Source organism: Stappia sp. (assembly GCF_965276915.1).
In the GTDB taxonomy this organism is placed as follows: domain Bacteria; phylum Pseudomonadota; class Alphaproteobacteria; order Rhizobiales; family Stappiaceae; genus Stappia.
This window is the reverse complement of sequence record NZ_OZ255709.1, coordinates 1,706,324-1,761,703: the sequence shown is the minus strand read 5'-3', so window position 1 is coordinate 1,761,703 and position 55,380 is coordinate 1,706,324. Positions and strand designations below refer to the sequence as shown.

The 55,380-nt window shown below is 67.3% G+C and carries 53 protein-coding genes and 1 riboswitch (2 of these 54 only partly in view); of the genes, 27 read left to right on the top strand and 26 right to left on the bottom strand.

All coding sequences use genetic code 11. From position 1 onward, the window contains the following. A protein-coding gene (locus ACQY46_RS08240) for a hypothetical protein (RefSeq protein ID WP_428699766.1) crosses the window boundary here: on the top strand, positions 1-641 show its 3' portion. Its footprint begins 400 nt before the window's first position; only the last 641 of its 1,041 coding nucleotides appear in the window; its start codon lies beyond the left edge, outside the window; the stop codon is at positions 639-641. Next, positions 625-1,725 (top strand): peptidoglycan-binding domain-containing protein, encoded by a 1,101-nt coding sequence (locus ACQY46_RS08235; RefSeq protein ID WP_428699765.1) that lies wholly within the window; start codon positions 625-627, stop codon positions 1,723-1,725. Before ACQY46_RS08240 ends, ACQY46_RS08235 begins: the two co-directional genes overlap by 17 nt. A 190-nt stretch (positions 1,726-1,915) precedes the next feature. Here ACQY46_RS08235 and ACQY46_RS08230 read toward each other — a convergent pair whose 3' ends face one another. After that, on the bottom strand, positions 1,916-2,593 hold the full coding sequence (locus tag ACQY46_RS08230) for a protein phosphatase CheZ (protein ID WP_306027053.1): 678 nt from the start codon (positions 2,591-2,593) through the stop codon (positions 1,916-1,918). A 145-nt stretch (positions 2,594-2,738) separates the two neighbouring features. Continuing rightward, positions 2,739-3,122: a response regulator gene (locus ACQY46_RS08225; protein WP_067220588.1), complete on the bottom strand. Its 384-nt coding sequence runs from the start codon at positions 3,120-3,122 to the stop codon at positions 2,739-2,741. A gap of 242 nt (positions 3,123-3,364) precedes the next feature. Between ACQY46_RS08225 and ACQY46_RS08220 the strand changes: the two genes are divergently transcribed. From ACQY46_RS08220 to ACQY46_RS08190, 7 genes are all read left to right on the top strand, one after another. Continuing rightward, positions 3,365-3,820: a MaoC family dehydratase gene (locus tag ACQY46_RS08220; RefSeq protein WP_428699764.1), complete on the top strand. Its 456-nt coding sequence runs from the start codon at positions 3,365-3,367 to the stop codon at positions 3,818-3,820. 151 nt (positions 3,821-3,971) lie between these two features. Continuing rightward, positions 3,972-5,000 carry a bifunctional riboflavin kinase/FAD synthetase gene (locus tag ACQY46_RS08215; protein WP_428700440.1) on the top strand — a complete coding sequence of 343 codons (1,029 nt, stop codon included), beginning with the start codon at positions 3,972-3,974 and terminating at the stop codon, positions 4,998-5,000. Then, a complete protein-coding gene (locus ACQY46_RS08210) occupies positions 4,997-5,947 on the top strand; it encodes a DMT family transporter (protein WP_428699763.1) in 951 nt (316 codons plus the stop codon). Before ACQY46_RS08215 ends, ACQY46_RS08210 begins: the two co-directional genes overlap by 4 nt. Before the next feature lie 54 nt (positions 5,948-6,001). Beyond that, the gene (gene lspA, locus ACQY46_RS08205; RefSeq protein WP_428699762.1) at positions 6,002-6,517 is read left to right on the top strand and encodes a signal peptidase II; all 516 of its coding nucleotides are present in this window, start codon (positions 6,002-6,004) and stop codon (positions 6,515-6,517) included. A gap of 117 nt (positions 6,518-6,634) precedes the next feature. Next, positions 6,635-7,363 carry a hypothetical protein gene (locus ACQY46_RS08200; RefSeq protein WP_428699761.1) on the top strand — a complete coding sequence of 243 codons (729 nt, stop codon included), beginning with the start codon at positions 6,635-6,637 and terminating at the stop codon, positions 7,361-7,363. Between the two features lie 210 nt (positions 7,364-7,573). Continuing rightward, entirely contained in the window at positions 7,574-9,070 is a 1,497-nt protein-coding gene (locus tag ACQY46_RS08195; RefSeq protein ID WP_428699760.1) for a M16 family metallopeptidase, read from the top strand. Between the two features lie 80 nt (positions 9,071-9,150). After that, positions 9,151-10,479, top strand: a complete 1,329-nt coding sequence (locus tag ACQY46_RS08190) for a M16 family metallopeptidase (protein WP_428699759.1) — start codon at positions 9,151-9,153, stop codon at positions 10,477-10,479. A 168-nt stretch (positions 10,480-10,647) separates the two neighbouring features. On the opposite strand, the gene ACQY46_RS08185 is transcribed toward ACQY46_RS08190, so the two are convergent. Together ACQY46_RS08185 and ACQY46_RS08180 are read right to left on the bottom strand one after the other, a co-directional pair. Then, complete coding sequence (locus ACQY46_RS08185) at positions 10,648-12,168, bottom strand: EAL domain-containing protein (protein WP_428699758.1); 1,521 nt, start codon at positions 12,166-12,168, stop codon at positions 10,648-10,650. A 150-nt stretch (positions 12,169-12,318) separates the two neighbouring features. Next, positions 12,319-13,014 (bottom strand): aspartate/glutamate racemase family protein, encoded by a 696-nt coding sequence (locus tag ACQY46_RS08180; RefSeq protein ID WP_428699757.1) that lies wholly within the window; start codon positions 13,012-13,014, stop codon positions 12,319-12,321. A gap of 104 nt (positions 13,015-13,118) precedes the next feature. Between ACQY46_RS08180 and ACQY46_RS08175 the strand changes: the two genes are divergently transcribed. The 3 genes from ACQY46_RS08175 (at position 13,119) to ACQY46_RS08165 (ending at position 14,221) form a co-directional block, all read left to right on the top strand. Continuing rightward, the gene (locus ACQY46_RS08175) at positions 13,119-13,511 is read left to right on the top strand and encodes a VOC family protein (protein ID WP_428699756.1); all 393 of its coding nucleotides are present in this window, start codon (positions 13,119-13,121) and stop codon (positions 13,509-13,511) included. A gap of 51 nt (positions 13,512-13,562) precedes the next feature. Continuing rightward, positions 13,563-13,868: a YciI family protein gene (locus ACQY46_RS08170; RefSeq protein ID WP_428699755.1), complete on the top strand. Its 306-nt coding sequence runs from the start codon at positions 13,563-13,565 to the stop codon at positions 13,866-13,868. 155 nt (positions 13,869-14,023) lie between these two features. Continuing rightward, on the top strand, positions 14,024-14,221 hold the full coding sequence (locus tag ACQY46_RS08165) for a heavy-metal-associated domain-containing protein (protein ID WP_428699754.1): 198 nt from the start codon (positions 14,024-14,026) through the stop codon (positions 14,219-14,221). Between the two features lie 22 nt (positions 14,222-14,243). Here the strand turns inward: ACQY46_RS08165 and ACQY46_RS08160 are convergent, their stop codons facing one another. The 3 genes from ACQY46_RS08160 to ACQY46_RS08150 are packed head-to-tail and all read right to left on the bottom strand — an operon-like array spanning position 14,244 to position 17,251. Continuing rightward, positions 14,244-14,957, bottom strand: a complete 714-nt coding sequence (locus ACQY46_RS08160; protein ID WP_428699753.1) for an ABC transporter ATP-binding protein — start codon at positions 14,955-14,957, stop codon at positions 14,244-14,246. Further along, a complete protein-coding gene (locus ACQY46_RS08155) occupies positions 14,954-16,192 on the bottom strand; it encodes an ABC transporter permease (RefSeq protein ID WP_428699752.1) in 1,239 nt (412 codons plus the stop codon). Before ACQY46_RS08155 ends, ACQY46_RS08160 begins: the two co-directional genes overlap by 4 nt. A gap of 3 nt (positions 16,193-16,195) precedes the next feature. Beyond that, on the bottom strand, positions 16,196-17,251 hold the full coding sequence (locus tag ACQY46_RS08150; protein WP_428699751.1) for an efflux RND transporter periplasmic adaptor subunit: 1,056 nt from the start codon (positions 17,249-17,251) through the stop codon (positions 16,196-16,198). A 216-nt stretch (positions 17,252-17,467) separates the two neighbouring features. Here ACQY46_RS08150 and ACQY46_RS08145 point away from each other — a divergent pair, with 216 nt between their 5' ends. From ACQY46_RS08145 to ACQY46_RS08130, 4 genes are all read left to right on the top strand, one after another. Next, entirely contained in the window at positions 17,468-18,949 is a 1,482-nt protein-coding gene (locus tag ACQY46_RS08145) for a sigma-54 dependent transcriptional regulator (protein ID WP_428699750.1), read from the top strand. Between the two features lie 80 nt (positions 18,950-19,029). After that, the gene (locus ACQY46_RS08140) at positions 19,030-19,659 is read left to right on the top strand and encodes a hypothetical protein (RefSeq protein ID WP_428699749.1); all 630 of its coding nucleotides are present in this window, start codon (positions 19,030-19,032) and stop codon (positions 19,657-19,659) included. 55 nt (positions 19,660-19,714) lie between these two features. Continuing rightward, positions 19,715-20,440 carry an AzlC family ABC transporter permease gene (locus tag ACQY46_RS08135; protein WP_428699748.1) on the top strand — a complete coding sequence of 242 codons (726 nt, stop codon included), beginning with the start codon at positions 19,715-19,717 and terminating at the stop codon, positions 20,438-20,440. Further along, a complete protein-coding gene (locus ACQY46_RS08130) occupies positions 20,430-20,738 on the top strand; it encodes an AzlD domain-containing protein (protein WP_428699747.1) in 309 nt (102 codons plus the stop codon). Before ACQY46_RS08135 ends, ACQY46_RS08130 begins: the two co-directional genes overlap by 11 nt. Positions 20,739-21,037: 299 nt before the next feature. Here ACQY46_RS08130 and ACQY46_RS08125 read toward each other — a convergent pair whose 3' ends face one another. Further along, complete coding sequence (locus ACQY46_RS08125) at positions 21,038-22,669, bottom strand: pilus assembly protein TadG-related protein (protein ID WP_428699746.1); 1,632 nt, start codon at positions 22,667-22,669, stop codon at positions 21,038-21,040. A 313-nt stretch (positions 22,670-22,982) separates the two neighbouring features. Here ACQY46_RS08125 and groES point away from each other — a divergent pair, with 313 nt between their 5' ends. The 3 genes from groES (at position 22,983) to ACQY46_RS08110 (ending at position 25,532) form a co-directional block, all read left to right on the top strand. Next, positions 22,983-23,270, top strand: coding sequence for a co-chaperone GroES (groES, locus tag ACQY46_RS08120; RefSeq protein ID WP_067220552.1), 288 nt, complete (start codon positions 22,983-22,985; stop codon positions 23,268-23,270). Positions 23,271-23,383: 113 nt separating this feature from the next. After that, positions 23,384-25,021 (top strand): chaperonin GroEL, encoded by a 1,638-nt coding sequence (groL, locus tag ACQY46_RS08115; RefSeq protein ID WP_306027032.1) that lies wholly within the window; start codon positions 23,384-23,386, stop codon positions 25,019-25,021. Positions 25,022-25,319: 298 nt separating this feature from the next. Next, a complete protein-coding gene (locus ACQY46_RS08110; RefSeq protein WP_428699745.1) occupies positions 25,320-25,532 on the top strand; it encodes a SlyX family protein in 213 nt (70 codons plus the stop codon). A 23-nt stretch (positions 25,533-25,555) separates the two neighbouring features. Here the strand turns inward: ACQY46_RS08110 and hisG are convergent, their stop codons facing one another. The 3 genes from hisG to hisS are packed head-to-tail and all read right to left on the bottom strand — an operon-like array spanning position 25,556 to position 29,332. Next, on the bottom strand, positions 25,556-26,560 hold the full coding sequence (hisG, locus tag ACQY46_RS08105) for an ATP phosphoribosyltransferase (RefSeq protein WP_428699744.1): 1,005 nt from the start codon (positions 26,558-26,560) through the stop codon (positions 25,556-25,558). A gap of 13 nt (positions 26,561-26,573) precedes the next feature. Continuing rightward, positions 26,574-27,689, bottom strand: coding sequence for an ATP phosphoribosyltransferase regulatory subunit (locus tag ACQY46_RS08100; protein ID WP_428699743.1), 1,116 nt, complete (start codon positions 27,687-27,689; stop codon positions 26,574-26,576). Next, the gene (hisS, locus tag ACQY46_RS08095) at positions 27,686-29,332 is read right to left on the bottom strand and encodes a histidine--tRNA ligase (RefSeq protein ID WP_428700439.1); all 1,647 of its coding nucleotides are present in this window, start codon (positions 29,330-29,332) and stop codon (positions 27,686-27,688) included. Before hisS ends, ACQY46_RS08100 begins: the two co-directional genes overlap by 4 nt. Positions 29,333-30,016: 684 nt before the next feature. Here hisS and ACQY46_RS08090 point away from each other — a divergent pair. Then, complete coding sequence (locus ACQY46_RS08090) at positions 30,017-31,282, top strand: MFS transporter (protein ID WP_428699742.1); 1,266 nt, start codon at positions 30,017-30,019, stop codon at positions 31,280-31,282. A 47-nt stretch (positions 31,283-31,329) separates the two neighbouring features. Further along, positions 31,330-31,468, top strand: a riboswitch (SAM-I-IV-variant riboswitch). Positions 31,469-31,577: 109 nt separating this feature from the next. Further along, positions 31,578-31,889, top strand: coding sequence for a hypothetical protein (locus ACQY46_RS08085; protein WP_428699741.1), 312 nt, complete (start codon positions 31,578-31,580; stop codon positions 31,887-31,889). Here the strand turns inward: ACQY46_RS08085 and ACQY46_RS08080 are convergent. The 3 genes from ACQY46_RS08080 to ACQY46_RS08070 all read right to left on the bottom strand — a co-directional run bounded on the left by ACQY46_RS08080 (position 31,856) and on the right by ACQY46_RS08070 (position 35,316). Next, positions 31,856-32,197, bottom strand: coding sequence for an acyl-CoA thioesterase (locus tag ACQY46_RS08080; protein WP_428700438.1), 342 nt, complete (start codon positions 32,195-32,197; stop codon positions 31,856-31,858). The genes ACQY46_RS08085 and ACQY46_RS08080 overlap by 34 nt on opposite strands. A gap of 224 nt (positions 32,198-32,421) precedes the next feature. Further along, a complete protein-coding gene (locus ACQY46_RS08075) occupies positions 32,422-34,476 on the bottom strand; it encodes a methyl-accepting chemotaxis protein (protein ID WP_428699740.1) in 2,055 nt (684 codons plus the stop codon). Positions 34,477-34,626: 150 nt separating this feature from the next. Beyond that, on the bottom strand, positions 34,627-35,316 hold the full coding sequence (locus tag ACQY46_RS08070) for a Crp/Fnr family transcriptional regulator (RefSeq protein WP_306027024.1): 690 nt from the start codon (positions 35,314-35,316) through the stop codon (positions 34,627-34,629). A 379-nt stretch (positions 35,317-35,695) separates the two neighbouring features. Here ACQY46_RS08070 and ACQY46_RS08065 point away from each other — a divergent pair, with 379 nt between their 5' ends. Further along, positions 35,696-35,917, top strand: coding sequence for a helix-turn-helix domain-containing protein (locus tag ACQY46_RS08065; protein ID WP_428699739.1), 222 nt, complete (start codon positions 35,696-35,698; stop codon positions 35,915-35,917). Between the two features lie 9 nt (positions 35,918-35,926). Next, on the top strand, positions 35,927-36,433 hold the full coding sequence (locus tag ACQY46_RS08060) for a Clp protease N-terminal domain-containing protein (RefSeq protein ID WP_428699738.1): 507 nt from the start codon (positions 35,927-35,929) through the stop codon (positions 36,431-36,433). Between the two features lie 62 nt (positions 36,434-36,495). Here the strand turns inward: ACQY46_RS08060 and ACQY46_RS08055 are convergent, their stop codons facing one another. From ACQY46_RS08055 to ACQY46_RS08045, 3 genes are all read right to left on the bottom strand, one after another. After that, the gene (locus ACQY46_RS08055) at positions 36,496-37,284 is read right to left on the bottom strand and encodes a ChbG/HpnK family deacetylase (RefSeq protein ID WP_428699737.1); all 789 of its coding nucleotides are present in this window, start codon (positions 37,282-37,284) and stop codon (positions 36,496-36,498) included. A gap of 92 nt (positions 37,285-37,376) precedes the next feature. After that, the gene (locus ACQY46_RS08050; RefSeq protein ID WP_428700437.1) at positions 37,377-38,882 is read right to left on the bottom strand and encodes a glycosyltransferase family 39 protein; all 1,506 of its coding nucleotides are present in this window, start codon (positions 38,880-38,882) and stop codon (positions 37,377-37,379) included. Between the two features lie 31 nt (positions 38,883-38,913). Next, a complete protein-coding gene (locus ACQY46_RS08045; RefSeq protein WP_428699736.1) occupies positions 38,914-40,065 on the bottom strand; it encodes a glycosyltransferase family 2 protein in 1,152 nt (383 codons plus the stop codon). A gap of 650 nt (positions 40,066-40,715) precedes the next feature. On the opposite strand from ACQY46_RS08045, the gene ACQY46_RS08040 reads away from it, so the two are divergent. Then, the gene (locus tag ACQY46_RS08040; RefSeq protein ID WP_428699735.1) at positions 40,716-42,149 is read left to right on the top strand and encodes an amidase; all 1,434 of its coding nucleotides are present in this window, start codon (positions 40,716-40,718) and stop codon (positions 42,147-42,149) included. A 453-nt stretch (positions 42,150-42,602) separates the two neighbouring features. Here ACQY46_RS08040 and ACQY46_RS08035 read toward each other — a convergent pair whose 3' ends face one another. From ACQY46_RS08035 to ACQY46_RS08010, 6 genes are all read right to left on the bottom strand, one after another. Next, the gene (locus tag ACQY46_RS08035) at positions 42,603-43,472 is read right to left on the bottom strand and encodes an isocitrate lyase/PEP mutase family protein (protein WP_428699734.1); all 870 of its coding nucleotides are present in this window, start codon (positions 43,470-43,472) and stop codon (positions 42,603-42,605) included. Between the two features lie 111 nt (positions 43,473-43,583). Beyond that, positions 43,584-44,858, bottom strand: coding sequence for a TRAP transporter large permease (locus ACQY46_RS08030; protein ID WP_428699733.1), 1,275 nt, complete (start codon positions 44,856-44,858; stop codon positions 43,584-43,586). A gap of 6 nt (positions 44,859-44,864) precedes the next feature. Beyond that, complete coding sequence (locus ACQY46_RS08025) at positions 44,865-45,371, bottom strand: TRAP transporter small permease (protein ID WP_428699732.1); 507 nt, start codon at positions 45,369-45,371, stop codon at positions 44,865-44,867. 81 nt (positions 45,372-45,452) lie between these two features. After that, complete coding sequence (dctP, locus tag ACQY46_RS08020) at positions 45,453-46,451, bottom strand: TRAP transporter substrate-binding protein DctP (RefSeq protein WP_428699731.1); 999 nt, start codon at positions 46,449-46,451, stop codon at positions 45,453-45,455. 326 nt (positions 46,452-46,777) lie between these two features. After that, positions 46,778-47,392: a DNA-3-methyladenine glycosylase I gene (locus tag ACQY46_RS08015; RefSeq protein ID WP_428700436.1), complete on the bottom strand. Its 615-nt coding sequence runs from the start codon at positions 47,390-47,392 to the stop codon at positions 46,778-46,780. 253 nt (positions 47,393-47,645) lie between these two features. Continuing rightward, on the bottom strand, positions 47,646-48,368 hold the full coding sequence (locus ACQY46_RS08010; protein WP_428699730.1) for a protein phosphatase CheZ: 723 nt from the start codon (positions 48,366-48,368) through the stop codon (positions 47,646-47,648). A gap of 245 nt (positions 48,369-48,613) precedes the next feature. Between ACQY46_RS08010 and ACQY46_RS08005 the strand changes: the two genes are divergently transcribed. Together ACQY46_RS08005 and ACQY46_RS08000 are read left to right on the top strand one after the other, a co-directional pair. Beyond that, complete coding sequence (locus ACQY46_RS08005; protein WP_428699729.1) at positions 48,614-49,348, top strand: DUF2927 domain-containing protein; 735 nt, start codon at positions 48,614-48,616, stop codon at positions 49,346-49,348. 237 nt (positions 49,349-49,585) lie between these two features. Further along, entirely contained in the window at positions 49,586-50,323 is a 738-nt protein-coding gene (locus ACQY46_RS08000) for a L,D-transpeptidase (RefSeq protein WP_428699728.1), read from the top strand. A 128-nt stretch (positions 50,324-50,451) separates the two neighbouring features. Here ACQY46_RS08000 and glcF read toward each other — a convergent pair whose 3' ends face one another. From glcF to ACQY46_RS07985, 3 genes are read right to left on the bottom strand one after another with little or no spacing between them, the layout of a single operon-like run. Further along, positions 50,452-51,795 (bottom strand): glycolate oxidase subunit GlcF, encoded by a 1,344-nt coding sequence (gene glcF / locus ACQY46_RS07995; protein WP_428699727.1) that lies wholly within the window; start codon positions 51,793-51,795, stop codon positions 50,452-50,454. A 1-nt stretch (position 51,796) separates the two neighbouring features. Next, positions 51,797-53,014 (bottom strand): FAD-binding protein, encoded by a 1,218-nt coding sequence (locus tag ACQY46_RS07990; protein ID WP_428699726.1) that lies wholly within the window; start codon positions 53,012-53,014, stop codon positions 51,797-51,799. A 49-nt stretch (positions 53,015-53,063) separates the two neighbouring features. Beyond that, complete coding sequence (locus tag ACQY46_RS07985) at positions 53,064-54,560, bottom strand: FAD-linked oxidase C-terminal domain-containing protein (protein WP_428699725.1); 1,497 nt, start codon at positions 54,558-54,560, stop codon at positions 53,064-53,066. A 187-nt stretch (positions 54,561-54,747) separates the two neighbouring features. Here ACQY46_RS07985 and ACQY46_RS07980 point away from each other — a divergent pair, with 187 nt between their 5' ends. Continuing rightward, a protein-coding gene (locus ACQY46_RS07980) for a LysR family transcriptional regulator (protein ID WP_428699724.1) crosses the window boundary here: on the top strand, positions 54,748-55,380 show its 5' portion. It continues 324 nt past the right edge of the window; 633 of the gene's 957 nt are visible here — the first part of the coding sequence; it begins with the start codon at positions 54,748-54,750; its stop codon lies off the right edge, out of view.

Genomic DNA, 55,380 nt, shown 5'->3' with positions numbered 1-55,380 from the left:
TTCTCCAGCGCGGCCTCGACCTTTCGGCGCGTCCCGGGGAGGTCGCCTCCCCCGCGCTCGCCCTGATCGCCAATCTCGGCAGCCGGTACTCGCTGGAAGATCTCAACTGGTTCGCGCAGAACGGCCTGGAACTGGGCAAGGAGATCTTCCCGCTGTCGCAGTTCACCCTCCTGCAGGAGTTCTACGAGCTCGACCTGGAAGACGCCTACAAGATCCCGGAAGCGCGGCTGGACAGCCAGCCCTTCAACTTCCTCGACGCCCTGTCGATGACGCTGACGAGCCGCCGCTTCCGCAACCATGAGCGCAGCGCCAACCAGGACTTCCTGTGTCGCTACATCATGTTCGTGGCCGGCCAGATGCCGCCGACCTTCGATCATTTTTCCTTCCTGATGCTCAATGTGGGCGAGTTTCGCGGTGCCAATATCGGCAAGACCGACGAGGCGCGCACGCAGAAATCAGGACGTTTCTATTACGAGGTCTTTCCACAGACCTGCATTTCCATGATCGGCGCGATGGCACTCAGCAGCGCCCGGCTCGACCAGATGATCAGTCATTTCGCGGCCGAGCAGGACATTTCGACGGCCCAATGGCTGGTCAACCTCAAGCAAGGAGCCCTGCAGAGCAATGTTCAGAACAACTAGCCTTCTCGTCGCCGCGGCAAGCCTCGCCCTCGTTCCCTTGGCAGCGCCCGAGCCGGCCCATGCCGGCGGCGAAGGGGTGGCCGCCGGCATCATCGGTTTCGCCGCCGGCGCCATCGTCGGAAGCCAGATCAACAGGAACCGGCCGCGCCGCGTCTATCGCGAGCGGGTATACCGGCCGCGGCGCACCTCGGAGGAACGCCAGTACTGGAGAAACGTCCAGGCATCGCTCAACACGCTCGGCTTCGATGCCGGGCCCGTCGACGGCGCGCCGGGCCGCAAGACCCGTGCCGCGGTGACGCAATTCCAGATGAGCATCAATGCCGTTCCCAACGGCAAGCTGACCTCAGAGCAGGCAGGCGTCCTGTTCGCGCGGGTCAATTCCGGCGGCACGATGGCAACCGCCCCGTCCCCCTACATGATGCCGGGGACCGCCCCCGCCTATCAGGCACAGGGCCAGCAGCCGGTCTATGGCGCACCGGGCACCCAGGCTTACCAGGGACAGCAGGTTTATCAGGGACAACAGGGCTACCAGGTGCAACAGGGCTACCAGGTGCAGCAGGGCTATCAGGCCCCGGTCCAGCAGCCCGGCGCCTTTCCCCAGGCCGGCCAGCAGGCGACCTTCCCCGCGCTGGCCCCGCAGCAGGGCGGACAACCTGTCTTCCCCGCCGCCGCCCCCTCGTCTGGCACGGGCATGGCAACCGCCGGCACCGCCGCCTTCCCGCTGGTAGGCGGCGCGGTTGCCGGATCGGCTCCGGCCGCGGCCTCGACCTTCCCCCCGCTTGCCGGAGCGAATGCGCAGCAGCCGGCGCCGGCCATGGAGGCTCCCGCGCAGGCCGCCCCGGCTCCCGTTCAGGCCGCACCGGCTCCGGTTCAGGCCGCTCCGGTTCAGACTGTGGCAGCGCCGGCCGGCCCGGCCCAAGGCACGGCACAGCCGGTGGTCCAGGTCGACGACAACGGCAACCAGTTCGTCGAGGTCAACGGCCAGCGCTTCTATCTCAACACGGCCCCGGCGATGCCTGCTCCGGCCACGACCGGCGGCATGGTTGTCACCGCCGAGACAGAAAGCGTCCCGCAGCAGCAGTGACCCTGTCCGGCGGTTCGTGCGGACGCGCGTCCTGCCATGAAAAAAGGCCGGATCCTCGCGGATCCGGCCTTGTCTTCAGTTACCGGCCGCTCGCGGGGGCGGGCCAGGCGGTCGCCGCGTCTCTTGGCGGACGCGGAAAACAGGCGGACATGCGTCCAGGCGCGGGCAGTCGCCTCGCGCGGCGGCGCGCTTATCCGAAAAGCTTGTCGATGTCGTCCTGCGAGCCGCTGGCCAGCATGTTGTCGACATCGTCCTGTGAAACGCCCTCGCCGGCGTGCTGGGGGCCATGCAGGATCAGGTCGCGGCGGCGGCGGTCCGCCTCGCTCTCCTCGCCCGGCGCGTCGTCGCCTTCGGTGATCCTCAGCCGCTCGACGAAGGAGGTGACCCGCTCGTCGATCATGTTGAGCGTGTTGACCACCTTGGAGATGCGCTGGCCGGTGATGTCCTGGAAGGCACAGGCCTCGAACACCTCGATCATCTTGTCGTTGACCAGGTTCTGGTAGTCGCCGGGCGCCATGTCGCCGGCGCCCATGATGGTCTCGGCCGCTTCCATGATCGTGTGCGTGGCGGACTCCGTCGCCTCGACAATGGCATCCAGTTCGCGCCCCGCTTCGGGGATCTGGTTGTCTTTCATGTCGTTCGGGCGCAGGTTCAGGATCTCGACCTTGAGGCGCGCGATCTCGTCGGCGATCGCGGTCAGCTCGGCGGCGATCGTCGGCTGCACGGCGCCGAGAAATTCGCGCATCGAGCCGGTCATGACCCCGGCAAGGTCGATCACGTCATTGAGCGTGACGTCTCCCTGCCTGTCCCGGTTCTGTTCCAGGAACGAGATCAGCCCCTCGACATCCTTCTTCTTCAGTGCGCCCATATCGGTCGTTGTCCTTATTGGCGCGGCCGGTTTCAGGCCGCGCGTCGCCGTGCGCAGGCGCCGCAGCGCATGCACCTCTCCCACTCACCGGCAGCCAGGCCGCCGGTTCCTTCGCCCGGGCGTCCGTCCGGCGCCCGCGTCTGGATCAGTCGGAGAAGACCGCCTCGATCTTGCCCTTCAGCGTCTGCGCGTTGAACGGCTTCACGATGTAGTTGTTCACGCCGGCCTTCTTGGCGGCGATCACGTTTTCGGTCTTGGATTCGGCCGTGACCATGATGAACGGCGTCTTGCAGAGACCGGCGTCGGCGCGAACCTGCTTGAGCAGTTCATAGCCGGTCATCGGCTCCATGTTCCAGTCGGAGATGACCAGGCCATAGCGGCGCTGTTTCATCTTCTCGAGCGCTTCCGTGCCGTCCGCCGCATCGTCGATATCCTCGAAGCCAAGCTGCTTCAGGAGGTTGCGAATGATGCGGATCATGGTCTTGTAGTCGTCGACCACGAGGACCGGCATCTGAACATCAAGGGCCATTGTCTACTCCATACTGTCAATCTGCCCGACCCGCTTGAGCGAGCGTCTGATGCTTTTTAGATCTTCAGGAGGACGACACGTCTTTCGTGTCTCCGCCTCCCCACGCTGGCTGACCTTAGCCCGGCGCACCTGAAAACTCCGTTAATGCGCGCCGGCCTATCTGCCTCGAAAGCTCAATTGCCGAGGAACGCGGGACCGGCTAGCTTCCGCCCGGCCTGGTGGACAACGGACGGGAGGGGACCATGCTGGCGTTGCAGACACTCTATTTCGAAGATCTCGAAACGGGGCAAAGCGAAACCCTGACGAAGATTGTAAGTTCTTCCGATGTCATTGGTTTCGCCGAAGTATCCGGCGACCGCAATCCGATACACCTGTCGGAGCATTTCGCCGCCCGGACCCCGTTCCGCACCCGCATCGCGCATGGTCTTTATACCGCCAGCCTGATCTCGGCCGTACTGGGTACGCGGCTGCCGGGGCCCGGTGCGATTTATCTTTCCCAGACGCTGAATTTTCGCGCACCGGTGCGAATCGACGACGTCGTCACCGTGACGGTGACCGTCGCGGAGCTGATCGAGCGCGGCAACCGGGCCCGCCTCGACTGCCGCTGCATGGTGGGCGACACGGTCGTCCTGGAGGGCGAGGCGATGGTCAAGGTGCCCTCGCGCGCGGAGGCCGAGGACGGCGACCCGCGCGGCTGAGGCGCGGGCCGGCCGCCGCCCGCAAGGGGGCTCCCGCGCCATCCGCGCTTGACCTTTCCCGGGCGAATGGGCAGGGTCCGCCGGCAACCCCGGCACTCGTCTCTGCGGTCGGGAAATTCAGCCCCGGCCGCGCGCCGATGACCGAATGCCGATGACCCAGTTCGCTCCCCTTCCCTTCGTCTCGATTGCCGATCTCGACGCCTTTCCGGCAGCGCTGGAACACGGCGTGGTGGCCATCGGAAATTTCGACGGCGTACACCGGGGCCACCGGGCGGTGCTCGACATCGCGCTTTCCGTCGCGCGCAAGGCCGGCGCGCCGGCCTATGCGCTGACCTTCGAGCCGCATCCGCGCAGCGTCTTCAACCCCGACCGGCCCGTCTTTCGCCTGACGCCGGCGGAGATGAAGGCCCGCGTTCTGGCCGCCACCGGGCTCAACGGCGTGGTCAGCCTGCCCTTCACGCGGGAATTCGCCGGTATCGAGGCCGAGGCCTTCGTCCATGACATCCTGCGCGGCCGGCTGAAGATCCGCCACGCGGTCACCGGCTACGATTTCCACTTCGGCCGGGCCCGCCGCGGCACCCCCGAATTCCTCGAGGAAGCCGGGCGGACGGACGGGTTCGGCGTGACCATCGTCTCGCCGGAGAACGACGAGGCCGGCGAGGCCGTCTCCTCGACCCGCATTCGCACAGCCCTTGCCGAAGGCGACATCGCGCTCGCGAACGCGCTGCTCGGCTACCGCTGGTCGGTGGAGGCGGAGGTGCGCCACGGCGACAAGCGGGGCCGCGACCTCGGCTATCCGACCGCCAATCTGGCGCTGCCTCCCGAGACCGGGCTTGCCCACGGCATTTACGCGGTGCGCGCGCAGGTCGACGGCAGATGGATCGACGGGGTCGCCAGTCATGGCCGGCGACCGACCTTCGACAATGGCGCGCCGCTCTTCGAGGTGCATCTCTTCGACTTTTCCGGCGATCTCTACGGCCGGCGGATGCGGGTAATGCTCGCCGCCTATCTGCGCCCCGAAGCGCAGTTCGACAGCATCGAGGCGCTGATCGCGCAGATGGACCGCGACAGCGCCGAGGCGCGCGCCGCGCTCGCCAGCCTCGTGCCGCTGGGATCCGTCGACCTTGCCGTCAACGGCGCGGCCACCGGCCGCGGCGGAGATGGGGACGGCGGGGCATGACAGCGCACATCCCGGCACCGGCCGCATCGGTGATGCGGGGCATCGCCCTGATGTCGGCGGCAATGCTGCTCGTGCCGCTGATGGACGTCACCGCCAAATACCTCACCGCGACCCAGCCGCCGCTGCAGATCACCCTCGGCCGCTTCGCCTTCCAGATGCTGTTCGCGCTGCTCACCGCGGCGATCGGTCCGGGCCTTGCCGTGCTGCGCGCGCCGCGCCTGTGGCCGCACCTGTTGCGCGGTTTCTTCCTCTCGGGAGCAAGCGTGTGCTTCTTCACGGCGCTCGCGACGATGCCGGTCGCCGACGCCATCGCCATCTTCTTCGTCGAGCCGATGATCCTGACCATCCTGTCGGCGGTGCTGCTCAAGGAACCGGTCGGGCCGCGCCGCTGGGCGGCGGTCGCCGTCGGCCTTGTCGGCGCGATGATCATCATCCGCCCCGGCTTCGCCAATTTCGGACTGACGGCGCTGCTGCCGCTGGCCGCCGCCCTCCTGTTCGCTCTGTATCTCGTGATCACCCGCAAATTGTCCGGCGAGGGCAGCATGCTCTGCGTCCAGTTCACCGCCGGCATCGGCGGCGTGATGCTGCTCGGCACGCTGTTCCTGATCGCCAACATCGCAGGCTACGAGCCTGGCATCGCGGTCATGCCGGACCTGCCCGGCTGGGGGCTCTTGGCCATCGTCGGAGCGCTGTCCTTCTTCGCCCACGGGTTGATCGTCAAGGCCTTCGCGGCCGCGCCCGCGTCCGTGCTGGCACCGTTCAACTATCTTGAGATCGTCAGCGCGACCCTGTTCGGCTACCTCGTCTTCGGCGACTTCCCGGACGGTCCGACCTGGATCGGCATCGCGCTCATCGTCGCCAGCGGCATCTATATCGCCCATCGCGAGAACCGGCAGAGCCGCGAGGAACTGGCCGCCCGCATCAACCGTACCGGCCCGCCCGACTGACCGCAGCGGCGGAGCCAAACGCCCCGCCCCAGTCCGCCGCCTCGAGGAAACCCGATGACCCGCTTCCGTTTCTGGGGACACGCCAGCCTTCCCGTCCTGGGCATCGCCGTTGCCGGCATGCTTGTCGACCAGGCGTTCAAGGCCTGGATGCTCTACGGCTTCGATATCGCCGCGCGCGGCCGGGTGGCGCTGACCCCGTTCCTCGATCTCGTCATGGTCTGGAACTACGGTATATCCTACGGTCTGTTCCAGCAGGAGGCGGATCTCGGCCGCTGGCTGCTGGTCGGCGTCACGCTTGTCGTCGCGGCGCTGTTCTGGGTCTGGGGCAGCCATGCGACCCGGAAGATGCAGGTCGTCGGCTTCGCGCTGGTGATCGCCGGCGCGCTCGGCAACGGCATCGACAGGATCGTCCATGGCGCGGTCGCCGACTTCTTCCATTTTCATGTCGGCAGCTTCTCGTGGTATGTCTTCAACCTTGCCGACGTGTGGATCGTTGCCGGTGTGGCCGCTCTGCTGTATGACAGTTTTCTTGGCGGCCCCAATGATGCCGCAAAGAGTCCGTCTGAGTAAGCGAGAGATTTTCCGCGCGCTCGACCGGCGTGCCCGCTCGCAAGATCGGCGACCGCCATGACAGCGAGCAGGGCCACGCAGGCCATGTCGCGCCAGAACCGTTGAAGGATCGCCGCCGTGTCGCGTCGTAGCCAGACCGAAAACCCTGCAAGCCCGATCGCCAGCCCGATCCCCCGTCGCGGCCGGCTTGCCCTTGTCGTTGCAGGAGCGCTCGTGCTTGCGGGTTGCCAGCACGGCGCGGACGGCTTCAATGACGGCTCGTCGTCCGACGAGGCCCCGGATGTTGCGATGGTCCGCTCGCTGATGGAAGGTCTCGGCGCGGTCGATGCCAAGACCGAGGCGAAGATCGAGTACAAGCCGCGCGCGCCGCTCGCCATGCCCGCGTCGATGGATTCTCTCCCCCAGCCGGAGGAAGAGAAGGTCGTCGCCAACTGGCCCGAGCAGGATGACGCCCAGCTCAAGAAGATCCAGGACATCTACCGGGACAAGGCCGATATCGACAAGCAGGGCCGCAGCAACATCTACCAGTCGCGCGGCATCAAGGAGCTTGCCGGCAACGGAGCCAACCGTGACATCCAGGCCGAGATCCGCCAGGAAGAGAAGCTCGACGACGCCAGGATGAAGCCGAACGAGCTCAACCAGCGCGTTGGCGTGGCCAAGGAGCAGACCGGGATCTTCGACGCCAATGGCGAGCCCGTCCGGCGCTACCTGATCGAGCCGCCGACGGAATATTCCAAGCCCTCGCCCGACGCGCCGATGGCCGAGCCGACCCGGACCGCGCAGCAGCCGCAGAAGTCCGATATCGAACTGCTGATGGATGGCCGCTCGGCGCGAACGCTTCGCTGAGCGCCGCCGACGTTCGATCCGCCAGGCTGACACGCGCCGGGACAGCAATGCCCCGGCGTTTTCATTGGCGGCACCCGGTTTCCGACCCCCGCAGGCCATGCGCCCCGCCGGGCGCCGGACCGTCCGGCACGGCAGAACCGGCAACCTTACGAAAAGTTCACGGGCTTTTGTGCCGCCGCTGCCTATATCTCGATGCATCGCAGCATTGCCATGATCCCGGAGGTCGTTCCCTTGTCGCAACCCGCTAGAGCCTTGCCGCGCCGCATTCGGCAGACCGCACTGCTTGCCGGCGCTTGCGCGCTGCTGGCGCTCGCGCCCGCCGCAGCGCGTGCCGAAGTTCCGCAGGCGGCCGACGCTGCCGCCTTTGCCGACATCAAGATCGGCGGCGAGATGAGCTCCTTCAGCCTCGACAACGGGCTCCAGGTGGTGGTCATTCCCGACAAGCGGGCGCCCGTTGCCACCCACATGATCTGGTACAAGGTGGGCGCCGCCGACGAGCCGGACGGCATGTCGGGCATTGCCCATTTTCTCGAGCACCTGATGTTCAAGGGCACGCCGACCAACCCGAACGGCGCCTTCTCCAGGCGGGTCGCGGAGATCGGCGGACAGGAGAACGCCTTCACCTCCAACGACTACACGGCGTATTACCAGCGCGTCGCCAAGGAGCATCTCGCCGAGATGATGGCGCTGGAGGCCGACCGCATGGAAAACCTCGTGCTCTCCGATGAGGTCGTGCTGCCCGAGCGCGACGTCGTGCTGGAAGAGCGCCGCCAGCGGGTCGAGAACGATCCGAGCTCGATGCTCGGCGAAACGCTCGACGCGATGCTCTATGTGAACCACCCCTACGGCACGCCGGTGATTGGCTGGCCGGGCGAGATCTCCGCCCTCGACCGCGAGGACGCCATCTCCTTCTACGACCGCTTCTACACGCCCAACAACGCCATCCTGATCGTTGCCGGCGACGTCACCGCCGACGAGGTGCGCCGCCTCGCGCAAGAGACCTACGGCAAGGTCGCGCGCCGGGCCGAGCCGGGCGAGCGCGATCGTCCGCGGCCGCAGGCGCTGCCAGGCGCGATGGAGGTCAGCTACGCCGATCCGCGCGTCAACCAGCCGAGCCTGCGCAAGGCCTGGATCGTGCCGAGCTACACCAGCGGCGAAACGCGTGACGCGGCCAGCCTCGACCTGCTTGCCGAGATCCTCGGCGGCGGCAGCACCAGCCGGCTCTATCGCGACCTCGTCATCGACAAGGGCATCGCGACCTCGGCCGGCGGCTGGTACCAGTCGAGCTCGCTCGACGACACCCGTTTCATGATCTACGCGGTGCCCGCCGACGGCACCACGCTGGAAGACGCCGGCACTGCCGCGCTTGAGGTGCTGAAGGGCATTGCCGAGGCCGGCGTCACGGAGGAGGAGCTGGAGCGGGCCAAGAAAAGCCTCCTGTCCTCCGCCCTTTATGCCCAGGACAGCCAGACCAGCCTTGCGCGCATCTTCGGCGTGGCGCTGACCACCGGATCGACCATCGACGAGGTGCGCGACTGGCCGGCGGAGATCGCCGCCGTCACCGCGCAGGACGTGCAGGAGGCGGCCCGCACCCATCTCACGGCGGCGCCGGTGACCGCCTATCTGCGCCCCTCGCCGACACCCGCCCCGGCGGCCGCCGATCCGGCCGCGCCGGCCGCCGACTCCGGCGAGGCCGCCAGGCAATGACACATACGGGCCCCATGCCGCGCCACGGATCCCGTCCGTGCCGCGCGCCCGCAGATGACCGCCATCCAGGGAGCTTCCCGATGACCGCTTTCACCGCAACCGGACGCCGCCTCGCCGCCGCCGGGTTCCTCGTCGCCGGCCTGTTCGCCGCGACACTGCCCGCCGCCGCGATGGAGATCCAGGAAATCACCACCCCCGGCGGGCTGACCGCCTGGCTGGTGCAGGACGACACGGTTCCCATCGTCGCCATCAAGTTCGCCTTCGCCGGCGGTGCCTCGCAGGATCCGGACGGCAAGGAGGGGCTTGCCAACCTCCTGTCCTCGACGCTCGACGAGGGCGCCGGGGATCTCGATTCCCAAGCCTTCCAGACGCGGCTCGAGGATCTCTCGGTCAGGATCGGCTTCGATGCGGGCCGCGACAACTTCTACGGTTCGCTGCGCACGCTGACCCCCAATATCGACGACGCCTTCGAGATGCTGCGGCTTGCGGTCAACGAACCGCGCTTCGACACGGATGCTGTCGAGCGAATGAAGCGGCAGATCGTCTCCGGCCTGCGCCGCGAGGCCACCGATCCCGATGCCATCGCCGGCCGGGTCTGGGCCGAGACCGCCTTTCCGGACCACCCCTATGGCCGCCCCTCCAGCGGCACGCAGGACAGCGTCGCGGCACTGTCGCCGGATGACCTCGCCGCGCTGCACGGCCGCATTTTCGCGCGCAAGGACCTGAAGATCTCGGTCGTCGGCGCCATCGGGCCGGAGCGTCTCGCGGCGCTGCTCGACAGCGTCTTCGGCACCCTGCCGGAGGCCGGCGAACTGGTCGCCGTCGCCGACACGGCGCTGTCGCCGGACGGCGAGCGCAAGAGCATCGCGCTCGACGTGCCGCAGACCTCGATCCGCCTCGGCCTGCCGGGGCTGAAGCGCGACGACCCGGATTTCATCCCGGCCTTCGTCATGAACCACATCCTGGGCGGCGGTTCGTTCTCCTCCTGGCTCTACGAGGAGGTGCGCGAGAAGCGCGGCCTTGCCTATTCCGTCGGCTCCTACCTGATCCCCTACGAGCATGCCGGCCTTTGGATGGCGGCAACCGGCACCCGCTCCGACCGGGCGGAGGAGACGCTGGCGATCATCCAGGCGCAGATCGCCCGGATGGTGAGCGAAGGGCCGGGCGCGGAGGAACTGGCCAAGGCCAAGGCCTACATGACCGGCTCCTATGCCCTGCGCTTCGACACGTCCGACAAGATCGCCGACCAGCTTCTCGGCCTCCAGATCGAAGGGCTCGGCATGGACTATATCGACAACCGCAACAGCCTGATCGAGGCGGTAACGCTTGAAGACGTGCGCCGCGTTGCCGACCGGCTGCTGAAGAATGCAAGGCCGCTCGTGGTCACGGTCGGCTCAGGAGCAAGCTGAGCCTGCAACCGGCGACAGGTCGCCCCCAAGGCGAGACGCGTGATCCGAAAACAGCTGATTTGAAAACACGAAAGGCGGCGGGCTTCGGCCCTGCCGCCTTTTTTCTTCTCCAGCACCGGTATTTCCCGCCTTGCCCGCCCATCCGGTCGCGCGGAAAACGGCCCTGGCCTATTCGGCGGCGCGGCGCACCGGTTTTTGCGCCGGCCTTGCCTGCAGCACCTCGGGGCGCACCGGACGCGGCGGCGAGAACAGGTAGCCCTGGCCGATGCGCGCATCGTAGTCGAGGATCTCCAGCACCTGCGCCTCGGTCTCGACATGGTCGACGATCAGCTCCATGGCGAAGCGGCGCAAGAGGTCTCCCAGGTCGGCCGGATGAATGTGGCTTGCCGGCATGTGCTCGGTGCCGATCAGGCGGCTGGCATGCAGCTTCACAAAGCGGAAGCCGCGGTCCGAGAGGTTCTTGAAATCCATCTTCAGGTCCGAGACCCGGTCCATGGAAAAGCGGTAGCCAAGCTCGGCGAGCGCGGCGAGGCTTTCCAGCTCCAGCGCGCCCATCTCGTTGACGTCGTCCTGGGTGAATTCGAAGGTGAGCTGACCGGCGAAACCGTCATTGGCGCGCAGGAAATCGAGGAAGCCGGGGAAGAAACGCTCGTCCACCAGCGTCTGCGACGACAGGTTGACGAAAAGCCCCGAGCGCCGGTTGCGGCTGGTCAGGCGGCGCAGCACCTGGACCGCGCGAAACAGCATCAGGTTGTCGATCGCCGGCATCATCCGGGCACGGATCGCCTCGCCGATGAAATCGACCGGTTCCAGGTAATTGTCGTTTGCGTCGCGAATGCGGGTCAGCGCCTCGTAGTCGCGCACCTGGCGCTGCGGCAGGCTGACCAGCGGCTGCATGAACAGGTCTACGCGGTTGTTGTCGAGTGCATCCTGGATGACGCGGCGCAGTTCCGGATCCGGACGCGGCTCCTCGCGGGCGCGCGGCATGCCTGCACGGGGTTCGTGACGCGACGCGGGGCGGGTATCCCTGCCGGGATCGCCACGACGGCCGGCGCCGTCATCCCTGCGCCCGTCATCCCTGTGGCCTTCGTCCCTGCGCCCGTCATCCCGGTATCCGGCATCTCCATGCCCCGAATGCCCGCCTCCGACGCGCTCCGGCGTGACATGATCGAGCCCCGCCCCCTGCCCGCTGCCCGCCGGGCGCGTCTGCCCGGTATAGCCGAGCGCGCGCGGCGCCTCTTCGTAGCGGGCGAAGCGCTCCTGCGGCGGCGGCGGAAGCTGGCGTGTCTCCTGTTCGTCGATCCGGTCTTCCATGCCGGCCATGGCCTCGGCCATCTGCTTGATCAGGCTGCCGAGCACCTCGACCTCGGCAAAGAGCGGGTCGATCTCCTCGCGGGTCCGGCGCGGCAGGTTCGTCTCCATGCCGGAGAGGCGTCCTTCGAGGTTGCCGATATCCTCGTCGACCTCGAGCACACGTTCCTCCAGCATCGATACCTTTTCGGAGATATCGCCGCGTTCGCGCTGGCGGGCAAAGACGAGTTGCAGCACCGCCATGGTGCACAGAAGCGCCAGGCCAAGCGAAATCGCCTCGCCCGCGGGACGGGAGAACTGGAAGATCATGATCGCGGCGACAGAGGCGGCGATCACCCCCATGCAGAGGAAAATGAAGATGCTTGTCGCGCGTGCCATACCTGTCCGGCCATGCTCGAGCTTCCACGGAAGCCGAATCAAACCTACCCCTAATAGTGCATGAATACGACGATTCTTCCGAGTCTCCAGCCCCAAGAGGTGCCGCGCGCAGCGGAAAGACGTGCCGCACGAACAGGTGGCGCGGCAGCGCTACCCCGCCAGGGCCCGTTCCACCGCCGCACGGCAGTGCAGTTCGGTGGTCGAGAAGGACGGCAGCGGCACCTGGTCCGGCGACAGCAGCAACGGGATTTCGGTGCAGGCAAGCGCCACGCAGTCGGCGCCGCGCGCCGCCATCGCCCGGATCACCCGGCGGTAGCCTTCCCGCGTCTCCTCGCGAAAGCGGTTGTGCACCAGTTCCTCGTAGATGCTGTCGTGGATGAAGGCCTTTTCGGCCTCCTCCGGCACCTCGGTTGCGACGCCCTCGGCGGCCAGCATATCGGGATAGAACGCGCTCTCCATCGTCTTGCGAACACCGAGCAGAGCCGCCTTCCGGTAACCGGCCGCGCGGATCGCCGCCGCGGTGACAGAGGCGATATGCAGGAAGGGGATATCCAGCATCGGCCGGATTTCGGGAACGAAGCGGTGAACGTCATTGCAGGTGATGACGACGAAGTCCGCTCCCGCCGCCTCCAGGGCGCGCGCCGATGCCGCAATCTGCCCGCAGGCCGCCGCCTCGTCCCGGCGTTCGATGACCGCATCCACGTAATCCTGCCGGTTGACGCTCTCCAGCACGATTCGGGCGGAGGAGACCCCGCCCGCCAGTTCCTGGGTCAGTTCGTTGATCCGCTTGTAGTATTCCGCCGTGGACACCCAGCTCAGGCCGCCAATCAGGCCGATTTTCCGCATTGCTTTTCCCTTTTCTTGCCGCAAGCGCCGCTTGCCCGGGCCCCGCGCTCCTGAAACGATGCCGCGAGACGGAATCGCGTTTTTCCAGATCGAGGCGGCGCAGAATGACCCAGACCCTTGCCCATGTCGCCATCGTCGTCAGGGACTATGACGAGGCGATCGGTTTCTATGTCGGCAAGCTCGGCTTCGAACTCGTCCAGGACACCTGCCAGCCCGAGCAGGACAAGCGCTGGGTCGTGGTCAGGCCGAAAGGCACGGGCAGCACGTCCCTGCTTCTCGCCCGCGCCTCGACGCCCCGCCAGGAGAGCTACATCGGCGACCAGTCCGGCGGGCGGGTGTTCCTGTTCCTCGCCACCGACGATTTCGACCGCGACCATGCGGCCTATCTCGCCGCCGGGATCACGTTCGTTCGCGAGCCGAAACAGGCCGATTACGGCAAGGTCGCGGTCTTCCGCGATCTCTACGGCAACCTGTGGGACCTGGTACAGTTCGCCTGACGCACCATCCTTGCCCGGCGTGCGGGTGCCCACCATCGAAGGAGACCGCCAATGCCACTGATCGCCGAGGGACAGAACCTCTTCATCGTCGACATCGAATATCTCGTGCCGCTGGAGGAGGTCGAGCCGCTGATCCCCGGCCACGTTGCCTTTCTCGACCGCAACTATGCGCAAGGTCGCTTTCTCGCCTCCGGCGCCAAGGTGCCCAGGACCGGCGGCATCATCGTCGCCGTGTCGGAAAGCCGGGAGAGCGTGGAGGAGATCATCCGAGCCGACCCGTTCCACGCCCAGGGCATTGCCCGCTACACGGTCACGGAGTTCCGCCCGACACGGACCGCCGACGGCCTCAACGGCTGACCGCGCTCCGCCCACCGGCGGAGCCACTCTGCGTTTTGCGCTTGACCTTCCAGTTGCCGGAAACTCCATCCTCCGCCCGATCAGGCAAGCCGTTCCGCCGTCGCCACCGTATCGGGGGCGTCCTTGCGGGCCGGCACCAGCAAACGGGAACCACGATGATCGAGATCAGAATCGAAGGCATGACTTGTGGCGGATGCGTCGCCTCGGTGAAGAAGGCGCTCCTCGCCGCCGACCCCACGGCGAGCGCCGAGATCGACCTGGCAAGCGGCAAGGCGGCAATCGAGACGACCCTGCCGCGGGCCCGCATCGTCGAGGCGATCGAGGCGGCCGGCTACGACGTCGTCGCCGGCTGAGCGCCCCTTCCCTCTTCCGCGCTCACGGGTCGGCCAGCATCCCGTCAACGAGATGCAGGCGTCGGTCCATGCGCGCCGCCATGTCGAGATCGTGGGTGACGGCGATCACCGTCTTGCCGTGATCGTCGACCAGCGCACGCAGGATCTCGAACACCTGCTCGGAGGATTTGCTGTCGAGGCTGCCGGTCGGTTCGTCGGCGAGAATCGCCGGCGGCTCGTTGGCGAGCGCACGGGCAACGGCGACGCGCTGACGCTGGCCGCCGGACAACTGGTCGGGCAGCTTGTCGGTGTGGTCGGCAAGGCCAAGCTCGCCAAGCAGGCTTTCGGCGCGCGCGCGCATTTCGCCCCGCGACAGGCGGGCGAGCTTGCGCATCGGGATCATCACGTTCTCCGCCACCGTGAATTCCGGCAAGAGGAAGTGGAACTGGAAGACGAAGCCGAGCGAGGCGAGCCGCATGCGCGCGCGGCGCGCCTCGGACAGGCGGTGCGTCGCCTCGCCCTCGACCAGCACCTCGCCTTCGCTGGGCACGTCGAGCAGGCCGAGCAGATACAGCAGCGACGACTTGCCCGAGCCCGACGGCCCGGTGATGGCGACGAACTCGCCCGGCTGGATCGCAAGGTCGATGCCGCGCACCAGCGTCACCGGCACGGTGCCGGGCAGCACGCGGGTCAGCCCGCGCGCCTCGATCAAGGGCACCCGGCCGGCCTCGGAACCGGTTGCCGGCGGCGCGCTCACGAGGCCCCCCGGATGATCTCGACGGGATTGAGGGAGGCCGCCTTGCGCGCCGGCACATAGCCGGCGATGCCGGAGGAAAACAATGCGAAGCCGCAGGCGATCGCGTAGTGCACCGGGCTGTAGGCGAGCGGCAGCGAGGTCATCTCGATATTGGTTTTCACCTCGAAGGTCAGCGACCCGAGGCCGACGCACAACCCGTAGCCGAGGGCGGAACCGAGGACGGAGCCCAGCGCCCCGATCGCCAGTCCCTCGGTCAGGAAGATCCGCCGGATATCGCCCTGCTCGAAACCGAGCGACTTGAGAATGGCGATGTCGCGCGCCTTTTCGTGGACGATGGTCGAGACGATGGTGAAGATGCCGAAGCCGGCGACCAGCAGGATCGCGCCGACCACCGTGTACATGATGATGTTGCGCACCACGAGCACCTCCATCAGGCTCTCGTTGGCCTCCTGCCAGGAGGTCGCGCGGTAGCCGGTCATGCGCTCGACGCGGGCGGCGACCGCGCGCGCCGCGTTGACGTCGTCGAGGCGGATGGCCAGCCGGTTGATCACGTTCGGCTTCGCGAAAAGCACCTGCGCCGTCTTCAGCACGGTGAAGCCGGTGGCCTCGTCCGCCTGGGTCACGCCGGTGTGGAAGGTGCCGACGATCTTCAGCCGCCGCACCGCTCCGGCCGAGGTCGAGACCGCGATCGTGTCGCCCGGCTTGGCACCGAGCTTTTCCGTGACCCCGTCGCCGACGACGATGCCGTTGAGATTGGCGGCAAGCTCCATGAACGAGCCTTCGCGCATGTCGTCGCCGATGGTGGAGACGCGCAGATAGGTCGCCGGGTCGATGCCGGTCAGCGACAGCGCCACGTCCCGCCCGCCATAGCGCAGCACCGCCTGTCCGGAGAGCGAGGCGGCCATGCGGCCCGGCAGCCAGCTTTCCAGCATCGCCTCCAGCCGGACGGGATTGCGCAGGCCGCGCGTGTCGTCGTCGGGCCGGGCGCCGATGACATTGACGGCGCCGAAGCGTTCCGCCGCAGGCGGCGGGGCGGCCTCGCGGCGATCGTCGCTGACCTCGACATGCGGGATCGCGTCGATCAGCGTGGCGATGAAATCGTCCTGCGAGCCCTGCATCAGCGAGGCCATGGCGATGGAAAAGCCGACGCCGAGCATCACCCCGAGCACCGAGATGATGCTCTGCCGCAACCGGCCGCCGATATGAGTGAGGGCGATGGACAGGACCAGGGGCATGGCTCAGCCGCCAGTCCTGCCAGCGTCATCCCCACCAGCCTCGACAGCGTCATCGCCGGTGGCGGGACGGGCGCGCATCCCCGCCGCCAGCCCTTCCGCCCAGGGGGAGACGACGCGCTCGTCAAGCGTCAGGCCCGACAGCACCTCGACCTCGTCGACACCGCGAATGCCGACCTCCAGCACCCGTTCCTCCAGCATGCCGTCCGCTCCCAGCACCAGCACCTTGTCGCCGTCGAGCGCGGCCAGCGGCACCAGCATCGTCTCGGCCACCTCGCGCACGACGATGTTGACGTCGCTGGTCATGCCGATCATCAGCGGCGTCTCCTGCGGAAAAGCGAGATAGACCCGGTAGGTCTTCAGGACCGGATCGCCCTTCGGCGTGATCCGGTCGACCCTGGCATCGAAGCTCGCCTGCGGAAAGGCGTCGGCGCGGACAACGGTTTCCTGCCCGGTGCGCACCAGCGGGATGTCCTCCTCGTTGACGTCGGCGACGATCTGCAAGGGCCGTGCCTGGCCGACCCAGAACAGCACGGAGCCGGGCTCGGCCACCTCGCCGACCTCGCCGTCGCGGCGCAGCACCTGGCCGTCCATCGGCGCGCGCAACTCGTAGTCGCCGAGCCGCGCACGCTGCGCGGCGACCAGCGCGATGTTGCGGGAATGGTCGTTTTCCGCCTTGTCGAAGGCGCTGCGCGAAGTCACCCGCCGCTCGAGCAGGCCGGCGGCACGCTCCAGCTCCTGTTCGGAGAGCTGGGCGCGGGCTTCCAGCTCGGCGAGCGTGGCGCGGGCGGCGGAGGAATCCAGCCGGCCGATGACCTCACCCGCCTCGACCGCCTCGCCCTCGCAGCTGCACAGCTCGATGATGCGCTCGCGCAGGACGCTCGTCACCTTGGCCCAGCGCACCGGCTCGACCACGCCGGTGGCGTAGACGACGTCCGCGGCGCTTCCCATATGCGGGCGCACGATCGTCACCGCGAGCGGACGCGACGACCAGACATGATAGGCCGCGTAGGCACCGCCACCGGCAAGAACCAGCAGGAGCAGGGTCAGGAGGCGTCTCATCTGCAAAGATCCCCGGATGTCTCGAAATCGGATGGTCGAACCGACCGGCGGCGACCCTAGCACCGCCGGGCCGGGGCACCTATCCGCAGAACTTCGCAAGCCGTACGGGCCAATAGCGCGGGCGGAAACACTTTGTTTACCATGTGCGATCAAGAATCTGACGGCAAATCAAATCGATGCCGTTCGTTCGGCTGCAAAGAAGGGGGTCGCCAAAGCATGGAATCCATGCATGGCGCTGCGGGGCAAATCCGACTGGCCATACTCGATGGCGAGGGTGTCACGCGCACGCTCGCCGGTTCCATCGTCGATGCGATGGACCACGCGTGTGCGACACCGGTCGCCTATCACAGTTTCGAGCCATTCTACGCCGCAAGCACCCAGGTCCGTCCCGACGTGATGATCGTCGACCTGGAGACGCTGGGGCAGGACGGGCACCTTTCGCGGCTTGCCGCCGCCCAGCCGCAGGCCATGCTGATGGCGGTGAGTTCGCGCGGTTCGCTGACACGCAGCCTGGCCGCGATGGAGGCCGGTGCGCATGACGTCATCTCCGTCCCCGCCGACCCTGTTGCCGTGGCCGAGCGCATCGACCGCTTCCTGATCCAGAACATCCGCGTTCCGCGCGACGAGGCCGGCCGGCGCATTCCCGGACGCGGCCAGCCGGGCGGCGCGCCGGAGGAACCCTACCGGTTCGAGGGTTTCGTCGGCGGCTCGGCCCGCATGCGCGAGGTCTATGACCAGATCCGCCGCATCGCGCCGTCTTCCGCCCCGGTCTTCGTCACCGGCGAATCCGGCAGCGGCAAGGAACTTTGCGCCGCCGCCATCCACGCCAGGTCGCCGCGCCGCGAGGCCCCCTTCATCGCCATCAACTGCGCCGCCATTCCCGGCGAGCTGATGGAAAGCGAGATCTTCGGCCATGTGCGCGGCGCCTTCACCGGCGCCTCCGAAAGCCGCCCGGGCGCGGCCGAGCTTGCCGACAAGGGCACACTGTTCCTCGACGAGATCGGCGAGATGGACATGGCGCTGCAGTCGAAGCTCCTGCGCTTCGTGCAGACCGGCACCGTCCAGCGCATCGGCGACACCCGCCCGCGCCCTGTCGATGTGCGCATCCTTTGCGCGACCAACCGGGATCCGCATGCGGAAATCGCCGCCGCGCGGTTCCGCGAGGACCTCTTCTACCGCCTGCACGTGCTGCCGATCCGCCTTCCCGCCCTGCGCGACCGGCGCGAGGACATCCTGCCGCTGGCCGGCACTTTTCTTGCCCGTCACGCCGGCGAGGAGGGGCGCGCCTTCACCGGCATCGCGCCTTGCGCGGGCGAGAAGCTGCTCACCTACGACTGGCCGGGCAATGTCCGCCAGCTGGAGAACGCAATCCGCCAGGCGGTGGTCCTCAATGACGGCGACGCGCTGACGGCGGCCATGCTGCCGGCGTTCCTCTCCGGGGAAGGCCTGTCGCACCGGCAGGACGCGGCCCGCCACGCGGCAGCCATGCAGCACCGCCGGCGCGGCGGCGAGATCGAGCCGCTTTGGGCGCAGGAAAAGCGCATCATCGAGGATGCGCTGGACGCGTTCGACGGCAACATCGCCAAGGCCGCGGCGGCCCTGGAAATCAGCCCCTCGACGATCTATCGCAAGCGCCAGTCATGGAGCGGACGCCCCGAGGGCGAAGGCTTCGCGCCGTTCACCGGTTTTGCCGGATAATCTTGTTGTTTTCCCCTGTCCGTTCTATACGGTGCGCCGCAAAATACGCATTTGCGGGGCTTTACCAGGGCGGGGCAGACATGATCAGGGGTGGATTGACGGACCGCGGCAGCGGACCTTTCGGAACACGGGCACGCGGCAGCGCGGGACGATATGCGTCACGCCTTGCAAGCGCCTGCGCGCTTGCCGCCACGCTCGCCCTTTCGGCAGTCCCGGGGACGGCCACCGCGCAACAGCCCGTCTCCCCCGCCCTTCCCGAAGCGCTCGCCGCCGCCTATGAGGGTCTTGATGCCGCCTGGGCGCAGGCGCCCCTGTCGCTGGCCACCGCCACCTTCGTCGATGGCGAGGTCGCCGGTTTCGGCCGCTACACGCCGCGCAGTGAGGCCGTCTTCGCCGAGGGCGAGACGCTCACCGTCTATACCCGGCCCGTCGGGTTCGGGTATGTCGAGACGGATCTGGGCTACGGCGTCCGGCTGGTTGCCGATTTCGAACTCCTCAACACCTCGGGACAGGTGCTCGCCGCGCAGACCGGCTTTGCCGAACTCACCGCCGACAGCCGCGAAAAGCTGCGCGAGTTCCACGCCACGCTGCGGTTCGCCTTCGAGGGGCTGCGCGCCGGGGACTATGCCCTGGTGACGAAACTCACCGACACGGCGAGCGGCAAGACCGCGGACGTGACCCTGCCCTTCACGGTGCGCGCCGCCAACTGACCCGGCCGCGCGCCCTGCGGCCCCACGGGGCGCGCACAGGACGAACAGGCCGAGAATGACACAGACCCCTTCTCCTGCCCCGGAGCCGCCCGGAGGCAGGCTGGTCCTGAGCCCGGCCGGCACCTGGCGCGGCGTGCGCACGCTGCTGCCGGTGGCGATCTTCGTCATCCCCTTCGGCATCGCGTTCGGCGTGGCCGCGTCCGAGCGCGGCCTCCCGGTGATCCAGTCGATCGCCATGAGCGCCCTGGTCTTTTCCGGCGCCGCCCAGTTCCCGACGCTCGAATTCTGGCAGGATCCGATCGCCTTCGCATCGCTGGCGCTGGTCGTGCTGGCGGTGAACGCACGGCATGTCGTCATGGGCGCGGCCCTCTCTCCCTGGATCAACACCCTGCCCCCCCGACACAGGGTGCTGCTTCTGTCGCTGCTCAGCGATCCGAATTTCGCCAGCGGCCAGATGGCGCTGCGCGCGGGCGAGCGCGACCTCGGCGTGCTTCTCGGCGGCGGGTTGATCCTGTGGGTGAACTGGATCGCCGGAACGGCAATCGGCGCCCTGGCCGGGCGCCTGATCGGCGCGCCCGCCACCTACGGCCTTGACGTGGTGATGACATGCTTTCTCGCCGCCATGGTGGCCGGCCAGATCGAGCGCAGGACGAAGATCCTTCCCGTTCTGGTCGCAGCCATCGTCGCTGTCGTCCTGCTCGACCAGGTGCCGACGGGCTGGAACGTCATCCTCGGCGCGCTTGCCGGCGGCATCGCGGGGAGCGTGCGCCATGCCAGGTGACCTGGCAGCCTGGGCCGCGATCCTACTGGTCGCCGCCATCACGCTCGGCAGCCGCCTCGCCGGCGCGTTCCTGATGAGCCGTGTCAGAATGTCGCCGGCGGTCGAGCATTTTCTCGACAACCTGTCGATCTCGGTGATCGCTGCGCTTGTCGCATCGCTGGTGGCCAGGGGCGGGTTGCGGGAGGCCGTCGCGGTGGCGCTGGCCTCGCTCGTCATGCTGCGCTGGAAAAGCGCGGTCTGGGCAATCACCGCCGGAATGGTGATCGCAGCCGCCTGGTCCTTCGCGCTGAACGCCTAGGGTCAGGACCTATTAAATAGGCGGACATGGTCGGAGCGAATTTGCGCGGAGGCAAGGAGCAAGGCCGCGGGAAGGCTGAAGCCTTTCAAGGCCTTGCGACGCTGACGCCCGTGCAAATTCGCCCGATCCGAAGGACGTTCGATCTGACGGCGATCTGCCGCGTCAAAGCTCTCGGCCGGGGCGCCAACCCCGCTCTTCGAGCTTTTCCTTGCATCTCTTGTCATATCGAACGCCATTTTCGTCAATTTAATGGGTCCTGACCCTAGGACCGGGACCGGAAAGGCGGAGCGGCGCCTGCCTTACATCTGCAGGCGCAGCTTGGTGATTTCCTCGGCGATCCGCTCGAAGGCCTCTGTCAGGTCGCCGTTCGACTTGGCGTCGAAGGCCATGGACGCGGTGGTCGCGCAGTCGCGCATCATGCTGACGGTGCCGCTGTTGTAGATCTGGAACGCCACGGTGTAGACCTGAACGCCCGTCTTCTTGGCGTTGGTGCAGGTCAATTTCAAACGCTCGTCCATCTTGTTCTGGATTTCCCAGTAGTCGTCGACGCCATTGCCCAGCCGCTCCTCCGTGCCATAACCATAGGCGTTGATGCGCGTCTTGTTGAACGTGCTCTGGCTCTGATAGGTGTTCTCGCCGTCGGTCATGACGATGAGGACGCGCACATGCTCCTCGTCGGAGTCCTTTTTCGGCTCGCGGCCCTTGGTGAACGGCTCGGACGGCGACAGCACGCGCCAGCCCCAGATCGCCCCCTGGTGAATGTTGGTGTGGCCGTCCGCCTTCATCTTCTTGATGGCGGCGAGCACCGTCGACTTGCTCTCGGTCAGGTCGGTGATCGGCTCGGTCTTGCACCAGTAGTTGGGCCCGTTATTCCACGTGTTGCCGAGCGATTTCGGCTGATCCTTGTACTTGCAAAGCCGCTTCTGGGCATATTCCCACTGGTTCATGCCCGATGATTTGTAGGCCTTCTTCGCCTTTTTCTTGCAGGCGCCGCGATCGTCGTTGAGATAATCGTTGTAGTAATAATCGCCCCACTTCTTGTTGGCGCTGGACGGTTCGTCCGGCGCGAACTCCGGCACGAACAGCGTTGCCGGATTGCTCGTCGAGGGCGGCGTGTCGTCGACGTCATAGGGCATCGGCCGCGCCTCGACGCAGCCCAGCCAGTTGGTGTGCTTCAGCTGCTTGAACAGGGTGAACCGGCTCGGCTTGCCGTTGACCAGGTGCTTGCTGTCGAACTCGTCGGTGTCCGGCTTTCCGCTGCCGTCCGTCTCGAAATTCTTCCAGTGGATCGGCGAGCGGCCCTCGCGGTCCATCCAGCTTGCCGTTTCCTTGTCCGTCCCGACATTGACGAAGGAGGTGAAGGGCACCAGGCCGATCCTGACCCGGTCCTTCTTGTCGCCGTCCTCGTTGATCTTGAACAGCGTCTTGGTCAGGTCCTCGGCGGCATCCTTCAGCGTGCTCATCTTGCTTCCGGCCATCGAGCCGGAATTGTCGAGCACCATGACGACGTCGAAGGTCGCCTTGCCGACGACGGTCTGCGACATCACGCTGACATCGATCGAGCTCTTGTTCATGACGCTGCCAAGCATCGTGTGCACGGTTTTCCCCGCCCGCACGGTCACCGTCCCCTTGACGACCGAGACGTCGAGATCGACGGCCTCGTCGTTCCCGCCCTTGTAGATCGCCCGGAAATAGTCCTCGGCGTTCGCCTTGACCTTGGCCTCCGACAGCCCGTTGCTGTCGTAGTTGGCGGCAAGCGCGGTGGCATCCACCGCCGCCTGCAGGTCCACCTTCACGTTGTAGGCGCGGGTGTAGTCGATGCCGGCGCCGACCACGAGCAGGCAGACCCCCGTGCAGACCGCAAGCGGGACGACGATGCTGCCGCGACGGTCGGCGGCAAGGCGGGCGAGGAGACGCGGCTTCTTCATCATGCAACGAAGACTATCCGGGCGACCTTGCCAAAACGTTTTCAAAAAGCGTTAACGCCAAGGAAATTCCGCAGTTTTTCCAAGTGGCCGACGGCGCTGGCGGAGGCCTGCAAGGGAAAAACCGGCAATGTGTCGCGAACGGCGAAAAAACCCGTACGGGAGGTCATTGACAGCCATCGGAGGCCGTCCTACATCAAGGCCGCTGTTAGCACTCTCATTCACAGAGTGCCAACGTGGTCTGCGGTTTCCCGACGACCCCGAGGCGGGGCATCGCGGGAAGGAGTACCACGCTGGCCAGGAAAGGAAAGAGCACGACATGAAGTTCCGTCCTCTGCATGATCGCGTCGTCGTTCGCCGGGTCGATTCCGAAGCGAAGACCGCCGGTGGAATCATCATTCCCGACACCGCCAAGGAAAAGCCGCAGGAAGGCGAAGTCGTCGCCGTCGGCCCGGGTGGCCGCAAGGACAACGGCGATCTGATCGCCCTCGACGTCAAGGCCGGCGACCGGGTCCTGTTCGGCAAGTGGTCGGGCACCGAGGTCAAGATCGACGGTGAAGACCTGCTGATCATGAAGGAAAGCGACATCATGGGCGTGGTCGGCTAAGCCGCACCGCGCTTTTTGTCCCCGTCGCGGCCGCGCCGGCTGGCGGAGCCTCTCGGCCCGCCCGGGCCCTGGCGCGAAACCCGCGACGTCTGAAACAACCAGGAGACATGAAAATGGCTGCCAAGGAAGTCAAGTTTTCCACCGATGCCCGCGACCGCATGCTGCGCGGCGTCGACATTCTCGCCAATGCCGTCAAGGTGACGCTGGGCCCGAAGGGCCGCAACGTCGTCATCGACAAGGCCTTCGGCGCCCCGCGCATCACCAAGGACGGCGTCTCCGTCGCCAAGGAGATCGAGCTTGAGGACAAGTTCGAGAACATGGGCGCGCAGATGGTCCGCGAAGTCGCTTCGAAGACCAACGACATCGCCGGCGACGGCACCACCACCGCCACCGTTCTCGCCCAGGCGATCGTCCGTGAAGGCGTCAAGTCGGTTGCCGCCGGCATGAACCCGATGGACCTGAAGCGCGGCGTCGACCTTGCCGCCGCCGCTGCGGTGAAGGACCTCGAGGCCCGCTCCAAGAAGATCTCCACCTCCGCCGAAGTGGCTCAGGTCGGCACGATCTCGTCCAACGGCGACACCCAGATCGGCGAAGACATTGCCAGCGCCATGCAGCGCGTCGGCAACGAGGGCGTGATCACCGTCGAGGAAGCCAAGTCGCTCGAGACCGAGCTGGAAGTCGTCGAGGGCATGCAGTTCGACCGCGGCTACCTCTCGCCCTACTTCGTGACCAACGCAGAGAAGATGGTCGCTGATCTCGAGAAGCCGTACATCCTGCTGCACGAGAAGAAGCTCTCCAACCTGCAGGCCATGCTGCCGATCCTCGAGGCCGTCGTTCAGTCCAGCCGTCCGCTGCTGATCATCGCCGAGGACGTCGAGGGCGAGGCGCTTGCAACCCTCGTGGTCAACAAGCTGCGTGGCGGCCTGAAGATCGCCGCCGTCAAGGCTCCGGGCTTCGGCGACCGCCGCAAGGCCATGCTCGAGGATCTTGCCATCCTGACGGGCGGCACGGTGATTTCCGAGGATCTCGGCATCAAGCTCGAGAACGTCACGCTCGACATGCTCGGCACCGCCGAGAAGGTCGCCATCACCAAGGAAAACACCACGATCGTCGACGGTGCCGGCGAGAAGGCCGACATCGAGGGCCGCGTCTCGCAGATCAAGGCGCAGATCGAGGAGACCACCTCCGACTACGACCGCGAGAAGCTGCAGGAGCGTCTTGCCAAGCTCGCCGGCGGCGTCGCCGTGATCCGCGTCGGCGGTGCGACCGAGGTCGAGGTCAAGGAAAAGAAGGACCGCGTCGACGACGCCCTCAACGCGACCCGCGCGGCCGTCGAGGAAGGCATCGTCCCGGGTGGCGGCGTTGCTCTCCTGCGCGCCAAGAAGGCTGTCGAGGCCCTCACCTCCGACAACCCGGACATCATGGCCGGCATCAAGATCGTGCTCCGCGCCCTTGAGGCCCCGATCCGCCAGATCGCCCAGAACGCGGGCGTCGAAGGTTCGATCGTGGTCGGCAAGATCCTCGAGAACGACGACCAGACGTTCGGCTTCAACGCGCAGACCGAGCAGTACGTCAACATGGTGGAAACCGGCATCATCGACCCGACCAAGGTCGTGCGCACGGCTCTCCAGGACGCGGCTTCGATCGCCGGCCTGCTGATCACCACCGAGGCGATGGTCGCCGAGCTTCCGAAGAAGGACGCTCCGGCTCCGGCGATGCCGGGCGGCGGCATGGGCGGCATGGACTTCTAAGAAGTCCGTAAAGCTTGGAACACGGGAATGGGCGGCCCTCGGGCCGCCCATTTTCGTTTGTGGCAGGTCAACGACGGACGAAGGACGTCCGCCCTCGCCTCCCACCCTGTGTCATCCCGGCCGGAGCGGAGCGCAGAGCAGGAGCCCGTGGCATCCGGAGCGGGGCGACGCTTCACATCTCCCCAGCCCCCGTCCTCATGGACAGATGCGAGCGCAAGCGGTATGGCGATGCCGCGGGCGCGCCGGCCCGAAAACCCGGACGCCGCTGACGGCCGAAACAGATTTGGGAAAGAGCGAGATGGACCGCGACACGATTGCCCGCATCGAGCAGCTTGAAGAGCAGCTCGCCTTCCAGACGCGCACGGTCGAGGAACTGAACGAGGTGGTCACCGCCCAGGCGGGCCAGCTGGACAAGCTCACCCGCCGCCTTGGCGCTCTTGCCGCGCATGTCGAGGAACTGGAGGACGCCGCCTCGCGCGGCGCGCCGGTGACCAAACCGCCGCATTACTGAGGCGGAGTGAGGCCCCTCCCCCCTCAGCCCGCCGGTGCAACCCTGGCGGCGAGCGGCTCGTAGAGCGGATTGCTGGTGCCGAAGACATAGTCGAGCGTCGTGACGCTGACATGCGGCGCGCCATGGTCGCGCAGGAGCGTCGCGCAATCGGCGGCGCGCCCTGCCGGGCAATGCAGCAGCAGGGGCTGGCCGACCTGCGTGCCGAAGGGCGCGACGGCGCCAAACTGCTCGGCCGCCGTGCGGGCGGTCAGTTCCGGGGCCTGCACCAGCGCGCGGATCTCGCGGAAGCCGCGGGCCCGGTCCTCGGCCGCGATCCGGTCGAGGATCACCCGCGCGGCGGCGAGCTGCGCATCCGACCATTCTGCAGCGAGCGAGGCGACGAGATGCGCCTGGCTCTTCAGGATGACGCCGTCCTCGAGCACCTTCAGGTTGTTCGCCGCAAGCGTCGAGCCGGTGGTGGTGATGTCGACGACAAGCTCCGCCGTGCCGGCGGCCGGCGCCCCTTCCGTTGCTCCCGCGCTTTCCACGATCCGGTAGTCCGACAGGCCGTGGCTCGCGAAGAAGGCCCGCGTCAGCGCCACGTATTTGGTGGCGACACGCAGCCTCGCGCCGCTGCGGGCGCGGAAATGCGAGGCGACGTCGACGAGGTCGGCCATGGTCGAAACATCGATCCAGGCGTCGGGCGCGGCAACCACCACATCGGCGAAGCCGAAGCCGAGCGGGGTGACCACATGCACCAGCTCCTCGGGCCGCGAGATCGTCTCGTGCACCAGGTCGAGCCCGGTGACGCCCAGATGCGCCTGGCCGGAGCTCAGCTCGCGGGCGATCTCGGAGGCCGACAGGAAGGCGATCTCGACCTCGCCCGCATCGAACCGGCCGAGCCGTCCGCGATAGTTGCGTGCGCCGCCCGGACGGCCGACCGGCAGGCCGGCGCGGGCGAAGAAGTCGTGCGTGTTCTCCTGCAGCCGGCCCTTGGAGGGCACGGCGATGATCAGCGGCCGGGAACGGGTATCGGGAGCTTGGGTCATGGCATTGGCGCCTTCAGATCCGGTCGAGCCAGATGGAGAACCCGGTCGCCGGGATATGGGTCTCGGCGCCGAGCAGGGCGAGCAATCGGTCGTAGCGGCCGCCGCCGACGATCTGGCCGGCGCTGGCGCGGGCGGCCGAATGGATCTCGAAGACGAAGCCCGTGTAGTAGTCGAGCCGCCGGCCGAAATCGGCGGCGAAGGTCAGCGCGCCCGTGTCGACGCCGGCCGCTTCCAGCGCATCGAGCCTTGCGGAAAAGCGCTCCAGCGCCTCGGAAAGATCGAGCCCGGTCTCGGCCGCGAAGCGCTGCATCGCCGCCACCGCCTCGCGCGGCGTGCCACGGATCGCCAGGAAGCGCGTCAGCACCCCGGCGGCGCGGTCGGTGCCGCTGTCATGGGTCGCCAGCATCGCCTGTTCCAGCAGGCGTTCGGCAATGTCGGCAGCCGAGCGTCCGGCGACCGGGCGCAGGCCCGTCAGGCTGAGCAGTTCGGCAACCGCCGCCTGCGCCGTTTCCGGGTCGACGCCCTCCAGCGCGCGCATCAAGGCGGGCGTCGCGGGCGCATCGATGCCGGTGCCGCCCTTCATGTTGGAGATCGCCGCGTCCAGCCGGTCGCGCTCGCCGAACAGTTCGCCGAGCCGTCGCCGCCAGACCGGGGCAAGGTCCAGCCCGTCGAGCACGGCGCGGTAGAGCGCCTCGTCGCCGATATGGATTTTCAGGTCGTCGACGCCGAGCACATGAAGCGCCCGCGCGGACAGCGCCAGGATGTCCGCATCGGCAGCCGCCTCGTCCGCCCGGCCAAAGCATTCGACGCCCGCCTGCATGAACTCGCCCGAGCCCTCGCGGCGCTGGCGGAACACCGGCCCGCAATAGGAATAGCGCGCCGGCGTCGTCGCGCCCGGCCCGTCGAGATGGGCGCGGCAGACGGGGATCGTGTAGTCGGGACGCAGGCACAGTTCCTCGCCCGCCGCCGTGTCGCTGGCCAGATACATGCGGCCGCGAATGTCCTCGCCGATCAGGTCGAGAAAGAGGCTGGAGGGCTGCAGCACCGCCGGCTCGACGCGCGGAAACCCTTCCTCGGAAAAAAGGTCCGTCAGCTCCGAATAGCGGCGCGAGGGTGGCAGGATGCTCATTCGGCCCTCCCTTGGGCCGACGCCTTCGCACCTTCGCGCGCCCGGTCCTCGGCCTGCGCGGCGAGCATGCGGCGGACGGTGGCGACAAGATCGGTCTCGGGCGCGCTTTCCTGCGCCGGGCGGCTTTCGCGCCAGGTGACATTGTCCTCGATCTCGCCGGACAGCCGCTTGCCCTCGATCAGGTCCTTGATCTGGACGATGCCTTCGGCGCGCTCGTCGCCGCCCTGGATGATGGCGAGCGGACAGCCGCGCCGGTCGGCATATTTCAGCTGGTTGCCGAATTTTTTCCAGTTGCCCTGGTACATCTCGGCGCGAATGCCGGCAGCGCGCAGGTCCTGCGTCATCTTCTGGTAGCGGGCGAGGTTTTCCGTGTCGCCGTCCATCACGGTGACGAGCACGGGGGGCAGCACCTCGTCGGCCTGCAGCTTGCCGAGGTTCTTCAGCGCGGTCATCAGCCGCGAGACGCCGATGGAAAAGCCGGTCGCCGGCACGTCGCGCCCGGTGAAGCGCTTGATCAGCCCGTCATAACGCCCGCCGCCGCCGACGGAGCCGAACTGCACGACCTCGCCCTTCTCGTTGGTGACGTCGAACAGAAGCTCCGCCTCATAGACCGGGCCGGTGTAATATTCGAGACCGCGAACGACGGAGGGATCTGTCACAATCTTGATCTGAGCGGAATCATATCCAGCCGCCCTGAAAAGATCAGCCATAATGCTGAGCTCTTTTAGCCCATCTCGGACAAGATCGTTTTTGGGTAGATTTTCCGAAAAGATCTCTATCGTTTTTAGATTGTCGACGTCCTTGATACGCAATTCATTTTCACTAACGCGTGCGATGCTCTTCAGCTCACGGCGAACATTGCCGTCTTTGTCTGAGAAGTTGTGTAGTATGGCAGGTTTAAACGTCAAGAAAACGCCGAAAGCGGCCTTTTGCGTATCTGAAAGCTGTGCTCCAGGAGTAAAGTCGCCGCTTGGATCCTTACGGCCTTCTCCTAAGAGTTGAAGAACTCCATCTGTGCCAAGTCGGTCCATTTTATCCAAAGCACGCAGCACGGTCAGCCGGCGCTCGGCGTTTTCCTCGCCGCCAAGGCCGATCGCCTCCATCACCCCGTCGAGCACCTTGCGGTTGTTGACGCGGATGACATAGGACCCGCGCGGGATGCCAAGGGCCTCCATCGTGTCGGCCATCATCATGCACATCTCGGCATCCGCCTGGACGCCCGGCGCGCCGACGCTGTCGGCATCGAACTGCATGAACTGGCGGAAACGCCCCGGCCCGGGCTTTTCATTGCGGAACACCCAGCCGGCGCGATAGGTGCGATAGGGAAGCTGGATCTCGTTGATCCCCTCGGCGACATGACGGGCGAGCGGCGCGGTGAGATCGTAGCGAAGGCTCATCCACTGCTCGTCGTCGTCCTGCAAGGAAAAGACGCCGGCATTGGGCCGGTCGGTGTCGGGCAGGAATTTTCCGAGGCAGTCGGTATACTCGAACGCCGGCGTCTCCACCGGATCGAAGCCATACTGCTCGTAGACGGTCTTGATCTTCGACAGCATCGCCTCGGTGGCGCGGATATCGCTGGCCGAGCGGTCGACGAAGCCGCGCGGCAGGCGGGCCTTCAGCTTGGACGGTTTGTTCTTAGCCATCGGCGTGTCGGAATCCATCGTAAGGGGCGCGGGAGGCATTGCGCGAAAGGGTGCCGGTTTCCTAGACGAAACAGCCCGTCCGGGCAAGGCGCGGGGCGTTTGCCTCCTCTCAGGGGTCATCCCGGCCTCCGAGCGGGAATCCATTGGCAACCTCGCAGCAGAGGCACGAGGCGCATCCCCCCGCTCCGCGTCATCCCAGCCTCCGAAGTTACACCGGCCGGGCGGGGCGCGAGGCGCATCCCCCCTCTCGGACGTCATCCCGGACCTGATCCGGGATCCATTGGCAACCCCGGCAGCTGTGAAGGCTCCAGGCGGTTGCTGAAGACACGCAGAGTTGCGCTGTCGCCGGAAACTGGTCGGAGCGGCTGCCGGCGTACCGGGCCGGCACGCGGCCGCAGCGACCCCCTCGCTTCCGCTCCGGCAACGAATGGGCCCCGGATCTCGCGATGCTCGTCCGGGGTGACGGCCTGAGCATGTGGCGCGGCAGCGGGCCGGCCTCGCTGTTGCCGAGTGACTGCCGGGGGAGCATGTTGTGATCGCTGGAGATTTTGCTAGGCTGCCATCATGCCGTCGCAATGCCGGCAGAGGGATGCGCCAGCGGCGAACGCATCGTGCGGCGCCGTCGACGCGTCCGCCGCGGATATTGCAAGCATCGCCCGTTTCCTCGTTCAGGCCGGCCCTTTCATGACCCAGATCCTTCCCATTGCAGCTCTTCTCGTCGGATCGGCGCTGCTGCTGATCGGCGGCGGGCTGCATGGCCTGCTGCTGCCGCTGCGCGGGTCCTTCGAAGGGTTTTCCGACACCTCGCTCGGCCTGCTCGGCACCGGTTGGGCGATCGGCTATGTCGCCGGCTGCCTGCTGACCCCGGTGATCGTCAAGCGCGTCGGTCATATCCGCTGCTTCGGCGTGTTCTGTTCGCTCGCCTCCATCGTCGTGCTGCTCAACCTGGTGTTCATGACCCCGGCCGCCTGGATCCCGCTCCGGGCTCTTTCCGGGTTCTGCTTCGCGGGTGCCGCCATGGTCGTGGAAAGCTGGCTGAGCGAGCGCGCCAGCCCGTCAACGCGGGGCAGGATCTTCGGCATCTACACGATGATCAATCTCGGCGCGACGATGCTCGGCCAGATGCTGCTGACGCTCGGCGACACGACCGGTTTCCTGTTCTTCGTGTTCGGCGCGATGATCTATTCCATGGCGCTGCTGCCGACCGCGCTGTCGACGGCCGCTGCCCCCCAGCCGCTGTCGCAGGCGCGCCTCGACCTGAGGGCACTGTGGCGCAACTCGCCGGTGGCGGTGATCGGCGTCTTCCTGATCGGCATTTCCAACAGCGCCTTCGGTACGCTCGGCGCCGTCTACGGCCGGCAGGTGGGCCTGTCGGTCTCCTCCATCGCGACGATGATGTCGGTGGCGCTCTTGGCCGGCGCGCTGATCCAGGTGCCGATCGGCATGCTGTCGGACCGGGTCGACCGGCGCCTGGTGCTGGTCGGCATCGCCGGCGCCGGCTGCCTGCTCGGGGCGGCGCTCAGCCTGGGCGGGGCCCTGTCGCCGGTGGTGATCATCGCGCTGGTCGCCGCCTTCGGCGGGATGATCTATTCGATGTATCCGGTGATCGTCGCCCATGCCAACGACCACACGCCGCCGGGTGAATTCCTCAAGACAAGCGGCGGGTTGCTGCTGCTGTTCGGCGCCGGCTCGGTGGTCGGGCCGCTGCTTGCCGCCGTGATGATGACGCTGACGACGCCGCAAGGGCTGTTCGCCGTGACCTCGGCCGCACACGCCTGCCTCATCGCCTTCGCACTGTGGCGGATGACGCAGCGCAGCGCCCTGCCGAGCGAGGACAAGGACGACTTCGTCGCCATGGCCTCGGGCGTGCGCTTCTCCACCCCCGAGACGCTGGCGATGGATCCGCGCGCCGAGGAGGACGAGGCGGAACTGCCGCGCGACGCGGCGTGAGCCGGCCGCTTTGGCCTTGCATGGCCCGCCGGATCATGGCATAGCGAAACCGTCATCAAGAGAAGGGCTGGCGCCCTCGCCAACCTGCCCGACCGGGCAAGGTGGTCTCCCTGACACGAAAGGCCGGAACAAACCGGTCCGCGTTTTGGGGATGTGGCCGCGCAAGCGGCAACGAAACGGTCGTCTGATCCGCGCCAGTCCTCCTCGGGAAACCGATGGAGGATTTTTTATGTCGAACGCTTCACCTCTCGCCTCAGCCGACGCAGCCGGCACTCCGCCGGCCGGCGGCCGGTGTGTGTCCCTCACGCGGATTTCCTTCGCCGAGATGCGGGTGCTGGCGGTTGGCCTGCGGATGCGCGCCCCGGGTTTTGGTCGCTGCGGGCCGGACAGCGACATCCTCGCCGGGGCGGAACGGGCCGACAGGCTGGCGGCCCTGGTGGGGCTGTGGGCCGGAGGGTGCCGGAACGTTGTCGACGAGGTGCTGTTTCGCGACATCGCGGCGCGCTACCCGGAGCTGGCGGGACGGCTCAGGAGCCGCCTGCGTCGCCGCAACGCGGCCGCGCCCTTTGCTCCCTACTCGGGCGGAACCGGGATCGGCCGGCCCTGATCGTCGACGGAGACGAAGGTGAAGGTCGCGTCGGTGACCTTCTCGCGCTCGCCGTGCCGGTGACGCAGCGCCCAGGCCTCGATGCCGATCTTCATCGAGGTGCGCCCGACGCCGATGACGCGGCAATAGACGCAAAGCACGTCGCCCACATGCACCGGGCGGATGAAGGTCATCCGGTCGACGGAGATGGTGACGACGCGCAGCCTTGCCCGCTGGCCGGCGGCGATGCCGCCCGCCAGATCCATCTGCGAAAGAACCCAGCCGCCAAAAATGTCGCCCGCCGCATTGGTGTCGGCGGGCATCGCCATGGTTCTCAGCGTCAGCTCGCCGCTGGGGGTCTCGGTCGCATCGCTCACGGGCGGTCTCCTTGCGCAGGGGAATCGGAAAATCGGTCCGGGAGAAAGCCTAGAGCCATTCCGCCGCGCTGGAAATTGCCCGCCGCCCGCGATTTTTCCAGGCGCGCAACGGAAAACCCCGGCGGGGATGCCCGCCGGGGTTTCGCGTGGGACCATATGGAGCGCTCGCGGCCGCCTCAGGCAGCGGCGACATCGGTCAGGAAGCGGTCGATCTCCTCGCGCAGGGCGTCGGTGTTGCGGCTCATGGCGCCGGACGCATCGAGCACGTTGCCGGCCGCCGACGAGGTGCTTTCCACCGTCGAGGCGAGCAGCTCCATGTTGCGGGTGACCGCGCCGGTGCCTTCCGCCGCCTGCTGCACCGAACGCGAGATGTCGCTCGTCGCGGCGCCCTGCTGTTCGACCGCCGAGGCGATCGAGGCGGTGTAGCCGTTCACTTCCTGCATGATCTGGGCAATCTCGCCGATCGCCGAGACGGCCTCGCCGGTCGAGCCCTGGATCGCCGCGACCTGGGCCCCGATCTCCTCGGTCGCCTTGGACGTCTGGGTCGCCAGTTCCTTGACTTCGGCGGCAACGACGGCAAAGCCGCGCCCGGCCTCGCCGGCCCGCGCCGCCTCGATGGTGGCGTTCAGCGCCAGGAGGTTGGTCTGCTCGGCAATCGCCTGGATCAGCGAGACGACCTCGCCGATCTTGTTGGCGGCGGCCGCAAGGCCTGCAACCTTCTCGTTGGTCGAGTGGGTGCCCTGGGTCGCCTGGTCGACGACCTGGGTGGTCTGGCCGACCTGGCGGGAGATCTCGGCGATGGAGGCGGAAAGTTCCTCGGCCGCGCTCGCCACCGTCTGCACGTTGCCGGTCGCGGCCGAGCTTGCCTGCGAGGTCTCGCTGGCCCGTTCCGCGCTTTCATGGGCGGAGGCGGAGAGCTCTCGCGCTGTCTCGTCGAGACCCGAGGCCGTCTGGCTGACGCTGCCGATAAGGCCGCGCACGGTGTCGCGGAAGCCGCTGATCAGCGCCTCGGTGCGGGCCTGGCGCGCGGCGCGGGCCTGCGCGTCCTCGCCCTGGGCGGCCTCGAGCCGCTGGCGCTCCAGCGCGTTCTCGCGGAAGGTCTCGACCGCGCGCGCCATGTCGCCGATCTCGTCCTTGCGCTCCTCCATGCCGGCATCGACGGAGGTGTCGCCGCCGGCGAGACGGCCCATCACCTCGGTCAGGCGGGCGACGGGACGGGCGAGCGCGCCGGCCCCGAACCAGACGATGCCGACGACGACGACCAGCAGGGCGAGCGCGATGGCAAGCATCGTGTTGCGGGCGCTGGTGGCACCCGCGACCATCGCCGCATAGGGCACATCGACGGCGACATACCAGCGCTCGGCGACACCGGGGAAGGAAACCGGGACAGCGGCGAGGTAACGCTCTCCAACATGGGCGCTCGCCGCGCCGGAGGTGGCCTCGCGCATCAGCTTGAGAAGCTCGGCATCCTCGACCTTCTTGCCGAGCAGCGCGGCATCGGAGGTCGAGACCCACAGGTCGTCACCGCCGACCAGCTTGACCTCGCCCGCGCCGAAGGGCTTCAGGGCCGACATCTTCTCGACGATGGAGGTCAGCGCCAGGTCCGAGGTGGCGATGCCGACGGGCTTGTCGCCCTTGCGCACGATCCAGCTGATGGTGGTCATCAGCACGTCCTTGCCGTCGATCGGATAGGTATAGGGCGGGGTGACCAGCGAACGGTTCTCGCGCACCGGCATGTCGTACCAGCCCTCGGTGCCCGTTTCCTTGGTCATGACGAGCTGCTCGACGGTCACCTTCTTGTCGGCGCCGAAGTAGAAATAGGGGACGAAGCGGCCGTTGGCGTCGGAATACTTGTGGCCGACGAAATCGGCATCGCGCCCGTCCAGCCCGTTCGGCTCGAAGGCCAGCGTCATGCCGACGAGCTGGGGATTGGCCTCCACCGTGCGGATCATCAGGTCGCCGAGCCGGTCGCGGTCGGCCATGCCGCCGGCGAGCAGCCCCTCGACGGCCGCGGCCGCCGTCTGCGCAACGGTGAGCGAGCGCGACACGCCTCCCGACACTTCGCTGGCATAGGCATCGAGCAGGGCGCGCGCCTCGCTCTCGGCCGCCTTCTCGGCCGCCGAGGACATCACCAGCGAGCCGGTCAGGCTGGTGCCGATCATCGAGGCAAAGAACAGCGCTCCGGCGCTGACCAGGAGCTTGTTGCGTATCGACAGGTCGGAAAACCGCATTGCCTAACCTCACTTTGGGGCCCGAACTTTCCCCAAAGCGGTAGCGGATTCGCCTTACCGCGGACTTAACCCTCGGCATTTGTTGCAGGATCAGGAAACAAAAACGGCGGCAGTCCTTTTCGACGCTGCGTCAGCGTCATTGAAAATTCATCAAAGCGCCGAGGCGCGGCGCAGCCAGTCGGGGTTTTCCAGGCAGTAATAGCCGGATATGCGGCTGATCGTTCCGGCGCGTTTCCAGTCGTTGAGCACACGGCTGACGTTTTCGCGCGCCGCGCCGGCCATGTTGGCGATATCCGCCTGGGAGAGCTTGTAGTGGATCAGGATGCGGTCCTTGTCGACCGGCTTTCCGAACGTGTCGGCAAGCTGCAGCAGGGTCTGCGCGACGCGGCCCGGCAGCGGCAGGAAGGAGCGCGCGGCAAGCACGTCGTTGGCCTGGCGCAGCCGCTTGCCGACGATGGAAAGCATGTGCCGGTAAAGCGCCGGGTTCTCGTCGGCGAAGCGCTCGAAGGCATACTTGTCGATAAAGGCGAGGCGCGAGGGCTTCAGCGCGGTGACGGTGGCCGAGCGGGCCCGCCCGTCGAGAAGCGCCAGTTCGCCGACAATCGAACCGGGCCCGAGCACGGCGAGCAACTGCTCGTCGCCCTCGACGCTGACGATGGAGACCTTCAGCGAGCCTTCCAGGATGGCGTAGCAGCCGTTGCCGGGGTCGCCGGCCTCGAACAGGATCGCACCGGGTTTCACCGACATCGGCCTCGCCAGGGCGGAGAGCCCGGCGGCCAGCTCGGTGTCCAGGCCTTCCATGGAAAAGCTGTTTTCCAGGAATGTCTTGATTTCCAGCATCAGTTCCGCCTCGATCTGTCGTCTTCAAAGGACGCGATTATCGGGACCCGGGCATGAATGCCGCATGAACTGGAAACGGACCCCGCACGACTGCCCCGTCGTGCCGGGCCGGCAGGCCCCGCCCCATATTAGGGCGGTTTCGCCCCCAGCAAAGCGGATTGTGTGACCGCCATCACTGTAAGCGGCCCGCATCACCCCCATATTACAATTATCAAACGCCGCTTCTTCCTGACCTCGCGGTGTTCCTCCCCCCGAAAAACCGGCCCCCCATCCCCGCGGGGGGCCGGTTTTCGCGTTTGAGGGGATGGCGGATGCCGGCAGGTCATCGATCTTGTCAATCTTTGTTGACAAGCCCGACATTGTCAACCAATGTTGACAAATGGACAAACCGAGCGTGCTGCCCGACCCCGATGAACCGGACAAGGCACTGGCCGCCGTCGTCGCCCTGCGGGATCTGGCGGACAGGCTGGAGCGGCAGGCGGTGGCCTCGGCGCTGCGACAGGGCTGGTCCTGGGCGAGAATTGCCCAGGCGCTGGGGGTGACGAGGCAGGCCGCGCACAAGCGGCTGTCGGGGACAGTCGCGGACGAGGACCACCGATAGGAGACAGCGATGTTTGGCGGCATCAGGAAGCGACTGGAAAGCATGCGCGCGATCAGGATGCTTTGCCGGCAGGCGGAGCTGCATGCCCGACGCGACGCGAAGACGGAGCCGGGCGCGGAGCATTTCATGCTGGCCGCCCTCGACCTGCCGGACGGCACCGCCCGGGCGGCCTTCGCACAGGTCGGCGCGAATGCCTCGTCCTTCGGGGACGCGATCGCGCACCAGTATGACGAGGCGCTGCGTCATATCGGCATCGAGCCACCGACGGTTCCCCGGCACGGCCCGCGCGGGGATGCCGGCAGCGCCGGTGGCGGCCTCTATCATACCTCCGCATCCGGCGGGCAGGTGATGCGGGCGCTGACCGCCGGCCGCAAGGATCACGTCCCGCTGGTGGGGGCTCATGTCGTCGCTGTCGTGGCCGACATGGAACAGGGTGTCGCCGCGCGGGCGCTCGAGGCGATGGGAGTGGACCGCGGCGCGCTGAAGCGGGCGGCGGAGGGTGCCGCGCGGGCCTGAGACCGGCCGCACGCGTCCGCTCCAACACGGCCTGCCGAGGCCGAACGCCAGTAGAGAAAACGTCAGTAGAGAAAGATGTCCTTTTCCATCAGGAGCAGCGGAAAGGTGCTGCCCCTGAGAAAGGCGTACTGGGCGCTGCGCGTGTCGAGCCTTGCGCGCGGTTCGGCGCGCCGCAAGCGGTCGTCGACCTCGCCCGGCTGGCAGAAGACAACGGTGCGGTCGGAGAGCCCGTCGAGCCGGCGGCGCACATGATGGACATGGTCCGCCTCCTCGACGGTGGCGGGAAAGGCCGGGCCGCGCTGCAGCACGCGCAGGCCGCACTCGCCGGCCAGGCGCGCGAAACGCCGGGCCGCGCGCGGCTCCAGCTGCGGCATGACCACGCGCGGCGGCCAGCGGCGCAGGCCCGCCTGCTTCAGCACCACACGGGCCAGCGCCGGCACGGCAAGCAGGTCGTCCGTGACGTGGAGGAAGTCGGCCGGGCGCTGGTAGAACTCCTCGAAACAGGCGAATTGCGCCTCGACCTCGTCGGCGATCATCTCGTCCGGCAGCAGCCGCAGGGCGCCGCGAAAGCGCCACCAGCGGGGCCCGGGGAAGGCGTCGCCAAACTGGCCGCGCCCGCGCACGGAAAGCGGCTGGTGCGGCTGGGTGAGCGCCAGCGTCAGCCCGACCAGGGTGCGGTGGCGGACGCTGTCGACGGCATCGCGCAGCGGCAGGTATTCGCGCGACCACAGGTCCGACACGACGAGGCAACCGACGGCGGAGAGTGCGCCGGCCCCGATCAATTCGCGCAGGGCCCGGTCGACGCCGAAGGCGAGGCCGTAATCGGCGGAGGTCAGCAGGATCCGTTTCATCGCCCGATTCTATGCAGCGTGCCGGCCCTCGGCGCCACCCTCTTTTTTGCGCCGCCCCGGGGAAGGGGCCAGGGGAGAGTTCAGGGGAGAGCTCAGGGGAGCGGATAGACGGGATCGAGCGGGCCTGGCCTGCGCGGGTCCGAGATCGCGTAGACGACGAGGGTCTCGAGCGGCACGCCCCTGACCCGCCGGGTCAGCTCGGCGACGCGCGCGACAGTGGCGAAGCGGGCCGAGAGCCCGTCCGTGCCAGGGTCGCGCCGCTCCTCGACGACGAAGAGCGCGGGCCGCGCAAGCACCGCCGGGTCGGGATCGGGGCGCATCGCGTAGCGAATGCGCTCGGTAAGCTGCTCGACCGGCAACTGGCGGTCGAGCTGGAAGGCAAGCTGTGCGCTGAGCCCGTAGCCATAGGTGGCGATCCAGCGGGCATCGTGCGCGCCGGCGAGCGCGACAAGCTCCTTGCGGATCTCCTCCCAGCCCCGGGTCTGGAAGGTCGGGTCCTTGCGGGCAAGCGCGCCGGTGAAGGGCGTCACCGCATGGGCGTAGACCAGGAGCGAGACGGCAAGGCCGAGCACGATGGCGGTCCCGGCAAGGGCGCGCCAGAACCGGGCGGCTGCGGCCGGGGGATCGGCGGCGACGATCGCCGCCATCAAGGCCAGCGCCGGAAACAGCGGCGCCGGCCAGTTGCCCTGGACGCGCGAATGGAGCGAATGGGCGAGCAGGTAGAGAAAGAAGGGCAGGCTCGTCCACAGCAGCAGGCCGGCGGCGGGTTCGCCGCGAAAGGCGCCGCGCACGACGCGCACGAGGCCGATGCCGGCGAGCAGCGCGATCAGCGGGTTGAGCAGGCCGATGACGGCGCCGAGGAACTCCGGCAGATAGCGCGAGGACCAGCCGTCCGGCACGGCGCGGCCGAACTGCTTGGCGAAGGAGGCCCATTCATGGGCAGCGTTCCAGGAGACGACCGGCACGACGAGCGCCAGCGCGATCAGCCCGCCCGCCCAGAGCTGCCAGCTCCGCCACCAGCGCCGGGCTTGCGGCACCAGCACGAGGAACGCGACGATGCCGGCGCCGAGGAAGAGAACGGAATACTTTGCATTGAGGCCGAGGCCGGCGAAGAGCCCGATGGCCAGCCACCACCACGGATTGCGGCCGCTCGTCAGCTCCGCCAGCGCCCAGACGGCCAGTCCCCAGAACAGCACGGAAGGGGCGTCGGGCGTGGCGATCAGGCCGCCGATGCCGACCAGCAGCGTCGCGTTGAGAAAGAGCACGGCGTATCCGGCGACACGCGGCCCGTAGAGCAGGAAGCCGGTGCGCCACAGCGCGGCCGAACCCAGGATGCCGGAAAGGACGGCGAGAAGCCGCAGGCCGAGCGCGGTGTCGCCGGCGATCCACTGACCCAGATGGACGAACCAGCCGATCATCGGCGGATGGTCGTAGTAGCCGGTCGCCGGATAAAGCCCCCAGAGCCGGTAATAGGCCTCGTCCTCGGCAAGGCCCGACTGCGCCGCGACGACGAGGCGCAGGCCTGTCAGCGCGCAAACGAGCAGGACAAGGAAGAAAGGCCGCAGCCAGAAGGGCAGCGGCGCGCGGTCGCGCGGCATGCTCACGATCGCGTCCCCGCAGTCGGCGCGCTCACGCCTTCCGCCATGTCAGCACCGAGCTTGCCGCGTAGTTCCACACCGCGCCCATCACCGCGCCGGCGGCGCCCGCCAGCCCGATCAGGATGCGTCCGGCATCTTCCTGGTAGACCAGCGAGGCGACGCCGACATTGGCGATGACGCCGAAACCGCAGACCAGGTAGAAGGTCAGCAACCCGCGCAGCGCGGCCAGGCCCCTGAGCCGCCGGTCGCGATAGGTCAGGCGGTTGTTGAGCCAGAAATTGGTGGTCATGGCGACGAAGGTCGCCGCCGTTTGCGCCAGCTGGAAGGACATGCCCTCAAGCTCGATCAGCGCGAACAGCGCCGCCATGTGGACGATGACGCCGGAGGCTCCGACCATCATGAACATGAGGAAGCGCACGGACACGACGTCGCCGACGAATTTTGACAAGAGAAGCCCCAGGAAATCGAGCGCGACCAGCGTGTCGAGCTTGCTCTGCCCGTGCAGCCTTTCGCGGAAGACGAAGGGAAGCTCGACGATGCGCAGGCTGCCGCGCGCGGTCGCGACGATGTCGAGCAGGATCTTGAACCCTTGCGAGGAAAGACCGGGCGCCAGCCGTTCCACCTCGGAGCGGCGGATCATGAAGAAGCCGCTCATCGGGTCGGAGAGGGTGACGCCGAGGAGCAGCCGGGCGAGCCGGTTGGCGAGCCCCGAACCGGAGGCGCGCACGGAGGAAAGACCCGACCCGACATCGCCGCCCTCCACGTGGCGGCTGGCGACCGCAAGGTCGGCGGCGCCGTTGGAAAGCGCCGCCAGCATCTTCGGCAGCAGGGTCTCGTCATGCTGCAGGTCGGCATCCATCACCGCGACATAGTCGGCGGAGGAGGCGAGCATTCCCTCGATGCAGGCGCCCGAAAGGCCGCGCCGGCCGACCCGGCGGATGACGCGCACGCGCGGATCGCGCGCGGCGATGGCACGCGCGGCCTCCGCCGTTCCGTCGGGCGAATTGTCGTCGACGACGATGGCCTCCCAGGCGATGCCGGCAAGCACGGTGTCGAGCCGGTCGATCAGGACCGGCAGGTTGTCGCGCTCGTTGAAGGTCGGCAGCACGACCGAAAGCCGCGCCGTTGCGGGGCGCGCCGCGCCGTCAGGCTCACTCGTCTGCGATACGCCGTCGACCGGCATGGGAACTCCGAACATTGAGGAACCGAACGCTTTCGTGAAGCCGCGCACGGCCATCTGGCCGGCTGCGGCAGGATCGCGCGGGACCATAGTCCGAACGCCCCCGATTGCAAGCCTGCATGCTGATGCACCGGCTTGAGGGTTAAGCGCGGAGGGCGAAGGGAGGGACGCAGGGAGAGGCGGTGGCAGGAGAGGCGGCCGGGATCGCGGGCGGGCGCCGGCCGGTCTGACCCCCTGACGGCGCGGGGCTCGCCGTCCGCCGCAACCGATGGGAACCGACATGCCGGCCGGGGTCGCCAACGGGTCCCTGCCCTGCGCTTCGCTTCGGCCGGGATGACGTTTGTGGGGAGGCAAGTGCAGAAGGTCGACGGCGACCTCGGCAGCGTGGAGGGATGATCGCCGAGTGGGAGGCATGCGCCGGTGCGCGCAGACCCTGCGGCAATGCTCCCGCCCCCTGCCCTCTCGCCGCCCAAATGCCTGTTGCCGCTTGCATATCCTGTGCAAGATGCGCCACTCTCGGAGAAAGGATCAGGACGGCGCCCCCCAGTGCCGGATCGTCCGCCGGGCGGCACCGGGCCGCCCTTGCCGCCGGGCATCCCCTGTCCGGCCGGGTCCGGAGCGCCGGACATTTCAAACAGACGGGAGAGAGACGAATGGCGAATGGCGAGATCACCAGCCTTGGCGCGCGGGCCCTGTCGCGGGCGATCCACGAGCGGCAGGTGTCGGCACGCGAGGTGATGGAGGCGACGCTTGCCCGCATCGCAAAGGTCAATCCGAAGATCAACGCCATCGTCTCGCTGCGCGAGGGGGACGCGCTGCTCGCCGAGGCGGACGCGGCCGATACGGAGCTTGCCGCGGGGCGCTCGCGCGGGGTCCTGCACGGCATTCCCCAGGCGATCAAGGACCTCGCCATGACCGCCGGCCTGCCCACCACCATGGGCTCGCCGGTCTTTGCCCGCCAGGTGCCGGAGGAAGACAGCATCCATGTCGCCCGGGTGCGGGCGGCCGGCGCCATCATCATCGGCAAGACCAATGTGCCGGAATTCGGCCTTGGCTCGCATACCTACAACCCGCTTTTCGGGGCGACGCTCAACCCTTACGACCGGACAAAGAGCGCCGGCGGATCGAGTGGCGGTGCGGCGGCGGCACTGGCCACCCGCATGCTTTGCGTTGCCGATGGCAGCGACATGATGGGCTCGCTGCGCAATCCCGCCGCCTTCTGCAACGTGATGGGTCTTCGCCCCAGCTACGGCCGGGTTCCGGCCGGCCCCGCGCCTGAGGTCTTCTTCGACACGATGGCAACCGACGGACCGATGGCACGCAGCGCCGACGACCTGGCGCTGCTTCTTTCCGTGCAGGCCGGTTACGACCCGCGCGCGCCGCAATCGCTTGCCGGCGACGGATCGGAATTCGCAGCCGAGCTGGCCGACGATGTCGCCGGCACGCGCATCGGCTGGCTCGGCGACCTCAGTGGCCACCTGCCCTGCGAACCCGGTATCCTGGAGCTCACCCGCGCCGCCCTCGACGCCTTCGCCGGGCGCGGCTGCACGGTCGGGGAGGCGGAGCCTGCCTTCGAGGCGGAGCGCGTCTTCCAGGCCTGGATCGACCTTCGGAGCTGGCGTGTCGCGGGCAAGCTCGGCCCGCTCTACGATGCGTCGGCGACCCGCGACAAGCTGAAGCCGGCAGCGATCTGGGAGATCGAGCGCGGGCGGGCCTTGCCGCTTGCGCGCATCGAGGAGGCAAGCGCGGTGCGCAGCGCCTTTTACCGGGCGATGCTGCGCCTGTTCGACCGTTTCGACGCGCTGGTCATGCCGAGTGCCCAGATCTTCCCCTTCGACGTCACGCTCGACTGGCCGGCGGAAGTCGCGGGCCGGCCGATGGACACCTATCACCGCTGGATGGAGACCGTCGTCCCGGCAAGCCTGCTCGGGCTTCCCGCCATCTCGCTGCCAGCCGGCTTTTCACCCAGTGGCCTTCCGGCCGGCTTCCAGCTCATCGGACGGCCGCGCGACGATCTCGGCGTGCTGCGCCTCGCCAAGGCCTATGAGCGCGGGACGGACTGGCTCACCCGCACTCCGGAGTTATGAGGTTCCGAGGTTCTGAGGTTCTGAGGGACAGGAGAACGACCGCCGCGCTTCCCGGAGAGATCCCGCGAAGGACAAAGGAGACCGCTCCGGGGGAGGAGCGATCTCCTTGACGGGTGGCCGATCGGGGTGGACCTCCCGCAGAACCGGCGGCGATGCTCGACGGCGGATCGGGAACGGCCGTCGCGCCGCCTGTTCCGTTCCGGTCTACGCTGCACGCCCCCGGCCCGGATCACAGATGCCGGTCCGGCGGCCTCGGGTGCTGCGCAGGACGACAAAAGAATGCGACTTTTTCGAACAATTTCGCGCAGAAACTTGCACAAAATTGTTCGAACTTGTCGAAATTGAACAAAGTGAGAAAACCCGGTGCCGGCGCTTCCTGGTCCGGCCAGGCGTTCCCCTGTCCCCGCCGGGCCGCGTGGACAGGCGGGGTGAACATGCCCCGGACCGGATCGCTCAGTCGCGGCGGTCGGCGTAGGCCGCTTCTTCCTCGTAATAGGCATCGAAACCGACGGCCTTGCGCAGATCGGCGAAATCGAGCAGCGCAGCATCCGGATGGCCACCCGCCTTCATCACCGCAAGCGCCTCCTGCATGGCACGGGTCATGGCCGAGAGCAGCGTCAGGGGATAGGCGGCAAGGCGGTAGCCGATGCGCTGAAGCTCGGCATGCGGCAGCATCGGCGTCGCGCCGCCCTCGACCAGGTTCGCCATGTGGACGCCCGGCACTTCGCGGCAAATTGTCTCCATCTCTTCAATGCTTTGCGGCGCCTCGACAAAAAGCATGTCGGCCCCCGCGTCGCGGAACGCGCGGGCCCGCTCCAGCGCCTCGTCGAGCCCGTGGCCATGGCGCGCATCGGTGCGGGCGAGGATAAGGATGTCGGCGCCCTCCTCGCGCGCGTCGACCGCCGCCTTGATGCGGTTCACCGCCTCGGTGCGGTCGACCACCAGCTTGCCGCGGGTGTGGCCGCAGCGCTTTGGCGCCACCTGGTCCTCGATCATCACCGCCGCCAGCCCGGCCTGCGCGTATCCCCGCACGGTGCGCTTCACGTTCAGCGCGTTTCCGTAGCCCGTGTCGCCGTCGCCGATCACCAATGCCCGCGTCGCGGCGGCGACATTGCGGGCCGTGTCCGCCATCTCGCCATAGGAAATGAGGCCCGTGTCGGGCTGGCCGATGCGGGTGGCGGAAACCGCGAAGCCCGACATGAAGGTCACGTCGAAACCGGCGTCGCCGATCAGGCGGGCCGAAAGGCCGTCGAAACAGCAGGGCATGACGGTGAAAGGAGTGGCGGCGAGATGGGCGCGCAGCCGTGCGGCGGGTGAGGACATTGTTTCCTGCCTTTGTTCTGCCTGGCGGCCGGCCCCGCGAACGCGGGCCGGCAAGATCTTGGTTTCAAAGGACCGAGTGCCTCCGGCGATGGGCCGAAGGCTCGCCGGTCGCTACAGCTTGAAGGGGATGTAGAGCACCAGGTCGGTCCACCAGAAGATCAGCAGGACACTGGCCAGCATGATCGCCAGGAACGGCCAGACGCCGGTCGAGACCTCGCCCATCGTCGCCTTTCCGACCGCCTGTATGACATAAAGGTTCAATCCCACGGGCGGCGTGATCAGCGCGCACTCGACCATGATGACGAAGAAGACGCCGAACCAGATCGGGTCGATCCCGAGAGCGAAGAGCGCCCCGGAAAGCACGGGGACCATGATCAGCATCATGGAGAGCGCCTCGAGGAACAGGCCCATGACGAGAAGCACCAGCGCGACGACGAGGATGAACATGCCGGCGGTGGAGATATGCTCCGACAGGAACATCGAGATGTCCTGCGGAATCCGGTAGAGCGTGATCGCCTTGCCGAACACCTTGGCACCGCACACGATCAACAGGATCGCCACCGTGGTGGTCATGGACTCGGCCACCGCATCGCGCAGCTTCGGCCAGTCGAGCGTTCTCAGGATGAGACCGACGACGATCAGCGAGCCGAGGAAACCGACGGCGGCGGCCTCCGTCGGCGTGAAGATGCCGGCATAGATGCCGACGATGACAAGCGTGGCCAGCAGCACCGTCGGAAAGGCCCTGATGGCGGTCGACCGGCGCTCGCCCCAGGTCGCCTTGGGGCTTGGCTGGTAGTCGGCGGCGAAGCTTGCGTAAAGCACCGACCAGGCGATGAAAAGCGCCATCAGCATCAGGCCGGGGCCAATGCCGGCGAGGAACAGCGCGATGATCGATTCCTCGGTGATGACGCCGTAGACGATCATCGGGATCGAGGGAGGGATAAGGATGCCGAGCGTGCCGCCGGCGGCAAGCAGGCCGAGCACGAAGCGGCGGGGATAGCCGCGTGCCGTCATCTCGGGAATCGCGACCGTGCCGATGGTCGCGGCGGTGGCAACCGAGGACCCGGAGATCGCGGCGAAGATGCCGCAGGAGAGGATGGTGGCGATGGCCAGTCCGCCCGGCCAGTGGCCGACCCAGGCCTGGACGGCGGCGAAAAGATCGCGGCCGACACCGCCCTTGAGCAGCACGTTGGACATCAGCAGGAACAGCGGCACGGCGATCAGCACGAAACTGTCAGCGGCCGAAAGCAGCCCCTGCGGCACCATCAGCGGTGACAGTCCGCCGAAATAGAGCAGGCCGAGGCCGAGGCCGGCAAGCGTGAAGGCGACCGGGATGCCGGCCAGGAGCAGGGCGAAAAGCGCCAGCAGAATCAGGATGGTGGTCATGTCGCCTCAATGCTCCAGCGGCGCGCGCGGCGTGTCATCGGGTCCGTTCAGCGCCACCCGCAGCGCCTCGACGAGCGCTTGCAGGGCAAGCAGGGCGAAACAGGCGGGGAGCGACGCCTGCGCCCACCAGGCCGGCAGGTCCAGCATCGAGCCGGTGGTGCGCCCGCGGGTCAGGGAATCGCCCGCGATGCCGCCGCCATAGATGACGATGAAGAGGGCCAGCGCCGCCACGAAGAGCAGGGCGAAAACCTCCTGCGCCTGACGCAGACGTGGCGGCAGGTGGTCGGTGACCAGGGTGATCACGATGTGCTGGCGCCGATGCACCAGGATCGCGGCGCCGCCGAACGTCGCCCAGACAAGGAACATGCGCGACAGCTCTTCCGCCCAGATCGTCGGGGCGATGAAGACATAGCGCATGACGACCTCGTAGCAGAGCATCAAGGCGATCGCGAAATAGGCCCAGCCGGCGACGGTCCCGGCGAAGCGGGACACGCGGTCGATCATACGCAGCATCGGCGTCATCCGTGCATGTTGACTAACGGGAGAAACCGGGGCGACGGCTGCCGCCCCGGTGGTATGCGGCGAGATGCGTGCTCAGTTTCCGAGCGCGCGGGCGGCGGCGAGAACCTTGGCCCCCAGATCGCCGGAATCGGCGAGAAACTGGTCGTAGACCGGCTGCGCGGCTTCCATCCAGGCGGCGACTTCGGCATCGCTGAGCTCATAGACGGTCATGCCGTTTTCGCGGGCCGCTTCATAGGCTGCGGTCTCGATACCGGTCATGCGGTCGCGCACGTCGTTCTCGGCGAAAACGGCAGCTTCCGTGATCCACGCGCGCTTCTGGTCGGACAGGCCCTGCCAGAACTGCTCGTTGACGACGACGATGAACTCGATGTCGGCATTGTTGGTGACGGTGATCGTGTCCATCACCTCCCACAGGCGGCGGCTCTTGACGCCGGAGACGCCGGTCATGCCGACATCGACGGTGCCGCGCTGGTAGGCGATGTACTGCTCGGAGCCGGAGACCAGCGTCGGCGCGCCGCCGGCGGCCTTGATCCATTCGCCGAGCGTCTTGCCGAAGACGCGGACCTTTTTGCCGACGACATCGGCCGGGGTCTTGATCGGGCCGCCATTGGACAGCAGCACCGAACCGCCATAGGCCTGCCACCAGACCACGCGCGCGCCGGTTTCCAGGATCGCCTCGTCAAGCGGTCCGCGCACCGGGCTGCCCGGAGCCACGGCCTTGCGCACCAGCTCCTCGCTGTTCAGCAGGAAGGGCATGTAGAAGACGTCCACCGCCGGCACGTCGCCGACATAGCGGGTGAGCGAGGCAACGCCCATCTCGATGGACCCGGAACCGACGGCCTGCGGAACCTCGTTGTCCTTGTAGAGCTGTGCCGAATCGTAGATCTCGACGGCGATCTCGCCCTTGGAGATTTCCTCGACCTTCTGCTTGAAGAGCGACAGGTTCTCGCCGAGATGGCTCTTGAGCGGCAGCTGCAAGGTGATGCGCAGCGTCGTCGTCTCGGCCCAGGCCGCCGACACGGTCAATGCGAGGCCGGCGGCGAGGCCGACGGCGAAACGAGCGAGTTTCATAACATTCCTCCCTTCGGGCGCCCAAAATGCGCACCCGGATGCGGCACCTTGTGGCAGCCGCTGTTTTATGTTCAGGCGCGCGGAATCCGGCGCGTGCCGCTCTCCCCGCCCCGTTTCGGTCCCAGGACCCTAGGCCGCATGAGTAACCTCATACCGGTCGCCGATCCTACACGATTTGCCGGACCCGAGCACAATTTCGAATCGTGTCCACAACAACTGGCGCGCCCCACGCCTCCAGCCGCGAAAGCTCGGCAAATACAACAGTAGCTAAGCGCATGCATCGCTTCCGCGCAACTACGGAAATCGACTGAATACAATCGCTGGTTTTATTTTGGGCGGACAAATTCCGAACGTTGTTGCTCCGCCTGCACACGTATGCAGCATCCATCGAGGTGATCGTTGACGAGGCCCATCGCCTGCATGAACGCATAAACGGTGGTCGGCCCGACGAAACTCCAGCCGCGCTTCTTCAAATCGCGCGACAAAGCCTTGGACGCCGGGGTCTGTGCAAGCACCGACAAGGAGGCGTGATCGAAGCGCTCGGGCCGCTCGGAGGGATCCGGCTCGAAACTCCAGAAATAGGCGGCGAGCGATCCTCGCTCGGCAGCGAGATCACAGGCGCGCCGCGCGTTGTTGATGGTGGAGACGATCTTGCCGCGATGGCGCACGATGCCGGCATCGCCAAGCAACCGCTCGATGTCGGCATCGCCAAACCTTGCCACGGCCTCCGGATCGAAACCGGCGAAGGCCTTGCGGAAGTTCTCGCGCTTGCGCAGGATCGTCAGCCAGGACAGGCCGGACTGGAAACCCTCAAGGCAGATCTTCTCGAACAGGCGCCGGTCGTCGGCAACGGGCCGGCCCCATTCGTTGTCGTGATAATGCAGGTAGTCGGGCTTGTTGCCGTGCCACCAGCAACGCGTGGCGCCGTCCTCGCCGACCATCAGCCCCGCCGCCGGTTCCCCGTGTTCCTCGCTCAATGTCAGCCTCCATGCCCGCCCCGGCCGGCGGCCGGGTGTATTGTTCACTCTTTGTTCGGAATAGCGAATTCGGCGCCGCCTGGCAAGCCGGCCCGCAAGGGGCCGGCAACCGGACACGCGCCACGCCTTGCGAGCACCGTTCACGAAGGCCCGTTCCGGCCGGTTTCCCGGCGCGGATGGTCGTAACAACAGGTGGACGGACTGCGGGGAAAAGAGTTCAGGCGAAGAGCGCGTCGATATCGTCCTGGCTGGCGACACCTTCGTCAATGTCGAGTGCCGGACCGTTGAGAAGTGCGGCATCGCCCTCGCGCTGCGGCCGGCCTTCCGGCTCGATCGCCTTGAACGTCTCGATGCCGCCCCAGATGTCCATCATCCGGATGATGCGGTCCTCGATGAAGCGCAGCGTTCCGATCACCTTGGTGATGCGCTGGCCGGTCAGGTCCTGGAAGTTACAGGATTCGAAGATCTGGACGACCTTCTCCTGGATATCGTTGGCAAGCTCGGCGTCCTGGCCGGAGAGCCGCGCGCTCAGCGTGTTGGCGGTCTCGTCGATGAATTCCGCCGCCGATAGAATGCCTTCCGTCGCGCCCTCGGTGCCGCTGACGACCGCGTCAAGCTCGTTGGTCACCCGCGTCATGTCCTGGCTCTCGGAGCCGGCCGTGTTGTGCAGGGTCGCGATCTCGCGCTTGGTCTTGGCGATGGCCTCGTAGATCGAGTCGAGCTCGGCCTTCAGCTTCACCGCCTCGCCCAGCTCCTGCTTGAATTTCTCAAGCACCTGGTCGCCGACCTCCTCGGCCGGACGGATCAACGCCTTGAGCGAGGCGATCTCCGCCATGAGCTCCTGGTGCCGGTAGTCGGAACCCGCCGCGGAGGGGGAGGTCTTGACGCCCGACTGCTGCAAAAGGCTTTCGGCTCTAAAGGCTCTTCTCGTCGCCATCATGGTCGGCTTCGTCTCCACATCTCGGACCAGGTGCTGTCTCGGGTGCAGGACAATCTATACAAGTCGAGTTTTAAGGAATTGTTCCTCCAGCAGATCCTTTGCCGGGGCACGTGCCCGAAAGGCCACGGGTTCCGCCGAAGTGGCGGGCGGGCGTGATTTTGCTTTCCGCACGGCTCTCCGGTTTTGTATGGTTGCCGCTGGCGGTCGACGCTCGCCGTCCCCAAACAGAGAGCCGGAACCCGCTCGTGCGCCGACCGATACCGACATTTGTCGTCCTGATCTTCTGTGCCCTGCTCACCGGAGCCGGCCTGCAGGGCAGCGCGCGTGCGAATCCCTATACGTTCTCCACCGAGGAACTGGTCGACGGGTTCATGAAGACCGTCTTCGGCCTCGAGTACCGGTCGTGGAGCTGGCAGCCCTATCTGGTCAAGAAATATGCCGGCCCGGTGCGCTTCTACGTGCACAACATGGCGCGCAAGAACCGCAAGCCGACCGTCTACCGGTTCATCGACCAGATCGGCGCCAGCATTCGCGGGCTGGCGACCGCGATCGTTGCGAGCCCGGCGGATGCGAATTTTCACGTCTATGTGGTCGATCGCAGCCAGTATCGCGACATCGTCCAGCGGCACATCTACAAGGACCCGAACGCCGACGTTCCCGGCCGCTGCCTCGTGCGGGTGGTCTCCGACAGCCGCGGCATTTCGCAATCGGCGGCGGTGATCGTCTCCGACGAGGGCGACTTCCTGTTCCGGCGCTGCCTGGTGGAAGAGCTGCTGCAGGGGCTCGGACCGATGAACGACGATCCCTCGCTGTCTCATTCGGTCTTCAACGACCGGTCCAGGCACAGCCGCTTCACCTCCTTCGACCGGCTGATCCTCAACATGCTCTATCACCCGCGTATCAAGCCGGGCATGCGCCCCTCGCAGGTCGAGCCGCTGCTGCCCTCGATCGTCCGCGAAGTGCGGCCGCTGGTGAACTGAGGCGTCCGGCCGTTAACCGGCGGGCACCGGCGATTCAGGACTTGTTGACCACGTCCCTCAACGGTGCGCTAACCACGCCGCGCGATTCCTTGCGGACTTGCGTCAAGGTTTACGATTGACTGCCCGCAACCGGATAATCTTTCGACCCATGTGCCGTTGCCTCGGTCCGGACCCCTCCGGCACCGCCCGTTCCGGCGCATGGACCCGTGTACCGACGAAGAGGTTGCGAGTACGTCGATGCAACGAACATCAAAGCTACTTGCCGCGCTGGCGTGGATCGGCGCCTGCGCGCTGTCGCCGGCCCAGGCCGATTACCGCAGCGGCGCCAGCGCGCCGCCGCTTCTGCTCAGCCCGGACCTTACCGAACCCTGGGTGCTGCAGTTGCAGCCACACCGGCGCAGCCTGCGCGCGCAGGTGACCAGCCGTCCGGCCGCGCGCGTGCGCCCGCCTGTGCAGATGCAGCCGCAGCGGGTGCGCCACATGGGCGTTGCTCCGGCCGCACCGGCACGCCAGCGGCCGCAGCGCACGGTCGATCCCCGTTTCCTGCCGACCACGGTTGCCTATGACGGCAAGCACGCGCCGGGAACGATCGTCATCGATACCAATGAGCGCTATCTCTATCTGGTGGAAAAGGGCGGTTTCGCGCGGCGCTACGGCGTCGGCGTCGGGCGGCCCGGCTTCGAATGGGCCGGCACCCACAAGGTGACCCGCAAGGCGGAATGGCCCGACTGGCGGCCGCCGTCGGAAATGCGCCAGCGCCAGCCCAGCCTGCCGAGCTTCATGCCCGGCGGACCGAAGAACCCGCTGGGCGCACGCGCCCTCTACCTGGGCTCGACGCTCTACCGCATTCATGGCTCGAACGAGCCGTGGACGATCGGCAAGGCCGTCTCCTCCGGCTGCATCCGGATGCGCAACGAGGACGTGATCGACCTTTACCAGCGCGTGCCGGTCGGGGCCAAGGTCCAGGTGATCTGAAGGCTGCGCAGCAGCGGCGTTCAAGGCGAAAAAGCAAAAGCCCCGCGGCGGCCTCGCCGCGGGGCTTTTGCATTTGTCATGACGGCCGGTCGGTCGATCCGTGCAAGGCGGGCGTCACTCGGCGGGCGTCACTCGGCCGCCTCCACGGCGCGCGCGGCCAGCGCGGTCTCGCGCAGGGCGAGCGGCACCGGTCCGCCATAGGCCCAGTCGAGCAGCTCCGCCGTATGGACGATCGGCAGGCCGGTGCCGCCGCCGATCTGGGTCATGCAGCCGATATTGCCGGTGGCGACGAGGTCCGGCGCCGTCTTCTCGATATTGGCGACCTTGCGGTCGCGCAGGCGGCGGGCGAGATCCGGCTGCAGGATGTTGTAGGTGCCGGCGGAGCCGCAGCACAGATGCCCCTCGGGCACGTCGCGCACGGTGAAGCCGGCCGCCTTCAAGAGGTCCTTCGGCTGGCGTGTGATCTTCTGGCCGTGCTGCATGGAGCAGGCGGAGTGATAGGCAACGACAAGCCCGCCCGGCCGCTCCGGCGCGCCGAGCTCCAGGGTCGGCAGGAACTCGCTGATATCCTTGGCCAGTTCGGATACGCGCGCGGCCTTTTCGGCATACGCTGGATCGCCGCGCAGCATGAAGCCGTAATCCTTGATCGTGGTGCCGCAACCGGACGCGGTAATCACGATGGCGTCGAGCCCCCCGCCCTCGATTTCGCGCCACCAGGCATCGACATTGCGGCGGGCGTCGGTGAGCGCCCGCTCCTCCTTGCCCATGTGATGGACGAGCGCGCCGCAGCAGCCCTCCCCTTCCGGCAGCACCACATCGATGCCGGCACGGGTGAGCAGGCGGATTGCCGCCTCGTTGATCTGCGGCGCCAGAACCGGCTGGGCACAGCCGGACAGCATGGCGACGCGGCCGCGGCGCGCCGTGGTGGCCGGAAAACTCCCCGGACCTTCCATCGCTGAACGAAGCGGTGCGCGCGCGGGCGCCAGTTCCAGCATGGCGCCAAGCGGCTTCAGCGGGCCTCCGAGCGTCTTCAGCAGTCCGGCGAAGGGCCGGGCGAAGAAAGCGGCCACAAGCGACATGCGGAAGCGGCCCGGATTGGGCAGCACGAAGGCGAGCAGCTCGCGCGTCAGCCGGTCGGCGAGCGGACGCTTGTAGGTCTGCTCGATATGGGCGCGGGCATGGTCGACCAGGTGCATGTAATGGACGCCCGAGGGGCAGGTCGTCATGCAGGACAGGCAGGAGAGGCAGCGGTCGACATGACGCACGGTGCGCGCATCGGCCGGCCGGTCGTTCTCGAGCATCTCCTTGATCAGGTAGATGCGCCCGCGCGGGCTGTCGAGTTCGTCGCCAAGCAGCGTGAAGGTCGGACAGGTCGCCGTGCAGAAGCCGCAATGCACGCATTTGCGCAGGATCTTTTCCGATTCCGCCATGTGCGGATCGGCAAGCTGGTGGATGGAGAAGCTGGTCTGCATATCAGTGTCCCGCGGTCATGCGGCCCGGATTGAGGATGCCGTGTGGATCGAACTGTTCCTTGAGCCGGGCCGAAAGGGCGGCAAGCGGCGCCGGCTGCGGCTGGAACACGGGGATGGCGGAGCGAAGGGGCGCTGGCGCGCGCACCAGCGTGGCATGCCCGCCGCCGGTGGCCGCGACGACGGACCGGATCTCCCCGGCGCGGGCCTCATCCCCCGGCACGGCGAGCCACACAAGACCGCCCGACCAGTCGTAGAAGGCGATGCAGGAAAAGGCCTCCGCCAGCTGCGCGACCACGGCGGGGCCGGCGGTCGGGGCAACGGAGATGCGCCAGACGATATCGTCGGTACCGGCGAAGGCTTCCGCGTCGCGCACGGCCCGCCACAGGTCGCGCGAGGCCTCGGCCTCGATCCGCGTGACGCTGGCGCGTGCGCCAAGCAGGCCGCGCAATTGTTCGAAACGGTAGTCGACGGAGGGGCCGAAACCCTCCAGCCGCAGCAAGGTGGAGGGACCGGCGAGCACATGACCGCGCGCGGCAAGGCGGTTGGCGGCGTTGTCCGGAAGATGCGCGGCGGCGGAAACCTCGGCCGACGCGCCCATGGCGGCAGTCATCGCCAGCGCGGCGTCGGCATCGGAAAGGCCGGAGAGCAGGAAGGTCGCCTCGGTCTCGGCACGCGGCAGCACCTTCAGCGTCAGGCAGGTGGCGATGGCCAGCGTGCCCCAGGATCCGGTGAGCGTGCGCGGCAGGTCGTAACCGGTGACATTCTTCACCACCCGGCCGCCGGACTTGAAGATCTCGCCGCGTCCGGAGATCGCCTCCATGCCGAGCACATGATCGCGCGCTGCGCCGTGCTTGAGCCGCTTGGAGCCGGCAAGGTTGGCCGCGACGACGCCGCCGAGCGTGCCGAGCCCCGCCGGCTGGCCGAGCAGCGGGCCATAGTCGAGGGGGTCGAAGGCGAGTTCCTGGCCGGCGGCGGCAAGGGCCGCCTCAATCTCGGCCATCGGCGTGCCGGGCAATGCGGTCAGGATCAGCTCGGCCGGCTCGTAGAGCTCGATGCCGGAAAGCTGCGACATGTCGAGCAGATGGCCGGCCTGGACCGGGCGCCCGAGGGCGCGCTTGGAGGCCTGGCCGACGATCTCCAGCGGCTCGTGCTCGGCCGCCGCCCAGCGGACGACGTCGCGGGCCTCCTCGGCCGTGCGCGGCTTGAACGTGTCTGGCATGGTGTCTTCTCGTCCTGGCTTGCGGTTCGGCTCTGTCGGAAACGGGGGGTCAGAAGCGGGGAATGTCGGGGAACGGCAACTGCCCCTTGCTGACATGCATCCGGCCGAGCTCGGCACAGCGATGCAGCACCGGGAACACCTTGCCCGGGTTGAGCAACTGCTTGGGGTCGAAGGCGCACTTGACCCGCTGCTGCTGCTTGAGGTCATCCTCGGAGAACATTTCCGGCATCAGGTCGCGCTTCTCGATACCGACGCCGTGCTCCCCGGTCAGCACACCGCCGACCTCGACGCAGAGCCGCAGGATATCCGCGCCGAAGGCTTCGGCCGTCTCCAGTTCGCCCGGCTTGTTGGCGTCGTAGAGAATGAGCGGATGCAGGTTGCCGTCGCCGGCATGGAACACATTGGCGCAGCGCAGCCCGTGCTTCTCGCTAAGCTGGCGCATGCGGGCGAGCACCTCCGGCAGGGCGCGGCGGGGGATCGTGCCATCCATGCACAGATAGTCGGGCGAGATCCGCCCCACCGCCGGGAACGCCGACTTGCGCCCGGCCCAGAAGGCGAGCCGCTCCTCCTCGGAATTGGAGACCCGGAGCGACGTGGCGCCGTTGCGCCGGGCAATGGCCTCGACCTCGGAGAGCAGGTAGTCGACCTCCGCATCCGGACCGTCGAGCTCGACGATCAGCAGTGCACCGGCATCGCGCGGATAGCCGACATTGACGAAATCCTCGGCGAAGTTGATGGCAAGCTCGTCCATCATCTCCATGCCCCCCGGGATGATGCCGGCGCCGATGATCTCCGCGACGCACTGGCCACCCGCCTCGCTGGAGGGGAAGCCGACCAGGGCGGCGCGCGCCGTCTCCGGTTTTTGCAGGATGCGCACGGTCACCTCGGTGACAACGCCGAGCAGCCCCTCCGAACCGGTCATCAAGGCCAGCAGGTCGTAGCCCTCGGCATCGAGATGCTTGCCGCCAAGACGGATCACCTCGCCGGTGATCAGCACCATTTCGAGGCCGAGCACGTTGTTGGTGGTGAGCCCGTATTTGAGGGAATGCACGCCGCCGGAGTTTTCCGCCACGTTGCCGCCGATGGAACAGGCAATCTGCGAGGAGGGATCGGGCGCGTAATAGAAACCGAGATGCTCGACCGCACGGGTGATGCCGAGATTGGTGACGCCGGGCTGGGCGACGACGGCACGATTGGCCGCGTCGACCTCGATCACCCGGTTGAACTTCATCATCGACATGAGGACGCCGTCGCCAACGGGCAGTGCGCCGCCCGACAGCGAGGTGCCGGCGCCGCGCGGCACCACCTTGACCCCGTTCTCATGGCAGTAGCGCAGCACCGCCCCGACCTGCTCGACCGTCTCCGGCAGGACCACGACCATCGGCATCTGGCGGTAGGCGTTGAAGCCGTCGGACTCGTAGGGCCGCATGCCGATCTCGGCGTCGATCACCCCTTCGCCGGGAACCATCGCCTTGAGCGCCTTGACGATTTCCGATCGCCGGGCGAGCACGTCGGCGTCGGGTAGGGGCATGGCAATGCCGGTCATGGCGTTGTCCTTCCTTTCGGTTCAAGATGCGGCGTCAACAAATCCACCCGGACGGGGCGCACGTATAGATCCTGAAGAGCGAAAATTGACGGCCTCGGGACGGTTCTGGCGCTTGACCCAGTTTACATGTCCTGCGTCTGTCATGAATCTTTGAAAGCAGACAAGAACCAAGTCCGGTGCGTTGAAAATGAGCAGTTTCCCAGACATGGAGATTTTCGCCCGCGTGGTCGGGGCCGGCAGCATGTCGGCAGCGGGCCGGGAAATGGGCCTGTCTCCGGCGGTGGTCTCGAAACGCCTGCGCCGGCTCGAGGATCGCCTCGGCACGCGGCTGCTCCAGCGCACCACCCGGCAGCTGGCGCTGACGGAGGCGGGTCAGGGCTACTACAAGCGTGTCGTCGCCATCCTGGCCTCCGTGGAAGAAGCGGAGGCCTTCGTCACCCGGCGCTCGGCGATCGCGCGCGGCACGTTGAAAGTCAGCGCGCCGACAGCCTTCGGCCGCATGCATGTCGCCCCGCATCTGGGAGCCTTTCTTGCCGACAATCCGGACCTGTCGTTCAATCTCGACCTTTCCGACGAACTCATCGACATTGTCGGCGAAGGCTACGACCTTGCCATACGTATCGCGGAACTTGAGGATTCCAGCCTCGTCGCGCGCCGGCTGGCGCCGGTCCACAGGGTTCTGTGCGCCGCGCCCGCCTATCTGGAACGCTGCGGCGCGCCCGGGTCCGTGGAGGAACTGCAGGCCAGCCATTCGTGCATCTCGACCACCCAGCAGGACATCTGGCGACTGGCCGGTCCCAAGGGTATCGAAATGGTGCGC

Coding starts and splice junctions, on each gene's coding strand:
- ACQY46_RS08235 (WP_428699765.1), top strand. CDS start 625: ATGTTCAGAACAACTAGCCTTCTCGTCGCCGCGGCAAGCCTCGCCCTC.
- ACQY46_RS08230 (WP_306027053.1), bottom strand. CDS start 2,593: ATGGGCGCACTGAAGAAGAAGGATGTCGAGGGGCTGATCTCGTTCCTG.
- ACQY46_RS08225 (WP_067220588.1), bottom strand. CDS start 3,122: ATGGCCCTTGATGTTCAGATGCCGGTCCTCGTGGTCGACGACTACAAG.
- ACQY46_RS08220 (WP_428699764.1), top strand. CDS start 3,365: ATGCTGGCGTTGCAGACACTCTATTTCGAAGATCTCGAAACGGGGCAA.
- ACQY46_RS08215 (WP_428700440.1), top strand. CDS start 3,972: ATGACCCAGTTCGCTCCCCTTCCCTTCGTCTCGATTGCCGATCTCGAC.
- ACQY46_RS08210 (WP_428699763.1), top strand. CDS start 4,997: ATGACAGCGCACATCCCGGCACCGGCCGCATCGGTGATGCGGGGCATC.
- lspA (WP_428699762.1), top strand. CDS start 6,002: ATGACCCGCTTCCGTTTCTGGGGACACGCCAGCCTTCCCGTCCTGGGC.
- ACQY46_RS08195 (WP_428699760.1), top strand. CDS start 7,574: ATGATCCCGGAGGTCGTTCCCTTGTCGCAACCCGCTAGAGCCTTGCCG.
- ACQY46_RS08190 (WP_428699759.1), top strand. CDS start 9,151: ATGACCGCTTTCACCGCAACCGGACGCCGCCTCGCCGCCGCCGGGTTC.
- ACQY46_RS08185 (WP_428699758.1), bottom strand. CDS start 12,168: ATGGCACGCGCGACAAGCATCTTCATTTTCCTCTGCATGGGGGTGATC.
- ACQY46_RS08180 (WP_428699757.1), bottom strand. CDS start 13,014: ATGCGGAAAATCGGCCTGATTGGCGGCCTGAGCTGGGTGTCCACGGCG.
- ACQY46_RS08175 (WP_428699756.1), top strand. CDS start 13,119: ATGACCCAGACCCTTGCCCATGTCGCCATCGTCGTCAGGGACTATGAC.
- ACQY46_RS08170 (WP_428699755.1), top strand. CDS start 13,563: ATGCCACTGATCGCCGAGGGACAGAACCTCTTCATCGTCGACATCGAA.
- ACQY46_RS08165 (WP_428699754.1), top strand. CDS start 14,024: ATGATCGAGATCAGAATCGAAGGCATGACTTGTGGCGGATGCGTCGCC.
- ACQY46_RS08155 (WP_428699752.1), bottom strand. CDS start 16,192: ATGCCCCTGGTCCTGTCCATCGCCCTCACTCATATCGGCGGCCGGTTG.
- ACQY46_RS08150 (WP_428699751.1), bottom strand. CDS start 17,251: ATGAGACGCCTCCTGACCCTGCTCCTGCTGGTTCTTGCCGGTGGCGGT.
- ACQY46_RS08145 (WP_428699750.1), top strand. CDS start 17,468: ATGGAATCCATGCATGGCGCTGCGGGGCAAATCCGACTGGCCATACTC.
- ACQY46_RS08140 (WP_428699749.1), top strand. CDS start 19,030: ATGATCAGGGGTGGATTGACGGACCGCGGCAGCGGACCTTTCGGAACA.
- ACQY46_RS08135 (WP_428699748.1), top strand. CDS start 19,715: ATGACACAGACCCCTTCTCCTGCCCCGGAGCCGCCCGGAGGCAGGCTG.
- ACQY46_RS08130 (WP_428699747.1), top strand. CDS start 20,430: ATGCCAGGTGACCTGGCAGCCTGGGCCGCGATCCTACTGGTCGCCGCC.
- ACQY46_RS08125 (WP_428699746.1), bottom strand. CDS start 22,669: ATGATGAAGAAGCCGCGTCTCCTCGCCCGCCTTGCCGCCGACCGTCGC.
- groES (WP_067220552.1), top strand. CDS start 22,983: ATGAAGTTCCGTCCTCTGCATGATCGCGTCGTCGTTCGCCGGGTCGAT.
- groL (WP_306027032.1), top strand. CDS start 23,384: ATGGCTGCCAAGGAAGTCAAGTTTTCCACCGATGCCCGCGACCGCATG.
- ACQY46_RS08110 (WP_428699745.1), top strand. CDS start 25,320: ATGGACCGCGACACGATTGCCCGCATCGAGCAGCTTGAAGAGCAGCTC.
- hisG (WP_428699744.1), bottom strand. CDS start 26,560: ATGACCCAAGCTCCCGATACCCGTTCCCGGCCGCTGATCATCGCCGTG.
- ACQY46_RS08100 (WP_428699743.1), bottom strand. CDS start 27,689: ATGAGCATCCTGCCACCCTCGCGCCGCTATTCGGAGCTGACGGACCTT.
- hisS (WP_428700439.1), bottom strand. CDS start 29,332: ATGGCTAAGAACAAACCGTCCAAGCTGAAGGCCCGCCTGCCGCGCGGC.
- ACQY46_RS08090 (WP_428699742.1), top strand. CDS start 30,017: ATGACCCAGATCCTTCCCATTGCAGCTCTTCTCGTCGGATCGGCGCTG.
- ACQY46_RS08080 (WP_428700438.1), bottom strand. CDS start 32,197: ATGGCGATGCCCGCCGACACCAATGCGGCGGGCGACATTTTTGGCGGC.
- ACQY46_RS08075 (WP_428699740.1), bottom strand. CDS start 34,476: ATGCGGTTTTCCGACCTGTCGATACGCAACAAGCTCCTGGTCAGCGCC.
- ACQY46_RS08070 (WP_306027024.1), bottom strand. CDS start 35,316: ATGCTGGAAATCAAGACATTCCTGGAAAACAGCTTTTCCATGGAAGGC.
- ACQY46_RS08065 (WP_428699739.1), top strand. CDS start 35,696: ATGGACAAACCGAGCGTGCTGCCCGACCCCGATGAACCGGACAAGGCA.
- ACQY46_RS08060 (WP_428699738.1), top strand. CDS start 35,927: ATGTTTGGCGGCATCAGGAAGCGACTGGAAAGCATGCGCGCGATCAGG.
- ACQY46_RS08055 (WP_428699737.1), bottom strand. CDS start 37,284: ATGAAACGGATCCTGCTGACCTCCGCCGATTACGGCCTCGCCTTCGGC.
- ACQY46_RS08050 (WP_428700437.1), bottom strand. CDS start 38,882: ATGCCGCGCGACCGCGCGCCGCTGCCCTTCTGGCTGCGGCCTTTCTTC.
- ACQY46_RS08045 (WP_428699736.1), bottom strand. CDS start 40,065: ATGCCGGTCGACGGCGTATCGCAGACGAGTGAGCCTGACGGCGCGGCG.
- ACQY46_RS08040 (WP_428699735.1), top strand. CDS start 40,716: ATGGCGAATGGCGAGATCACCAGCCTTGGCGCGCGGGCCCTGTCGCGG.
- ACQY46_RS08035 (WP_428699734.1), bottom strand. CDS start 43,472: ATGTCCTCACCCGCCGCACGGCTGCGCGCCCATCTCGCCGCCACTCCT.
- ACQY46_RS08030 (WP_428699733.1), bottom strand. CDS start 44,858: ATGACCACCATCCTGATTCTGCTGGCGCTTTTCGCCCTGCTCCTGGCC.
- ACQY46_RS08025 (WP_428699732.1), bottom strand. CDS start 45,371: ATGCTGCGTATGATCGACCGCGTGTCCCGCTTCGCCGGGACCGTCGCC.
- dctP (WP_428699731.1), bottom strand. CDS start 46,451: ATGAAACTCGCTCGTTTCGCCGTCGGCCTCGCCGCCGGCCTCGCATTG.
- ACQY46_RS08015 (WP_428700436.1), bottom strand. CDS start 47,392: ATGGTCGGCGAGGACGGCGCCACGCGTTGCTGGTGGCACGGCAACAAG.
- ACQY46_RS08010 (WP_428699730.1), bottom strand. CDS start 48,368: ATGATGGCGACGAGAAGAGCCTTTAGAGCCGAAAGCCTTTTGCAGCAG.
- ACQY46_RS08000 (WP_428699728.1), top strand. CDS start 49,586: ATGCAACGAACATCAAAGCTACTTGCCGCGCTGGCGTGGATCGGCGCC.
- glcF (WP_428699727.1), bottom strand. CDS start 51,795: ATGCAGACCAGCTTCTCCATCCACCAGCTTGCCGATCCGCACATGGCG.
- ACQY46_RS07990 (WP_428699726.1), bottom strand. CDS start 53,014: ATGCCAGACACGTTCAAGCCGCGCACGGCCGAGGAGGCCCGCGACGTC.
- ACQY46_RS07985 (WP_428699725.1), bottom strand. CDS start 54,560: ATGACCGGCATTGCCATGCCCCTACCCGACGCCGACGTGCTCGCCCGG.